This window comes from Halomonas sp. BC2 (assembly GCF_002078115.1).
Taxonomy (GTDB): Bacteria; Pseudomonadota; Gammaproteobacteria; order Pseudomonadales; family Halomonadaceae; genus Vreelandella; species Vreelandella stevensii.
On sequence record NZ_LFGT01000005.1, the window covers coordinates 298,544 to 340,840 of the forward strand.

Consider the following 42,297-nt stretch of genomic DNA (forward strand, 5'->3'; position numbering starts at 1 on the left):
ACCGAAGTCATCGCTCCGGGCGGCGCCATTCCGGCCAATATCACTCGGCCGGAAATCGCCGAGACTGCCGCAGAGGCCGCCAGCGACGCAGCAGCCTCGGACGACACGTCGCCAGGCAGCACCGGCAGCAGCGCCAACGACCCGATTGCTCAGGTCATTGCCGCCAACACGCGGCCCAACGAGCAGGCCGCCGTGGCGGCTACCCAGCCGCCTGCCGCTAGCAGCACTAGCACCAGCAGCAGTTCCAGCACGCCGAATCGCTACATGCTGCAAGCCGCTTCGTTTCGCGACCTCAGCGACGCCGAGCAGCTGCGCGGCCGGCTGCGCAACCTGAGTTTGCTGGCACAGATCAGCGAAGTGCAGGCCAATGGCGACACCTGGCACCGCGTGCAGGTAGGTCCTTACGAGGATACCCGAGAGCTGAACCGCGCCCAGGACCTGATGAGCACTCAAGGGATCGAACCCCTGCTGATACAGCTGCAGAACTGAGCTATCCCCCTGACCGCGCCTGAAGGCGCGGTTTTATCACCTGGCTTTCTCGAGCGGGCGGTTGATTTTTCATCAGCCGCCCGCATTTTGTTGGGAATCGCTTTTTTTACGGCCACCCAGGGTGGCCGATCAGTCATCGGGAGCGCGTCTCCCCCAAGGAGTTATCTCCATGACCACCATTGTCTCCGTTCGCCGCGGTAACCAGGTCGCCCTTGCTGGCGACGGCCAAGTATCGCTGGGCAACACCGTGATGAAAGGCAACGCCAGCAAGGTTCGCCGCCTCTATCGCGGCAAGGTACTGGCCGGTTTTGCCGGCGGCACAGCAGATGCCTTTACACTGTTCGAACGTTTCGAAGCTCAGCTGGAGAAGTACCAGGGCCATCTCACCAAGGCGGCCGTGGAGCTTGCCAAGGATTGGCGCACCGACCGCGCCCTGCGCCGCCTGGAAGCGCTACTGGCCGTGGCCGACCACAGCGCCTCGCTGATCATCACCGGCAACGGTGACGTGGTCGAACCCGAACGCGGCATCATCGCCATCGGCTCGGGGGGCAACTACGCTCAGGCCAGCGCCCGCGCGCTGCTCGAAAACACCGATCTCTCCGCCCGTGAAATCACCGAAAAATCCCTGCAAATCGCGGGTGACATCTGCGTATTCACTAACCACCACGTCACGCTCGAAGAGCTGAACATCGACGACCGTTGAGGCCCCTTTATGACTCAGATGACACCCCGTGAAATCGTCCATGCGCTGGACCAGTACATCATCGGCCAGCAGGATGCCAAACGCGCCGTTGCCATCGCGCTGCGCAACCGCTGGCGGCGCATGCAGCTCGACGATGACCTGCGCCCGGAAGTCACCCCCAAGAACATTCTGATGATCGGCCCCACCGGCGTGGGTAAAACCGAAATCGCTCGCCGCCTGGCCAAACTGGCCCGTGCGCCCTTCATCAAGGTCGAAGCCACCAAGTTCACGGAAGTGGGCTACGTGGGTCGCGACGTGGAGTCGATCATCCGCGACCTGATGGAAGCCGCCATCAAGATGGTGCGCGAGCACGCCAAGGAAGAAGTCGGCCACCGCGCAGAAGATGCCGCCGAAGACCGCGTTCTCGATGCGCTGCTGCCGCCACCCCGCGGCCAGGAAGAGCAGCCCCGGGACGATAGCAGCACGCGCCAGCTGTTCCGCAAGAAACTGCGCGAAGGCCAGCTGGACGACAAGGAAATCGACATCGAAATCACCGCCCAGAGCCAAGGCATCGACATCATGACGCCGCCGGGCATGGAGGAGATGACCAGCCAGCTGCAGAGCCTGTTCTCCAACATGGGCCAGCAAAAGCGTGAAAAGCGTCGCGTTACCGTCAAGGAAGCCTTGGTGCTGCTGCGTGACGAGGAAGCGGGCAAGCTGGTCAACGAAGAGGAGATCAAGGCCCGCGCCGTCGAGGCCGTCGAGCAGCACGGCATCGTCTTCCTGGACGAGATCGACAAGGTGGCCAAGGGCAGTGGCCAGTCCAGCGGTGGTGAAGTATCACGCGAGGGCGTGCAGCGCGACCTGCTGCCACTGATCGAAGGCTCCACGGTGTCGACCAAATATGGCATGGTGAAGACCGACCATATCCTGTTCATCGCCTCCGGTGCTTTCCACTTGGCGCGGCCTTCCGACCTGATCCCCGAGCTGCAGGGTCGCTTGCCCATTCGCGTGGAGCTGGACGCTCTCACTCCCGGCGATTTCAAGCGCATCCTCACCGAGCCTTCCGCCTCGCTGACCAAGCAGTATCAGGCGCTGCTGGGCACCGAAGGGTTGGACGTAGAGTTCACTCCCGACGGCATCGAGCGCATTGCGGAGATCTCCTGGCAGGTCAACGAAGGGACCGAGAACATCGGCGCGCGCCGCCTGCACACGGTCATGGAGCGGCTGCTGGAAGAGGCCTCGTTCAAGGGCGGCGATATGGATAGCCCGCTGGTGATCGATGCAGATTACGTTAACGCGCAGTTGGGAGAACTGGCGGTAGACGAAGATCTCTCCCGCTATATTCTGTAACCTCTGCCGCACCCCGACACCTGGCCACCCCGGCCAGGTGTCACTCGTGCCTGAACGACGTCACGCCAACCATGAGTGCCCCGACCATGAACGCCTCCAACACCCACACGTCTACCCACACGCCCTCTACCCCCGATGCCCCGGTCCCCACCCGAGTGCACTACCACAAGCAGGCCCGCGAGCTGGAACTCGGCTACGCCTCGGGCGACACCTACCGGCTGCCCGTGGAGCTGCTGCGCGTCTACTCCCCCTCTGCCGAAGTGCGTGGACACGGTGGCGACACGGCGGTCCTGCAAGTGGGCAAGAAGGACGTCGGCCTGCAGAACATCACCCAAGCGGGTAACTACGCCCTCAAGCTGCACTTCGACGATGGTCACGACAGCGGCCTCTACAGCTGGAACTACCTGCACGACCTAGCGACGCATCAACACGCCTACTGGAACAACTACCTCGAGCGGCTGGAAGCAGCAGGCGCCTCCCGCGAGCCTGCGGGCATTCAATTCAAGCAGCTGTGACGCCGCGCCCCAGGTGAAGCGCAGACAAAGCAGGCTCGAGAAGGCTACAATGTTGCCAATCAATGATTGCGATGACCTTATGGTCGACTACTACCGCCTCGAACTCGGGAGCTGAAGCCCCATGAGCCCCACGGAAAAACGCACCACCCATTTTGGCTACCAGGAAGTCCCGGTCGACGAAAAAGCCTCACGCGTCGCCGATGTCTTCCACTCGGTCGCCGCTCGCTACGACGTCATGAACGACCTGATGTCCATGGGCATCCACCGTGTGTGGAAGCGCCTCACCATCGAGCGTGCTGGCGTTCGTCCCGGCCATCATGTGCTGGACATCGCTGGCGGCACGGGGGACCTGACCCTCAAGTTCTCGCGTCTGGTCGGCCCCCGCGGCAAGGTCGTCCTGGCCGACATCAACGCCTCCATGCTCAAGGTAGGCCGCGACAAGCTGATGGACAACGGCGTCGGTGGCAACGTCGAGTACGTCCAGGCCAATGCCGAGTGTCTGCCCTTCCCGGACAACAGTTTCGACTGCATCACCATCGCCTTTGGCCTGCGCAACGTGACCGACAAGGACGCCGCGCTGCGCTCCATGGCACGGGTACTCAAGCCCGGCGGCCGCCTGCTGGTGCTGGAGTTTTCCAAACCCAACAACCCACTGCTCTCCAGGGCCTACGATGAGTACTCGTTCCGGCTGTTGCCCAAAATGGGTGAACTGGTCGCCGGCGACGGCGAAAGCTACCGCTATCTGGCCGAATCGATCCGCATGCACCCCGACCAGGAAACCCTGAAGGGCATGATGGAAACCGCCGGACTTGATCGAGTGGAGTACACCAACCTGACCGGCGGCATCGTCGCCCTGCACCGCGGCATCAAGCTATGACGCCTCGCACGCTGACCCACCGGACGATGAGGCCCGCATGCTAGTCACCCCGACCCTGCTGCTGGCCGGTTGTGAACGTACGCTGAACGCACTGCTTGCCCGTGACCCTGCTGCCCCTGGGCGGCTGGCCGCGCTGGCGGGCAGCCGCCTGCTGGTGCGTCTGGAAAAGCCACAGCTGGCGCTGCTGCTTTGCTATCACAATGCCGGACTGGACCTGCAGCACGGCGACGACGTCGATGAAAGCGACGTCGATGCGGTGGTCGAACTGACCTCGGAAACCCTCTCGGAGTGGCTCAGCGGTGCCTCCGTGGAGCGGCTGATGTTCGAGGGCAAGCTGGCCATTCGAGGCCAGGTGCACTTGCTGGAGGCCACCCGGGAGCTGCTGCTGGACCTGGAGATCGATTGGGAAGGCGAGCTGGCGCACTGGCTGGGTGACATGCCCGCCCATTCGCTGGCCGAAGGGCTACGCCGAGCCGCGCGCTGGGGCCTGCGCGCCAAGGACGAGCTACTGCAGGATGTGTCGGAGTATGTCTTCGAAGAGGCACGCCTGCTGCCGGGCCGTCAGCAGCGCGACGTGCTGCGCGATCACCTCACCGAGCTGGAAATCGCCACCGACCGCCTGGATGCCAGACTGCAGCGCTTGAATCGGCGCCTTACCCAGCTGACCAAGGCCAGCGCGCCCGAGGAGCCGAGCGAATGAGCCTGCGGCTGTTCAAGATTCTCTGGGTAGTCACGCGGCACCGTTTGGACACGCTCGTACCTGCCGAGCGCATGCCGCTCTGGCTGCGGCTGCTGACCCGTTTTTCGCCCCTTCAGCTGGTGCCGGTGGGCAAGCGCAGTCGCGGCGAGCGCCTGCGGCTGGCGCTGGAGGCACTGGGCCCGATCTTCATCAAATTCGGCCAAATGCTCTCGACCCGCCGCGACCTGCTGCCGGAAGACATTGCCGACGAGCTGAAACGTCTGCAGGATCAGGTGCCGCCCTTTGCTGGCGAGCTGGCAGCGGCCCGGGTGGAGAAAGAGCTGGGCATGACCCTGGTGGAGGCCTTTGCGGCCTTCGACCGCGTGCCCCTCGCCTCGGCCTCCATCGCCCAGGTGCATGCCGCCACCCTACACGGTGGCGAAGAGGTAGTGGTCAAGATCATTCGCCCCGGCATCGACCGAATCATGCGTCAGGACATGGGGCTGATGTACCAGGTGGCGAAGCTGCTGGCCAAAGTGCCCGAAGCCAGACGCCTGCGTCCGGTAGAAGTCATTCGCGACTATGAAGCCACCCTGTTCGACGAGCTGGACCTCTACAAGGAGGCGGCCAACACCTCTCAGCTCAAGCGTAACTTCAAGGACTCGCCGCTCCTCTTCGTGCCCACCATCTACTGGCCCTACACGCGGCGACACGTGATGGTGCAGGAGCGCATTCGCGGCGTACCGGTGGCCGACCTGGAGACCTTGCGGGCCCGCGGCACCAATCTGAAAAAGCTCGCCGAGCGCGGCGTGGAGCTGTTCTTCACCCAGGTATTCCGGGACAACTTCTTCCACGCGGACATGCATCCCGGCAATATCTTCGTCAACTGTGACGACCCGGACGACCCCCAGTACATCGCCATCGACTGCGGTATCGTGGGCAGCCTCACCCGGGAAGACCAGGATTATCTGGCGCGCAACCTGCTGGCTTTTTTCCATCAGGACTATTACGAGGTCGCCTCCCTGCACATCGAGTCGGGATGGGTGGGCGAGAACACCCGTGCCAACGAATTTGCCGCAGCCATTCGTACCGTGTGCGAACCGATTCTGGAAAAGCCCCTCAAGGACATCTCTTTTGGGCAGGTGCTGCTGGGGCTGTTTCAAACGGCGCGACGCTTCAACATGGAAGTTCAGCCGCAGTTGGTGCTGCTGCAGAAAACCCTGCTCAACATCGAAGGGCTGGGGCGTCAGCTCTACCCGGAGCTGGACCTGTGGAGCACCGCCAAGCCCTACCTGGAAAAGTGGATGAGAGAGCGCGCTGGTATCGGCGGGCTCTGGGCATCGCTCAAGCGCCAGGCGCCGGAGCTTTCGCATCAGTTGCCAGAGCTGCCGGTGCTGGCACATCAGGCGCTCAGCCGCATGGAACATGAACACCGCCAGCGGCATCAGCAGGTCACCGCCCTCAGTCAGATGCGCCACCAGTTGAAACAACAGGGCAAACGCCAGCATCGGCTGCGCATCGGTTTGGCACTAGTGGCCATCGCGCTTGCCTGGCAGCCGCTGAGCAGTTGGGCCGCCACCCAGGACTGGCCGATTCTGGCAGCTGCCGGGGTCGGGTTGCTGCTGCTGATCTGGCAGTGAGCCTTCCCAGCGCGAGCCGGATGACACTCTATTGCGATGAATAACGAGAACACCATGACAGATGCCAACCAAGCCCCCGTACTGGACGCCCTGGCCGACGTTTTGAAACAGCGTCGCCATGCCCAACCAGAAGAATCTTATGTTGCCTCCTTGCATCATAAGGGTTTGAACAAGATACTCGAGAAAGTGGGCGAAGAGGCCACCGAAACGCTACTGGCCGCCAAGGATGCCGAGCATGGCGATGAGCAGGCCCGCCAAGCGTTGATCGCCGAAACGGCCGACCTGTGGTTTCATAGCCTGGTCATGCTGTCGCATCTGGATCTGGACCATCAGCCCGTGCTGGACGAGCTTGCGCGACGGTTTGGAATCTCTGGTCACGACGAAAAAGCGTCCCGATCACAACGTTAACCCTGCATCCATGAGGAAACGCATATGTTAGGTGGTATCAGTATTTGGCAGCTGCTGATTGTTCTGGGCATCATCATCCTGATTTTCGGCACCAAGAAACTGCGTAACGTGGGCACCGACCTGGGCGGCGCGGTCAAGGGCTTCAAGAAAGCCATGCACGAGGAAGAGAAGGACGGCGACAAGCCCTCTGACCAGCCTCAAGCCAAGGTCGCCCACGAAGAGAACGGCAACACCTACGACGTTCAAGCTGAGCAGAAGCCAGCAGCAGACGTTCACTCTGGCGACCGCAACGAAGAGCGCAAATAACCCATGCTGGATATCGGCTTTCTTGAACTCATGCTCATCAGCGTGGTGGCACTGCTGGTGCTGGGCCCGGAACGCCTGCCCAAGGCGGCGCGCACGGCGGGTTTATGGATCGGCAAGATCAAGCGTACGGTATCCGGTATGCAGCGTGAAATCAGTGCCCAACTGGAAGCCGAAGAGCTGCGGCAGAAGCTGAATGAGCAGCAGAGCAAGCTCAATGACAGCCTGAAAAAAGCCAAACAGGATGTCGAGAGCATTGCAGACGCCCCTTCAGCCTCGTCTGCCCAGCCCTCCGCTCAGGCAGACACCGAGCAGCGGGTCGCCAAGGCCAGCGCACGACTGGATGACGCCTTGCAGACCGTACGTGAAGACCTGCCGAGCGACACCGACACGGCCGATCAAAAGGATAGACCCCACTCATGAGTACGTCTGGCAACTCCCAGCCACCGCACAACGACCAGGGCCAGGCGCCCCTCATCGAGCATCTGATCGAACTGCGTTCGCGTTTGATGAAAGCGGTCGTGGTGATTCTGGTGATTTTCCTGGGGCTCTACGCCTTTGCCAACGATATCTACAGCTTTGTGGCCGAGCCGCTGATGGCGCTGTTGCCCGAAGGCTCTCAGATGATTGCCACCGAGGTCGCCTCGCCCTTCATGGCGCCTTTCAAGCTGACGCTGGTGGTGGCGGTCTTCATTGCCATTCCTTTCGTGCTGCACCAGGCCTGGGCCTTCGTGGCACCGGGGCTCTACGATAACGAGAAAGCGCTGGCCATTCCGATCCTCGTTTCCAGCGTGGCGCTGTTTTATGCCGGGGCAGCGTTTGCCTATTACGTGGTGTTTCCGCTGCTGTTCGAGTTTTTTACTCAAACGGGGCCGGAAAATGTCGCGGTGATGACCGACATCAATCAGTACCTGAACTTCGTGCTCAAGCTGTTCTTTGCATTTGGCGTGGCCTTTGAAATACCCATCGCCACCTTCCTGCTGATTCTCTCCGGCGCGACGACCGTGGAAAGCCTGTCGAAAAAGCGCCCGTATATCATACTGGGCTGCTTTGTCGTCGGTATGCTGCTCACCCCACCCGACGTGATTTCCCAGAGTCTGCTGGCGGTTCCCATGTACCTGCTGTATGAAGTGGGCCTGCTGTTTGGCCGCCTGGTGCGCAAGCCAAAAATCACCGAGGAAGAGCAGACCGACTAGCGCTCCTGTATGCTCAAGGCCATTAAAAAGCCTCTGTCATCCCACGATGACAGAGGCTTTTTCCCTACGGGCGGGCTTGCCAGCCAGCCTAGCCCATCATTTCATCGATGCGGTCCACCAGTTTGAAGATGCCCGTGGCAGCTTCACTGATGCGCGTTGCCAGCATATAGGCAGGCGTGGTGACCACGCGATGTTCGAGATCCACGACGATCTCTTCCACGCCGCAGCTACGGTGCAGCCCGCCCATGGCACTGATCGCCCCGGATACGCCCGGATCATGGCCTACCGTGACGGCGATGCCATCCCCCAACAGCCGAGGCACCATGACCGGGGCAATGCACATCAAGCCAATCGGCTTGGCATCTTCCTTGAATCCTGCCAGCGCCTCCTTGACGCTTTCCAGCACCTGCATCTCGTCACCTTGCATGGCAAAGTCACACAGGTTCTTGGCAACGCCAAAGCCACCGGGCACGATCACCGCATCGAAGTCATCGGATACCAGCTCGGTGATCGGACTGATCTCGCCACGCGCCAGACGGGCCGATTCCTGCAGCACATTGCGTCGTTCACCCTCCACCGGCGTCTGATCCAGGTGGTTGATGACGTGATGCTGCTCTACATCGGGTGCAAAGCAGCGATACCCGATGCCCAACTGATCCAGACGCAGCAGTGTCAGGGTCGTTTCGTAGATTTCCGAACCGTCGAACACGCCACAGCCGGCTAATACCACCGCTACCTGCTTGGTCATACCTCTACTCCTTGTCGAAGCCATGCAAATGGCTGAGTGACTCACTTTAGTCAGTCTGCCCTGCGGCCACAAGGCGGCTTTCGCTGCATGGCATGACTGATATACTCAACCCACGCCCAGAGAGTTGTCCGCGCTATTGGCCAATGCTCGTGGGGCACCCTTTTCGAGACTGTCTGGAGAGAGCCGTTGAACACCTCAAGCCCGCGCCATTTCCCCGCCACCCGCATGCGCCGCATGCGCCGGGACGACTTCTCACGCCGTTTGATGCAGGAGTCGACCCTGACGCCCAACGACCTGATCCTGCCGGTATTCGTGCTGGAAGGCGAAAATCAGCGTGAAGCGGTGGCCTCCATGCCCGGCGTGGAGCGTCTGTCGATCGACCTGTTGATCGAACAGGCCAAGGAGGCCCATGCACTGGGCATACCGGCGCTGGCGCTGTTTCCGGTGATCGGCGCCGAGCAAAAAAGCGAGCTGGCCGAAGAGGCCTACAATGCCAGTGGCCTGGTACAGCGCACCGTCCGCGCTCTCAAGGAAGCCGTGCCAGAGCTTGGCATCATCACCGATGTGGCGCTGGACCCCTACACCAGCCACGGTCAGGACGGCATTCTCGATGCCCAGGGCTACGTGCAAAATGATCGCACGGTGGACACGCTGCTCAAGCAGGCCCTTTCTCATGCGGAAGCCGGCGCCGATGTCGTGGCCCCCTCCGACATGATGGATGGCCGGATTGGTGCGATTCGCCAGGTACTGGAGCAGGAGCAGCTGCACAACGTGCGCATCATGGCGTACAGCGCCAAGTACGCCTCGAACTACTACGGCCCCTTCCGGGATGCCGTCGGCTCCGCCGCCAACCTGGGCAAGGCCGACAAACGCACCTACCAGATGGATCCCGCCAACAGCGACGAAGCCCTGCACGAAGTGGCGCTGGACATCGCCGAAGGTGCCGACATGGTGATGGTCAAGCCGGGCATGCCTTATCTTGACGTAGTGCGGCGTGTCAAAAGCGAGCTGCAGGTGCCAACCTTCGCCTATCAGGTGAGCGGTGAGTACGCCATGCACCGCGCGGCCTTCGACAACGGCTGGCTGGCCGCAGAGCCGGTGATTCTCGAATCGCTGATGTGCTTCAAGCGGGCGGGGGCCGACGGCATATTGACCTACTTCGCGTTGGAAGCGGCACGTCTGCTGCAGCGCTGATGCCACCAGGATGACAAATCGGTGACACCTGTTTGTCATCTTGCCCCTGCATACTTAACGCAATTCGCGTTATAACAAGCAGCACAGGCAAGCGCCATTACCGCAGGGGGCCAGCATGGAAGACAACTCAGCCGATTCCACCACCGATGTCAGCAGTGCCGTGCCCGGTAACGAGACTTTCGTGAGCGACAGTACCGAGGCACTGCCTTTACGGGTCAACCGTACACCGACGGGAGTACAGGCCCGTGAAGTGCTTCCGGAAGCCGACCTGGATGACCCACAGCTCTACTTCAACCGCGAGCTTTCGCACCTGCAGTTCAATATTCGCGTGCTGGAGCAGGCGCTGGACGATGCGCATCCGCTGCTGAACCGTCTCATGTTCCTGCTGATCTTCTCGTCCAACATGGACGAGTTTTTCGAAATCAGGGTCGCGGGGCTCAAGCACCAAATGGCGCTGGGCGATGACACCACCGCCGCCGATGGTCGTTTACCCAAGGCCGTGCTGGGGGAGATTTCCACCATTGCCCACCAGCAAATCGCCCGCCAATACGCGATCCTCAATGACACCCTGCTGCCTGCCCTGGAAGCCCAGGGGCTACGTTTTCGCCGCCGTGATCAATGGACCGAGGCGCAGAAGGCCTGGGCGCGGGAATTTTTCGATAACGAGATCATGCCGGTCATCAGCCCCATCGGCCTGGATCCCTCGCATCCGTTCCCTCGGCTGGTCAATAAAAGCCTCAACTTCATCGTCGAGCTCGACGGTAAAGACGCCTTTGGCCGTGCTGGCGGCATGGCGATTCTACCCGCCCCACGCTCGCTGCCACGGCTGATGGCCTTGCCCAGGGAGCTGTGTGCAGAGGGCTACACCGAGTATGTCTTTTTGTCTTCGCTCATTCATGCCCATGCCGAAGAGCTGTTTCCCGGCATGCGCGTGCGCGGCTGCTACCAGTTCCGCCTGACCCGCAATGCGGACATGACCGTCGACCCGGAAGAGGTCTCAGACCTGGCATCGGCGTTACGCGGCGAGCTGCTGGCACGGCGCTATGGCAGCGGCGTACGCCTGGAGGTCGCCGATAACTGCCCGGATGAGCTCATCAACTTCCTGCTGCGCCAGTTCGAGCTGGACAACGACGACCTGTACCGCGTACAGGGGCCAGTGAACCTGACCCGCATGATGGCCGTGCTGGGCGACGTGGACCGCCCCGAGCTGCTCTATCGCCCGTTTACCCCTAGCGTGCCCAAGGGCTTGAAGGGCGGCAGCCTGTTCAGCGCCATTGCCAAAAACGACATTCTGCTGCACCACCCCTTTCAGGCCTTCTCCCCCATCGAAGATCTGCTGCGTGAAGCCGCACGCGATCCGGACGTGCTGGCCATCAAGCAGACGCTCTACCGTACCGGGGCCGACTCCTCCATCGTCAGCGCGCTGGTGGATGCTGCCAGCCAGGGCAAGGAGGTCACCGTGGTCATCGAGCTACGGGCACGCTTCGACGAAGCGGACAACCTGCAGCTTGCCTCGCGCCTGCAGGAAGCCGGGGCCATCGTCATCTACGGCATCATGGCCTACAAGACCCACGCCAAGATGCTGCATATCGTCCGCCGCGAGCGCGGCGAGCTGCGTCACTATGCGCACCTGGGCACGGGCAACTACCACGCCAGGACCGCCAAGCTGTATACCGACTACAGCCTGCTGACTGCCAACAAGGCGCTGTGTGCCGACGTGCACAAGGTCTTCCAGCAGCTCTCGGGTATGGGCCGCGCGCGCAAGATCGATACGCTGCTGCACGCGCCGTTCACGCTGCACGAGCGGCTGGTGGAAATGATCGACCGGGAAGCCCAGGTCGCCCGCAAGGGCAAACGTGGCCATATCATCATCAAGTGCAACTCGCTGACCGAACCCAAGCTGATCAAGGCGCTTTACCGAGCCTCTCAGGCGGGCGTGGAGTGCGACCTGATCATTCGCGGCATGTGCTGCCTGAAACCCGGCGTGCCGGGCGTATCGGACAACATTCGCGTGCGCTCGATCATTGGCCGCTTTCTGGAACATACCCGAGTCTTTCACTTCCACAACGACGGCAAACCGGAAATCTGGTGCTCCAGCGCCGACTTCATGTCGCGCAACATGTTCCACCGCGTGGAAACCTGCTTCCCGCTGCTGGACAAGAAACTCGCCACCCGGGTGCGCAAGGACCTGGAGACCTACCTGGTCGATAACTGCCAGAGCTGGCTACTGCAGAGCGATGGCAGCTACCAGCTTCAGGACCCGGGCCACGGCGATGCCATCAGCGCCCAGGAAACACTGCTCTACGCTTACGCCACGAAGAGCTGACGCCGAGGCCGCCGCCCAGCCGGGGCGGCTCAGGCACACTTCCCTCTCACGTGTGTTGCTGGCGCAGCTGGCGGGCAGCTTTCACCATATTGGCCAGGGCCGGCTCCACATCGGCCCACTCACGGGTTTTCAGCCCGCAGTCAGGATTGACCCATAGCCGTTCAGCGGGAATCTTTTCCAACGCCTTCTCCATGAGCGCGGCCATCCAGCTCACCTCGGGAGTGTTGGGCGTGTGAATGTCGTATACCCCAGGCCCAATTTCATTAGGGTAAGCAAAGTCCTGGAAAGCATCCAACAGCTGCATGTCAGAGCGCGATGTTTCGATGGTGATCACGTCCGCGTCCAGGGCCGCAATGGCACCGATGATATCGTTGAACTCCGAGTAACACATATGGGTGTGAATCTGGGTACTGTCGGCAACCCCGGCCGCACTGAGCTGAAAGCTCTCGACGGCCCAATCCAGGTAGGGCTGCCACTCGCTCTGGCGCAGCGGCAAGCCTTCACGCAGGGCGGGCTCGTCAATCTGGATCACCCGAATTCCCGCGCTTTCCAGGTCACGAACTTCATCACGCAGTGCCAGGGCTATCTGGCGACAGGTGAGGGCTCGGGGCTGGTCATCACGCACGAAGGACCATTGGAGAATCGTCACCGGGCCGGTCAACATGCCCTTCATCGGCTTTTGCGTCAGCGACTGGGCGTACTCACTCCAGCGCACCGTCATGGGCGCGGGGCGGGCTACATCACCATAGATGATCGGCGGTTTGACGCAGCGTGAACCGTAGCTTTGTACCCAGCCAAATCGGGTAAAGGCAAAGCCGTCCAGCTGTTCACCGAAGTATTCCACCATGTCGTTACGTTCGGCTTCGCCATGTACCAATACATCCAGCCCCAGAGCTTCCTGGCGTGCGATGACATAGGCAATTTCCTGCTCCATTCTCGCGTCGTAATCGGACTGTCCAAGCTCACCGGCTCTGAATGCTCGTCGTGCTTCACGAATCTCGCTGGTTTGCGGGAAGGAGCCAATGGTAGTGGTGGGAAACAGTGGGAGCGCCAGCGCACGCCGCTGTTCCAGCGCGCGTTGGGGGTAAGCTGACCGTCGCTGGCTATCTGCTGGTGTGATGCCTGCGAGGCGCGTGCTTACCTCGAGCTGGTGGATACGCCGCGACTCACGCCGCGTGTCCAGCGCACGTGTGGCCTCGTTCAAGCGCTGCTCATCGGCAGGCGTGGCGCGGTTGTCGATCAGACGCGCTAGGCTGACCACCTCGTCCAATTTCTGACGAGCGAAGGCCAGCCATGATCGCAGCTCCGGGTCCAGGCTATCTTCCTGGGCCAAATCCACGGGCACATGGAGCAGCGAGCAGCTGGGCGCCAGCCAGAGCCGCCGGCCGAGACGCACCTTGATGGGCAGCAGGCGTTCACGCAAGGCGGCCAAATCGGCCCGCCAGACATTGCGGCCATCGACCAAACCGAGCGAAAGAATCTGGTGCGGACTCAAACGGTCAATGACACTTTCGACCTGCTCTGGAGCACGCACAGCATCGATATGCAGCCCAGCAACCGGCAGTCGAGTGGTCAAGGCAAGGTTATCGCCCAGGGCGCCAAAATAGGTCGCCAGTAACAGTTTAGACGGTGCCGCCTGAAGGCGATGATAAGCGCGTTCATACGCCTGCTGCCAGGCCACGGGCAAGTCCTGCACCAGAGCAGGCTCATCGAGCTGCACCCACTCCACGCCCTGGGTCGCCAAGCGCGCCAGGATATCGCTGTAGACATCCAGCACGCTATCCAACAGCGTGAGTCGATCAAAACGGCTGCCCTTGGTCTTGCCAAGCCACAACCAGGTCAGAGGCCCCACCAGTGTGACCTTGGGGGTGAACCCTGCCTGCAGCGCTTCATCGACCTCATCGAACAGCCGCTCCGAGGCCAGTGTGAAGCGTTGGCCCTGGTGCAGCTCGGGCACCAGGTAGTGATAGTTGGTATCGAAATACTTGGTCATCTCGCAAGCGGCAGCGGGTTTTCCGTCAGGTGCTCGCCCGCGAGCCATGCGAAACATGGTATCCAGGTCTACCCTGCCGTCTCTGACTTCATCAGCAGCATCAAAGCGCTCGGGTACCGCCCCCAACGTGGCCGAAACATTCAACACCTGATCGTAAAAGGCGAAGTCACCGACGCTGACCATGTCCAGCCCAGCCGCCTGCTGGATTTGCCAATGATGGAGCCGTAGCGCCTGAGCGGTGCTCTCCAAAGCTTCTCGGTCGGCCTCACCGCGCCAGTAAGCCTCGGTGATTTTCTTCAGCTCACGTCGTGCACCAATGCGGGGGTAGCCGAGTATATGAGACACTGTCATGATGAATCCTTCCCATGCGAATGATGTCACTCAGTTTGCTCACCGCACCAAAGTGAATCAAACTAAAGATTCTAATATAAAACATGAAAATTACTCACCATGATTGAGCTACGCCATTTGCGCACGCTACTGGCGCTGAGGGAAACGGGGTCGCTGGTGGAAGCCGCCGAGCGCGTGCACCTCACCCAGTCGGCGCTTTCCCACCAGCTGAAAGACCTGGAAGGCCGTATCGACAGCGCGCTGTTCGTGCGCAAGACGCGCCCCGTGGAATTTACTCGCGCCGGTTTGCGCCTGTTAGCGCTGGCCGATGATATTTTGCCCGAAGTACGCAAGGCCGAGCGGGACCTGGCGCGTTTGGCAGGCACAGAGCAGGGGCGCCTGCACATGGCCATCGAATGCCACAGCTGCTTTCAGTGGCTGATGCCCACCGTGGACTATTTTCGTGACCACTGGCCGGAAGTGGAAATCGACATTCCCAGCGGCCACCATTTCGACCCTCTGCCTGCCCTGGCCCGCGAACAGCTGGATCTGGTCATCACCGCCGACCCACAGCCACTGGAAGGGGTCCACTACGAGCCGCTGTTTCGTTACGAGGGGTTGTTGGCCGTGGCCCGTCAGCATCGGCTGGCGGGCAGTGCGTATGTTCTGCCCACCGCGCTGGCCGAAGAGACGTTGATCACCTACCCGGTGGAACAGTCACGACTGGACGTCTTCACCCAATTCCTGACGCCCGCTAATGTGCGCCCCAAAGAGATTCGTACGGCCGAATTGACCATCATGATGATGCAGCTGGTGGCCAGCGGCCGTGGGGTTTGCGCGCTGCCCAACTGGGCCTTGACCGAGTATCTGGAGCGCCACTACGTCAGTGCCGTCAAGCTGGGCGAACAGGGCATCTGGAGCACGCTGTACGCGGCCATTCGTGAAGAGACCATGGAGGCGCCGTGGATGCAGGACTTTCTACGCACGGCTCAGGAGACTTCCTTTGCGGTGCTCTCCGGGATCAGGCCGGCGAATCGCGACGAGGAATCAGCAGGGTAAAGCGGGCGCCGCCCAGCGCTGGGCTGCTGTCCACGGTGACGCTGCCGCCATGGCCGCTCATGATTTTCTGCACGATGGACAGCCCGAGCCCATAGCCGCCCGAGCTGCGGGCTCGGCTATCGTCCAGTCGGGCAAACGGCTTGAAGATATCGGCCCGGGCTTCCAGCGGTATGCCCGGCCCATCGTCTTCCACATCGATGCGTACGAGATGGGGTTCATCCCAGAGCCGAATGACCACCTGTGACTTGCTGTAGCGGCAAGCATTTCCCACCAGGTTCTGAAGCGCCCGCTGGAGGTAGCGAGGCTCGGCCAGCAGTTCGATGTCCAGACCCGAGTCGAGGGCAAGGGTCAGCCCACCATGCAGCGGCGCCAGAGTCTCGATGACTCGATGGGCCATGGCACGGCAGTCGACCAGGCTCATTTCAAGCTCGGCACCGTGCAAGGTTTCTCCCCCCAGTCGTGCATAGGTCAGAATCTCATCGACCAGTTCATCCAGCTCGGCGATATCGGCATCGATGCCCTGTAGCTGCCTCTGAATGGCCGGCTGGTCGGTCATGTCTTCCACCATCTGCACGGCAAAGCGGATACGCGCCACCGGGGTACGCAACTCATGGGAGACCGCGCGGATCATCTCCTGCTGGCCTCGCAGCAAGCTCTGCACCTGATTGGCCATACCGTTGAACGCCATGCCGACACGACCGAGAAAATCACCGCTTTCCACTTTTACACGGGTTTCCAGGCGGCCACTGGCGATGCGGGTTGCCGCCAACTCCAGTCGCGCCATGCGTGATTCGATACTACGCATGATCAGATAAACGATCAGACTGAGCACGGCCATCAGGCCAACCAGTAAAGGAAGATGCAAGTTGAGCGGCAGGGTGTCGCCCCGGGTCACCGGTCCTGCCTGTAGCCACTGGGGAGCGTCGCCCGGCGGGACGGGGAGCTGGTAGACCAGCGTGATGGCGAGCTTGTCGGACATCAGTCGGGTAATGACGCCCCCGAGCGTCATCTGAAAGCGCTGTTCGGCAGTCAGGTCCTCTGGCGGTGCGCTCAGCAGCGTCAATGGCCAGCTACCAGGGCGCAAGTGGCTGAGGGTATCGGCCCGTTCCTGAGGCGGCATGCTAGCCAGCCACTCGCCCAACGCCACCAGGCTACCCTGCCATTGGCGCTCCCCCCAGGCCGCAAAATTCGCTTCCAGCAGCCATACCTCATGCTGGCGTGGAGAATCCGGCAAACGTTGGCGCAGTTGCCAGGGGGATTCCGCCACCAGCACACGACCCCGCTCGATGCGTGATCGTTCGAAATAGCCCAGCGGGGTATCGGCCATGCGACGCAGCGCTAGCTGCATGCCCAAGCGCTCGGAGAGCTCGCCCAATAGCGCGTCACGCTCCTCCTCGGCCACGCTGGCCAGGCGCTGAGTCATCATCGACATGGGCAACGCAGCCAGCTGTTCTCGGTAATCCTCTCGACGCACTTGCTCGATGAACGAGCGCCCACCCAGGGCAATCAGAAACACCACGCATAGCGCTAACCCGAGGAGCAGGTAGAAGCGTAAAAACGAGCCGTGACTCAGCACTCGCCGCATTGGGCGACCTCTCCTGGTTAGCTGTCCTTGACGAACAGATAGCCCTTGCTACGCACCGTCTTGATGCGGTGAGGCTGATTGGGGTCATCGCCAATCTTGGGACGAATACGGGAGACCCGCACATCGATCGAGCGATCCTGGCCATCGTACTTGATGCCGCGCAAATCGCTGAAGATCTCTTCCCGCGTCAACACCCGCCCCGCATTGCGGGCAAGCAACCATAAAAGGTCGAACTCGGCGCTGGTCAAGTCGATGCGATCACCTGCCAACCAGGCCTCGCGGGTGGCGTTGTCGATTTCCAGATTCTCGAACTTCAGGCGCATTTCACCGTCGGGAGCAGGGCCGTCGGCACGTCGCAACAGGGCACGCATACGGGCCAGCAACACCCTCGGCTGTACCGGCTTCGGTACGTAGTCATCGGCGCCCATTTCCAGCCCCAGCACCTGATCCAGGTCGTCGGTGCGCGCGGTGAGCATCATGATCGGCCCGGCGAAATTGGGCCGCACGCGGCGGCAGATGGCCAGGCCATCCTCACCGGGCAGCATGAGATCCAGAATCACCAGATCCGGCTGCAGCGTCAGGATACGATCTACCCCCTTGGCACCATCCGCCTCGATCGTCACTTGAAAGCCGTTGGCTTCCAGGTAGTCACGGGTGAGCTCCGCCAAGCGCTGATCATCTTCAATAATCAGCACATGATCCTGGTCGGGGTAGTCGGGCGTTACCGCCTCCTGCGACCCAAGTGCTTGAAATTGCTGTTCCAAGTGATCCACCATCCTTTTCCTTCACTCCGCTTAGGCAGTTTGTGTTGTCACCCGCACACCCCCTCTGCAACCGCAGGTTGTGACCGCTTTCAGGATACCCTAAAACCGAGGTAACGCCTGCCCCTTGATCAACGTTCAGTACCCATCTCCCTGACGTTTCCGTGGGTGGCTTGATTCTTCCACCATCAAGCGCTAATGTGAAGGCGCAACTGTCGACAATGTGGCAGGAGGATATCGCCATGGAAAATGGCAAGGCAAAAAGTGTGATCAAGCGTGTTTATGTACCCACCCAGGTGCGCGATCTGCCCAACGGTGAGAAGTTGAAAATCCCGGGGCATTACAAGGCCCCACCCAGCGATAGTAACAGCTGACTCGAGCGCGTCCATCGCATTGATCGCAAAAAGGCAGGCCCATAGGGCCTGCCTTTTTCAATACTTGCCTTCAGTCGTACTAGCCGTCGAGCACGCTACCCTTTGGGCCCCAGCAGGAACCAGGCTATCAGGCCCACCAGCGGGAACATCAACAGCACGATAATCCATAGCAACTTGGCAAGGCCGCCCGCCGAACTCTTGGCGACCTTGACGATGGCCCACACGACAATGACGAGCCAAATCAAACCTAACAAACCGCCGACTTCAATACCCATGATCTCTCCTTGGTGGGTTGCATCCGTGAGCATTTAGCTAAGCACATGTTAGGCAAGCGCACAAGTTTGGTTCAAGGTTCTGGCACACGCAGAATCATTTCCCCACCGCGAATCTCGATGGCCAGATGATTTAGAAAACTCATGCCCAACAGGACGGTATCTCGCTCCATGCCTGGGCTGATGGAGCCCTGCACGTTGCTCATGCGAATGCCGCCCAGCACCACTTCATCCAGCTGGGTCAGGCTGCCTTCGACTCGGCCATTGGCGGTATTGAACCAGGCGCGCCGCCCCGGCTCCAGCCCCAACTGCGATGCCAGCTCCCCAGGCACGGCCACATAGGTAGCGCCGGTATCCAGCAAGAACGTGACGCTTTCGCCGTTGATCTCACCGGGTGCTTCGAAATGTCCGGCACGGTTGCGCTTGAGCGTGACAGGGCCATTCTCCGGCGACGTATTCATGATTTGGGCATTGGGGTACAGCATCTGCTCGAGCCCCCCCTGGACCCACCAGGTGCCGACACCGATCAGCAGCACCCAGAACAGCAGCATCATGACGATACCGCCCTGCTGTGACTTGGCTGTCGTCATGATTCACCTCGCGACATCAGGAGCTTTTCCAGGCCGTCGCTGCGTCGCGACCCCGTCGTTCATTCACGAACATACAAATCAGCATAGCCGTTATGAACAGCACCACACACAGAAGAATGGAGGCCTGAAGGCCTATCAGGGCCTGCAACACCCCCAGCATGACGATGCCCATCACCCCTGCGAGTTTGTTGGCCAGCCCCCAGAAACCAAAGAATTCGGCAGACTTCGGCAGCGGGGAAAAGACCCCCACCAGGGCACGGCTGGCGGACTGGCTGGACCCCAGGCTCAACCCGGCCAGGCAGCCTACCCACAGGAAGAGATGCTGCGCCTGCCACGCCAGCCCGAAACGGCCATTCAGCCAGGCCGTGAGTTCCGGCGTGGCCCAGATGGCGACGATGGCGGCTACCCACAGCCCCAGCGTCATCTGGTAAGTGCGTTTGGCGCCCAGGCGATCCTGTAAAAAGCCAAAGCCGATGGCCCCAGTGGCCGCCGTCACCTGGACGATGATGAACATGATGTTGCGTATGCTCTCATCCCAGCCAATGACCTGGGCCCCGTAAATGAAGGCAAAGGCGATGATGATGTAAACGCCGGCCATGGAGAACAGTAGCGATACCAGAAAGATGCTCAAGTCCTTGAAGTAACGCAGCTCATGAAAGGTGCCCATGATCCGCTGCCGAGCAATCTGCGCATAGGAAACGCCTGTGGGCTGCGGCACTCCTCGCTCTTTCAGCCATAAGAACGTGGGAATCGCCGCCACCAGAAAGAACCCTGCAGCGAAGGGCCCCACCCAACGGATTCGCTCGAAATTATCCGCCGTCGCCTCGCCCAGCACCATCAGCGTGAAACCTGCAGCCACCAGTCCACCCACATACCCTAACGCCCAGCCAAACCCGGAAATGCGTCCCAATGCATCCGGTGGCCCCAGCTCGGGAAGAAAGGCGGCAATGAACGATTCGCCCATGGAGTAGGCATAGTTCGAAAGCACGATCAGCAGCAGTCCCAACACCACGTAGCCTGGCGTCACGAAATAGAGCATGGCAGTGGTCAGCACCGTGGCCAGATAGCTGAAAAACAGAAAGCGCTTCTTCTCGGCACGGTAATCCATGATCGCGCCACACAAGGGAGCACTAACCACTACCATCAGATAACTGATCGCCAGCGCAAGGCTCCACAAAAAGTTGGCTAAGCGAAAGCCGTCATTGCGGTCCCCCACAATGACGGTGGTAAACAGCTCGCCAAATACCACGGTAATAATTAATAACGTATAGGCCTGATTGGCAAAATCGAACATTGCCCAGCCGAAAATTTCCCGGCGGGAAGCATAAGGCGTTTTAACCACTGGCACAGCACTGGGCAGCATATAAAGGACTCATAGGAAAAGAAGCTCAAGATTAGCAGTGGCAACGCGGTGCACGCCAGCATCAGCCCTTGTCGGTGATTTTTATCGATATCGACAACTTCAAGGAGTTCAACGATCACTATGGCCACGCCATGGGTGACGACACGCTGCGTGCTGTCGCTGAGGCGCTCAATGGCTGCATCACACCGCACCGCGACCTGCTGGCACGTTACGGCGGGGAAGAGTTTGTGTGTGTGCTTCCCGGCGTGGATGCCGATGAAGCCATGCAAACCGCCCACTGCCTACGTCAGGCCATTCTTGCCTTGGCCATTCCCCATGCTTATTCCACCACGCATTCGCACTTGACCGCCAGCATGGGCATTGCAACGACCACCCCTGACCATCCCTTGGGTCATGACGAATTGCTCAGCAGGGCCGACCAGCAGCTCTACCATGCCAAGCGCCGTGGCCGAAATCGCATCGAAACGCAAAAACGCCCGGCTTAGCCGGGCGTTGCTCGAAGGCACTCAGCAGCTCGTTACAGCAGCCAGTGCGCCAGGACGGCGGAGAGTCCCACCACCATAGCGGTCACTACGGCGACGGTTACGATACGATCCAGCCAACGGTCGAAGGCAACGCCTTTGGGCTGCCTTCGCGTGGCTCCGTGACGTCCCTGTCGGGCCATTAGCACGCCTGTTCCATCGGTGCGTCCTCTATCGACACTGTTGATTAGCTATTGATACGCCGGTTCACTACGCTGGGCGCACGACGCAGTCGCTCTTCTTCACCCAGCTGCTCGGCCTCGAAAGCATCGGCTCCCACCGGGGTTTCACCATGACGCCGATACAGCTGGGTCAGCATGGCTTTACGATCGGCACGCAGCTCCCGTACCAGGACGACAATCATCATATACAAAATGAACGTAAACGGTAGCGCCGCAAGCACGGCTGCAGACTGCAGCCCCGAAAGCCCGCCTGCCACGATCAGCGTCAGGCAAATCGCGGCAATCAAGACGCCCCAGATAATGCGCTTGTAAAGGGGCGGGTTGATCGAGCCATTGTCAGTCATTTGCGCCACGATGTACGACGCCGAATCCGCCGAAGTCACCAGAAAAATGAAGATCAACATCATGGCAATGACCGAGAGCAGGCCAGAAAACGGCATCAGGGCAAACATCTCGAACAATGCCACCGTGATATTCGCTTCCGTGGCCGCCGCCAGCCCCACATCACCGTTGAGCTCCAGGTTCAAAGCGGCACCGCCAAACACCCCGATCCACAGGCAGGCCAACAGCGGCGGCACGAAAAGCACCCCAAACACGTACTCCTTGATCGTACGCCCACGGGAAACCCGAGCCACGAAGGTGCCGACGAAAGGAGACCAGGCAATCACCCAGGCCCAGTAAAAGATCGTCCAGTTACTGGCCCACTCGTTATCACTATAGGGGGAAATACGCAGGCTCATACCAATGAAGTTCTGCAGATAATCACCGATCCCCAAGGTGATGGTTTCCAGGATGACCACCGTCGGCCCGGTGACCAGCACATAGACCATCAAGCCGATGCACAGCACCATGTTGAGGTTGGATAACCGCTTGATGCCTTTATCCAGCCCTGACCAGGTGGAGGCCATGTAGGCACAAAACATCACCAGCAGGATCACGAACTGCCACCAGCCGTTTTCAGGCAAGCCAAAAACGGCGTTCAAGCCGCCGTTCATCTGCAGTACGCCCAACCCTAGTGAGGTAGCGACCCCCATGACGGTAGCCACGACCGCAAACACATCCAGCCAGGACGCGTAGGGGCGCACTCGTGGATGTTTTGCGGTGACCGAAGAGAGAACCGACGATACGAGCCCCGCCTGGCCCTTGCGAAACTGAAAATAGGCAATGATCAGGCCCACGACCGAAAACGCCGCCCACTGGTGGATACCCCAGTTGAAATAGCTGTACTGAATGGCATAACGGGCGGCAGCTTCGCTTTCGGCGGGCACATCGCCGTAAGGTGGGTTGATGTAGTGCGACATGGGTTCGGCCATACCGTAAAACACCAGGCCTACCCCAAAACCAGCCGCCAGCAACATACTGATCCATGAAAAGAAGCTGTAGCTGGGCGTACTATCCTGTGGCCCAAGGCGCACTTTGCCGTATTTACTCAGCGCAAGACCAATCAAGAACACGACAAAGCCAAAGACCGAAAACAGATAAAACCAGCCAAACAGTTCCGTAACGGTTGCCAGTGCCGTTTCCGCCGCATTGCCAAAGGCCTCTGGAAACGCTGCGCCAATAATGACCAAGCCGAAAATAATGATCGCCGAAGCGATAAATACCGACTTGCCTCCATGATTCGTCATATCACCACCCTGGTTAATGAACTTGGTTGGCACTCTCCTGGTGCGTTCTCATAAATCCTAACACTCAACGGGGGAAGCCGCATGTCAGGTGTTTAACGCTGCATAATTAGCCTTTACTGATTTTCAAATCGGATAAACGGCGAGCACAAGAGTGAACTTGCCCATCGGGGTATGTTCCAATAAGGCAAACGAACGATGGAGGCATATATGCCACAGATGAATCGCGATCAACGTAATGCTGCTTGGCAAGCTGCGCACCAGTGGCGCGCCCGAGCTGCTCAGTCACGCCCCACTGGCGTCATGGGCAGCGTCAAGCTGCTGCTGACCTGGCTTGCCTTCGGGGCGCTGATGATCGTCGGCATGGTACTGGGCCTGATATTTTTGCTGATCGGCTGGGCCATGATGCCCTTCGTACGCCACAAGATGAAAAAGCGCATGGAACAAATGCGTGCCGAGCAGGCTCAGGATATTGGTGGCGGCTATGCCTCTCAACGTCATGCTTCTTCACAAAGCCAGGCATCTCATGGCCATCGCCCGCACCAGAACGTTCTGGAAGGCAGCTATGAGGTGAAAGACGAGCCGCGCCACTGAGTCGGCACGTCACCTGGTCAGCACGTCACCAGGGTGGTGCTTGTATCCAGGCAAAGGCCGCTGCCAGCGCCAGCGGCATGACCACCAGACTGCCCAGATTACCGATCAGTACCAGCGAAGCCACCTTGTGGGGTTCCAGCTTGTACTGTTCCGCGACCAGATAGTTGAGCACTGCCGGGGGTAGCACTGCAAATACCAGTAGCACGGCGGTCTGCAGCGAGTTCAACGGCAGTAGCCACATCAAGGGCAAGGCAACCACCAGCCCCGACAGCGGGCACAGCACGGCACCCAGCAACCCTGTGCGCCAGTCGCTGAAATCGATCTCCAGCAGCCGTACCCCCAAGGCAAACAGCATCAGCGGGATACAGATACCTCCCAACATGTGCATGGCTTCCAACAGCCAACTGGGCAGTGCCACTCCCCCCACATTGACCAGCAGCCCTGCCACACTGGCAGCCACGATGGGCATGCGCAGCATCCGCCACAGGGAAGTACGCGGGTCCAGCATGTAGAGCCCTACCGAAAAATGCAGCAGCATTTCGATGATGAACACCACCACGGCAGCGGGCAGCGCCTCGGGCCCAAAGGCAAGCACCAGTAGCGGCACTCCCATGTTGCCGGAGTTGTTGAACATCATGGGCGGCAGGAAGACCTTGATGTCCAGCGAGAGCCACTTGGCCACTGGCCACAGCACCAGACCGGAACCCAGCACCACCAGGGCAGCCGCCGTTGCCAGCCAGGCATAGTCGGCCAGCGGCGCCTGGCGGTCTGCCAGTACGGCAAATACCAGCAGCGGCACGAACAGCTCCATGTTCAGGGTATTCAAGCTGCCAATGTCGGGGCTGCGGTAGCGCCCGTAGGCAGCGCCGCAGCCAGCAATGAGGAATACCGGCAGCAGCGTGGCGAGTATGTGGCCAGTCATGAGCGGCCCTGCCGAACCGGCGAGCCCGCTGGGGTTGTGGCATGCATGTCCTGTCGTCCTTGTTGTTATCTTAACAGGCTATCTTTTTATCCCTGCGGCTGCCCATTAGCCCTTGGTGGATCATGCGCCCAGAAAACGCTGCCACAGGTCCGCCACCACGTGACGATGGCTCGCCAGCTCGCGGGCACTTCCTTCTGCCTTTTCGCCGGTCAGCGCGGCCCGGTGCGTGCGGCTACGGTAAGCCAGGTAGGCCTCTTTCAACTGTTCGGCTTCGCTGGGGGTGATATGCCCGCTGTCGGCCAGGGTTTCCAGAATGCGGATATTGTCGCTGTAGGTCAGCAGCGCGGGCGTCTGGTGGGCAAAGGCCAGCACGGCATACTGGCAGAGGAATTCGATGTCCACCATGCCACCCGCATCGTGCTTCAAGTCGAAGGTGCCCTCGGCGCTCACGGTATTGGCCGCCCCCTTGCTGCCCAAATGGTCACGCATCTTGTGGCGCATGTTGACCACGTCGCTGCGCAAGGTGTCCTGGGCACGTTCGACGCCCAGAATCGCACCTCGCAGCGTCTCGAAGCGCGCGGCCAGTGCGTCACTGCCCGCCACTACCCGGGCCCGCACCAGCGCCTGGTGCTCCCAGGTCCAGGCATTCTGACGCTGATAGTCGGCGAAAGCCTCCAGCGAGGTCACCAGCAGGCCAGCGTTGCCCGAAGGCCTCAGCCGCATATCCACCTCGTAAAGGCTGCCCGCAGGCGTGATGGCCGTCAGCAGGTGAATGATGCGCTGCCCCAGGCGAGTAAAAAAGACCGGGGTGTCCAGCGGGCGCGGGCCATCGGTAGCGCCCTTGCCGTCGCTGTCGTGCAGGAACACCAGATCGAGATCCGAGCCGTAGCCCAATTCGATGCCGCCCAGCTTGCCATAGCCAATGATCAGAAACGCCGGCTCACGGTTATTACAGCCAGGGGGCACGCCATGCTTGCGGGCCAAGTGCTTCCAGGCCATGGCCAGCACCGCTTCCAGAATCACTTCCGCAATGAAGGTGAGGTAATCGCTCACTTTCATCAGATGCCGCGTACCGACCACATCCGATGCCGCCACGTGCAGCATCTGGGCGTGCTTGAATACCCGCAGTGCTTCCAGCTGCGCCTCTTCGTCATCCTCGGGCAGGCGATTGAGCGTCTGGCGTAGCTCGTCGGCAAGGCGCGCCTTGTCGGCAGGCGTGTAGAGCGTGTCCGGGGTGAGCAGCTCATCGAGCAGGATGGGGTATCTGGCCAGCTGCTCGGCAATCCAGGGGCTAGCGCAGCAGAGCCGCATCAGATGCTCCAGCGCATGGGGGTTTTCACGCAGCAGCGCCAGATAGGCCGTCCGACGCAGCACGGCCTCGATCAAGGGCTGCACCCGCGCCAAGGCGGTGTCCGGCGCGTCGCTGCTGGCCAACGCCTCCAGCAGGAGCGGCATCAGGGCGTCCAGCCGCTCGAAGCCAATGCGCTGCATGCTCTGCACTGCCCGTGAGTGGTAGAGGCTGACCAGCCGCTTGTGGGCTCGCTCAGGCTCATGGAACCCTGCCCCGGCCAGCAAGGCCTGCGCCTCGTCGGGCTCCAGCTCTTCGCGCCACAGCAAGCGCCACTGCGCCAGGGCGTTTTCGCTCTGCGGCTCGTCGGCTTCTTCTTCGGGGTCGGCAATCACGGCATCGAAGTGTCGACGCACCCGCTCACGCACGCGGTTCAACTGCTCCTGCAGGGATGACCAGCCGTCGTAGCCCAGCGCGAAGGCAACCCGCTCGCGATCATCGTCATCGGTAGGCAGTTGCTGGGTCTGGCGATCTTCCAGGGCTTGAATGGCATGTTCCAGATCACGCAAGAAGGCGTAATCCGGCAGCAGCTCGTCCACCACGGCAGTGGGCAACAAACCCAATTCAGGCAGACGATTGAGAGCCGTGTACAGCGATGTCACTTGCAGCTCGGTATCTCGCCCACCGCGAATCAATTGAAACGCCTGCACGATGAACTCGACTTCGCGAATGCCCCCGGGCCCCAGCTTGATATTGCTCTCCATGCCCTTGCGTTTGACTTCCCGGTTGATCATCGCCTTGAGTTCGCGCAACGACTCGATGGCGCCGAAGTCCAGATAGCGGCGATAAACGAACGGGCGCAGGCTCGCCAGCAGCGTCTGTCCGGCGTCGATATCCCCTGCCACGGGGCGCGCCTTGAGCATGGCGTAACGCTCCCACTCACGCCCCTGATCCTGATAGTAGCTGTCCAGCATCGAGAAGCTGCCCACCAGCGGCCCACCGTCGCCCAGCGGGCGCAGACGCATGTCCACGCGAAACACGAAACCGTCGGCCGTCATGGCATCCAGGGCAGCAATCAAGCGCTGGCCGAGCTTGGTAAAATACTCCTGATGCTCGAGGGGTTTGCGCCCTCCCTGGGTTTCGCCTTTTTCGGGGAAAGCAAAGATCAGGTCGATGTCGGAAGAGAGGTTCAGCTCGCCCGCGCCCAGCTTGCCCATGCCCAGCACCACCAGCCGCTGGGGTGAGCCGTCACGTCGTGCTTCAGGCAGCCCCCACCGGGGGGCGTAAAAGTTTTCCAGCCATCCCAGTGCCGCCTCGATGCACACCTCTGCCAGCCAGGCAACCGACTGCGCCGTCTGCCACATGGTGGCACCTGCAGGCCGGTTCAGGTCACGCCAGACGATGCCCAGCATACGGGCACGGCGAAAGCGGCGCAGGGCGCGCTGCAGGTTCTCCTCATCCTCGCAGTCTGTTAGGGCGTCGTGCAGCCACTGCACGAGCGTCGCCTTGTCGGGAGCGCGGTCCAGCTCCCCAGAAGCCTCCAGCTCGGCCAGCCAGTGGGGAAAGCGCGCCAGGGTTTCCAATGCGAACGTCGAGACCGTCACCACCCGGGCCAACGCTTCCCGACGCGCCTCTGGCAGGTCATGCCATGGCTCGGAAGGCAGTGCCTTGCCGGTCATCGAGGCCAGGTTGTCGGCCTGTGTCAGGGCATCCACGAGACGCTGCCGAGCGTCGGCGGCCGGGCCTGACAGTGCGTCAGGCAGCGTGGTGGTGGAAAAGAGAGCCTGCGGTGTCTGCATATCTACCTCTGCGCCTAACGCACGTCGAAGTGACACGACTCATTGCTTGTCGGTCATTGCTGGTCTGTCATTGCCGGTCTGGGCCATGGGAGCGGGTCAGCCCAGCCACTTCTCCCAGCCTAACAGGCCCCAGGTAAGCCCCGCCATGATGAGTGACAACATGACCGCCGCCGAGCCGATATCCTTGGCACGGCCAGAGAGTTCGTGATGTTCGGTGCCGATACGGTCCACCACGTTCTCGATGGCACTGTTCAACAGTTCCACGATCAGTACCAGCAGCAGACTGCCCACCAGCAGCAGCCAGCTGACCGGCCCCTCACCGATCCACCAGGCAAACGGCAGCAGTACGGCAGCAATGGCCAGCTCTTGACGGAAGGCGGCTTCGTTTCGAAACGCGGCCTTCAGGCCTTTCCATGAGTAGCGCGTGGAGTGAACCAGATGGGTTAACCCGGTGTGTTGTGGCTTCATGCCCGTTGTCTCGTCTGCACGTTGATTAATGAGCCAGGATCATGGCATCCAGATCCAGGGAGAGCGGGTCGAGGACTTCCGGCCAGCTCAGATAAGGGGTACTGCCGCTGCCGTTGACCAGTACGCTGAAGACTCCCCAGCGCCCTTGCGCCGTGCGGAAATAGCCCGCCACTGCGCGCACGGCAAAGGGTTGATTCAGCGTGCCGGTCTTGAGCATGACGTTGTTCTGGAACGTGGGCGAACCGCGGCGAATGAAGCGCATCACCCCGTTGGCAGGCGACTGAAACGATGCCACGAAGCTCGGAAACAGCGCGCTCTGACGATACATGTCTTCCAGCATCACGTTGGTACCATGGGCCGACGTGCGGTTGTCCGTGGTCAAGCCGCTACCGCTGGAAAGCGTGATCGGCCCGTGGCCAGACAGCCCCTGAGCATAGGCCTCGATGGCCTGGCCCGCCTGTCGCAGCTGCGCTTGGGGCGTTTCCACCAGGTTCAGCGCCAGCACATCGGCCATGTAGTTGTTGGAATAGTTCATCGTCCGCAGCAGCAGCTCCTGCAGCGGCTGTCCATCGACGGCCGCTAGGCGACGTGCTTCGCTGGGCGGCCGTGTCGAGCCCACACGCCATGGGTCACGCACGGTGATACCGGCCTGATTCAGCATGGCCTGCAGTGTTTGCGCCGTTTGCTCAGCGGCATCGCCAGCCCCACGGTAGACATCCCGGGCCGCCGCGTTGGTGGAAATCTGCCCGGTCAGGCGCATGACGTCGCCACGCTCATCGGTGATTCGCTCGGCGCTGATTTCCGTGCCGCTATTGGCCGGGCGCGTGACGACCTGGTTGTCGATCACGATCAGCGGCGCGGCGCTGTCACACAAGCCCGTGCGCGCGGGCTGCCCAGCAGTGGTAGCGGGCGCCACGTTGACGCACCAGGTGCCAAAGTTGACCCCCGCCGAGGTCAGCGGCGCACTGTAAGCATTGGCGACCCGCGTGCGTGCGTTGCAGCGGTCGGTGGTGATGCACTCCACCGGGCCAAAGCGCCACTGGCTGACCACCAACGCACCGTCCACATGCTCGACGCCTGCCAGCTGCAGGCGCTGCACCAGCCGCCAGAGGTCTTCGCTGGTCAGCCCAGGGTCACCGCCGCCTTCGAACACCAGATCGCCACGGAGCACGCCATTCTCCACGGGCGCGGTGCTCACCAGCTGGCTGGTAAAGCGGTGCTGGGGGCCAAAGCGGTTGAGTAGCGCAGCCGCCATATAGGCTTTGGTCACCGACGCAGGCGACAGCTGACGCTCGGGGTTCAGGCTTCCCAACAGCAGCTCGCTGGGGCTCCCCCCCTCCAGCAGGCGCGCCTCGGCACTCACCGAAAACCCTTTGGCCTCCAGCTGGCTCAGCCGAGTGAAATCCGCCCACAGAGAGGTGCTGGCGCAGAGCGCGGCACTGGCAACGCCTGCCACCATACTGGCGCGCAGCCAGCGCGCAGGTAAATTAAAAAAACACGTCACGTTGGACTACCTCAGTACACAGTATCAATACAGATTCATCGTGGAAAACGCTGGCCATGCTCAGGAAGAAACTCGCTACGGCCGCTCTAAATCGATGGTCAAGCGCCATAGCGCCTGGCCACTTTGATCATACTTGGCTTCGAACGGCGTCAGATAGTCGCCGTTGGGCGTTACCTGGGCCACCGCCGCCTCACGCCCAGTGACCACCTGCACGGCTTGGGCAAACTCCTCCACGTAGAGGTCCCAGTTCGAGCGCAGCTCCAGCCGCCCACCCAGCGCCAACAGTGTGGGGAAAACCGGATGACCATGCCAGCGCATTTTCAAGTGGGCCGACTTGGGGTAAGGGTTGGGATAGAGCAGATAATGACGCGCAGGCGCCCACCGGGCTGCCTGCGCCAGGCGCCAGAAATCCACCAGGTCGGCACGCACCAGCAGCGCATTGCCCGGCAGCTCGCCGTGATCTCGCCCCAGCCGGTCTGCGCTGCGATCCACCCCGATCACACAGTGGTCGGGGAACCTCTGCGCCAAACGGCGGGTCGATAGCCCGACTCCGCATCCTGCATCGATGATCAACGGTGCAGCGTGCTGGCGCCGCCAGAGGTCCGCCTGTTCGAAAGCCAGGCGGGTATGCTCGGCAATGGGTTTGCGCAGCGGATGCGCCAGGGCACGCTCGACGCGCCGCACCACATCCTGGTGTGGTCCCGGTTGGTTGGAAGTCACCGATCGTGAGGTGTGCTGCATGACATCCTCTGCATGAAAAAAACGTGATTCTATCAGTCTCCCGGCTGCGCGGCATGACGCCGTTGCTCGCCCGGTGCTATGATCACGCCAGAGTCGCTATTAAGCTCACTATTAAGTTCAGGACAGGCGCTGTGAAACGGCCTCCTGGCGATAATTGTCATTAAACACCACCGCACCACGAGGAACCCGGCTTGTCACACTTACCGGTGATTGTCGGCATGGGCGGCATCAATCCCGCCGGCAGAACCTCGGGCCATCAGGCCTTCCGCCGCACCGTGCTTGATGCCTTACCCGCCGATCAGCAGCGCCAAACACTGGAAGGCTTGGCCGCGCTCATGCGTCTCGCCGAGCACTCCGACCATGGCTGGCAGGACAGCGCAGGACAGCCCCTTGACTCGCCTGCCAGCCTGCTGCGTGAGCAGGTGCTTGACCATACCCTGATCCGCCGTAACGAGGATCCACGCTTCCAGGCACCGGGCATGCCCGCCAACCGCCGTGCAGAGCTGGCGCTGGCCGAGCCCGTGCGCGTCACGCTGCGTCGCAAACAGCTGCCCGAGCAGCTGCCGGAAGGCTGGGAAGTACGCGAACTGGACGCCCGAGAAGTAGAAGTGACCCTGCCAGCGGGCATGCTGGAGGTCCTGCTACCCGATACTCAGGAACCCAAGGTGAAGGCCGCTGCCCAGCTGCCCTCCGGGTTCGACCCAGCCAGCCTGTACCGCAGCGTACACCACCCGCGCGGGCTGGCCATGGCCATTTTCGGGGCCAGCGACTGCCTTGGCGCCAGTGGACTTGACTGGGAGACCCTGCGCCAGCAGCTCAACCCTGACCATATCGCCGTCTATGCGGGCAATTCGATTGGTCAATTGGATGACGAAGGCTGGGGCGGGCTGCTGAAGAGTCTGGTCAGTGGCCAGCGCGCAACGTCCAAGCAGATGCCCCTGGGGTACGGGCAGATGCCGGCCGATTTCCTCAATGCCTATGTACTGGGCAGCGTGGGTGGCACCGGCGCGGCGCTGGGCGCCTGCGCCAGCTTCCTCTACAACCTGCGCCTGGGCATCGACGATATTCGCGCCGGACGCCGCCGCGTGGTCATGGTCGGCACCGCCGATGCGCCGATCACCCCCGAGATCATCGAAGGCTTTCGGGCCATGGGCGCGCTGGCAGACGACGCCAGCTTGAAAGCCCTGGACGCCCTGACGCTGCTCACCGATGCCGACTACCAGCGCGCCTGCCGCCCGTTTGCCCGCAACTGCGGCTTCACCATGGCCGAAGCCAGCCAGTTCGTGCTGTTGATGGACGATACGCTGGCTCTGACGCTGGGGGCCGACATTCTGGGGGCCGTCCCCGATGTGTTCGTCAACGCCGACGGCTACAAGCGCTCCATTTCGGCGCCGGGGATCGGCAACTACATCACGCTGGGCAAGGCTGCGGCGCTGGTCAGGAACATGCTGGGAGAGACCGCGCTCAAGGAGCGTACCTATCTGCATGCCCATGGCACCAGCACGCCCAAGAACCGCACCACGGAATCCCATGTATTCGATGAGATTGCCCGTGCGAACGGAATCGCGCAGTGGCCGGTGGTGGCCATCAAGGCGTTCATTGGCCACTCCCAGGGCTCTGCGGCGGGCGACCAGCTGGCCAGCGCCCTGGGCAGCTTCGCCCACGGCCTGCTGCCGGGCATTCCCACTCTGGATGCAGTGGCCGATGACGTCTATGCCGAGCGGCTGCGCTTTTTCACGACGCCCCAGGCGTTCAACGCCGATGCCGCCTTCATCAACGCCAAAGGGTTTGGTGGTAATAACGCCACCGGCGTGGTGCTGTCCCCCCAGGTCACCGAGCAGCTGCTCCTCCAGCGCCATGGCAGCGCTGCCGTGGAGGCCTGGAAAGCCAAGCGGGAAACCGTGCGTGCCCAGGCCGCCGCGTATCTCAGCGAGGCGGACAAGGGCCACTACGCCCCGCGCTACCAGTTTGGCGAAGCCGTGCTGGAAGGCCCCGAGCTGGATATCCGGGCCGACCGCATTCATATCCCCGGCTACCACCAGGCGGTATCGCTGAACGTCGACAACCCGTTTGGCTCACTGAACGGCGAGGGGCAGTCATGAGCGCCCCACGCCGCAATATCGCAGTCTACCCCGGCACCTTCGATCCCATCACCAATGGCCACTTCGATCTCATCGAGCGTGGAGCGCGCATGTTCGACCAGGTGGTCATCGCCGTGGCGGCCAGCCCTGGCAAACGCCCCGCGCTGGAGCTGCCGACCCGCATCGCGCTGGCTCAGCAGGTGTGCGCGTCGCTGGAGAACGTGTCGGTGATCGGCTTCTCGTCGCTGCTCACCACCATGATGCACGAACAGGGCGCGACGATCATTCTGCGCGGCCTGCGCGCCGTCTCGGATTTCGAGTACGAACTACAGCTGGCCAACATGAATCGCGCCCAGAACCCCGAGCTGGAAAGTGTCTTTCTGACGCCTGCGGTGGAGAACTCCTACATCTCCTCGACCATAGTGCGTGAAATCGCCAAGCTGGGAGGCGATATTTCAGCGCTGGTGCATCCGCAGGTCGCAGAGGCGCTGCGTAAGCACTACACTAACTAGCCATCGCTATTGTTGAGTAAAACACTCGGGTATATCACCGCCCGAGTGTTCCGCCATTCGTGAGGTATGCCCATGGCCCTGATGATTACTGACGAATGCATTAACTGCGACGTCTGTGAACCCGAATGCCCCAACGATGCCATTTCTCCCGGCGAGGAGATCTATGTCATCGATCCCAACCTGTGCACCGAGTGCGTTGGCCACTTCGACGAGCCTCAGTGCCAGCAGGTGTGCCCGGTCGACTGTATTCCCCTGGACCCGGAGCGCCCCGAGACCCAGGCACAGCTGATGGAGAAGTACCGCATCATCACCGCAGCCTGACCCGTGCGTATCTGGGCGTTAGCCTGGCCCATCATCCTCTCCAACATCACCGTTCCGCTGCTGGGACTGGTGGATACCGCCGTGGTGGGCCACCTGCCCGACCCCCGCTACCTGGCAGGCGTCACGCTGGGGGCCACCCTGTTCAGCTTTCTCTATTGGGGGTTCGGGTTCCTGCGCATGGGTACCACTGGCCTGGTGGCACAAGCCATGGGGCGCGATGCGCCCAGCGATGTACGCAACCTGCTGGGCCAGTCGCTGATCATCGCCATGGGGATTGGCGTGCTGCTGATCCTGCTGGGCTCCCCGTTGATCTCGCTGGGGCTGTGGCTGCTGGACGGCAGCGCCGAGGCCACCCCGCTGGCCCGGGAGTACGCTGAAATCCGCCTCTGGTCGGCCCCCGCCGTGCTGGCCAACTATGCCATCCTGGGCTGGTTCCTGGGGCAGCAGAATTCCCGAGTGACGCTGATGATCCTGCTGCTGACCAACGGCGTGAACATCCTTCTGGACGTTTGGTTCGTGGTGGGGCTGGGCATGACCAGCAACGGCGTCGCGCTGGCCAGTGTACTGGCCGACTACAGCGCGCTGGCATTTGGCGGTTATCTGGTGATGCGCCAACTGGGGCTTCTCGAGGGCCACTTTCAGCGCCAGCGGCTGCTGGCATGGAACGCCTATGCGGCGCTGTTCAATGTCAACGCCAACCTGTTCGTGCGCACCCTGGGGCTGCTGTTCGCCATGGCATTCTTCACCGCCCAGGGGGCTCGCCAGGGGGATACCGTGCTGGCCGCCAACGCCGTGCTGCTGCAGTTCATCATGCTGACCAGCTACGCCCTGGATGGCTTTGCCCACGCTGCAGAATCGCTGGTGGGCAGAGCCTACGGGCGCCGTGATTGGCCAGCGTTCGCCGCCACCGTCCGGGCCACGGCACGCTTCTCCTTCTGGACCGCCGGGGCCGCCGCCCTGCTGTTTGCGCTGGGCGGCAACCAGCTGATTGCCCTGCTTACCGGGCTGGAAGAAGTGCGCGCGGTGGCCGCCGTCTATCTGCCCTGGATGGTGCTGATGCCGTTGATCGCCGTGTGGAGCTACCTGCTGGACGGCGTTTTCATTGGTACCACCGCCGTCAGCCAAATGCGTAACAGCATCTTTGCCGGGCTGGCCGTCTACCTGCCCTGCTGGTGGTGGTTGCAGGACGCTGGCAATCATGGCCTGTGGCTGGCACTCACCCTGTTCACCGTGACACGTTCGCTGGTGCTGATCCTCTATTACCGCCACTACCGGCGCACCCGGTGGTGCGACCATCCAGCTCGCTAAGCTAGCGTTGAAGCCCACAACGGGCGGCTTTGGCCAATTACGCTAACGTGAGCTTGAGGGGGCCGCTCCATGAGTCGTCGAGGGGTGAAAATTATGCCGCACCGCCGTATATTAGCCGCGCACTTCCTAATAACGAATAAAGAGAGCACTGCATGCTAAAACTCATCTCGAAACCGGCGGTCAAGCTGGTCGAACGCTATTTACCCGACCCGTATATATTTGTGCTGCTGCTGACCCTGGTAGCGGCGGTAGCGGCCATCGCCGTCGAGCGACAAACGCCCCTGGCCGTACTGCGCATGTGGGGAGATGGCTTCTGGGGCCTGCTGACCTTCTCCATGCAGATGCTGCTGGTACTGGTCACCGGCTTCATGCTGGCCAGCTCGCCGCCGGTCAAGCGCATCCTGCAGAAAATTGCCGGTACCGCCAAAACGCCGGGCGGGGCCATCATTCTGGTCACCCTGGTATCGCTGGCCGCCAGCTGGATCAACTGGGGCTTCGGCCTGGTCGTCGGGGCCCTGTTCGCCAAGGAACTGGCCCGCCTGATCAAGGTGGACTATCGCCTGCTGGTGGCCAGCGCCTACTCCGGCTTCGTGGTCTGGCACGGCGGGCTGGCTGGCTCGGTGCCGCTCACCATCGCCACCGAGGGGCATTTCTCCGCCGATCAGATCGGCGTCATCAGTACCAGCTCGACGATTTTTGCCTTCTTCAACCTGGCCATCGTGGTGTGTCTGTTCATTGCCGTACCGCTGGTCAATCGCCTGATGCTGCCGGATGAAAAGGACAGCGTGTATGTAGACCCCAGGCTGCTGGATGACGAGCCCGAGCCCGTCGGTCGCATTACCCGCCCCGCCGAAAAGCTCGAAAACAGCATGCCGCTGGCCCTGCTGGTGGGTGTACCTGGTCTGCTGTTCTTGCTGGACCACTTCCTGCTGCGCGGCGGCAGCTTGAACCTGAACGTGGTGAATTTCCTGTTCCTGTTCCTGGCGATCGTGCTGCACCGCACGCCGCGCAACCTGCTTACCAGCCTGAACGAAGCCATCAAGGGCGGCGCGGGCATCGTCATCCAGTTCCCTTTCTATGCGGGGATCATGGCCATCATGGTGCAGTCGGGCCTGGCGCAGAGCATGTCGGAGTGGCTGGTCTCGTTTGCCACGGCTAACTCGCTGCCGTTCTGGTCGTTCATCAGCGCCGGTATCGTCAACCTGTTCGTGCCCTCCGGCGGCGGCCAGTGGGCCGTTCAAGCACCGGTCATGCTACCGGCGGCCGAAGCACTCGGAGCGGATATCGCTCGGGTCGCCATGGCGGTCGCCTGGGGCGATGCCTGGACCAACCTGCTGCAACCCTTCTGGGCGCTGCCGGTGCTGGCCATTGCCGGGCTCAAGGCCAAGGACATCATGGGCTTCTGCCTGATCCAGCTGTTCATTACCGGTGCGATCATCTCGGCGGGGCTGGTCTGGTTCTAAGCCCCCTGGTACGCTGTTGACCACCCGCCCCCGCTCGGCCCGTGCGCCAGGGGGCGGGTATTTTTTGGCTTTCAAAAGGTGATCTCCATGACCGACACGACGCTTGAACACAGCCCACTGCCTGGCCAGCACGAGCTGTCCATGACGGTACTGATGACCCCGGACATGGCCAATTTCAGTGGCAAGGTGCACGGCGGTGCTATCCTGAAGAAGCTGGATGAGGTGGCTTACGCCTGTGCCAGCCGCTACTCGGGCCACTACGTGGTGACGCTCTCGGTGGATCAGGTGTTGTTCAAACAGCCCATCCATGTGGGTGAGCTGGTCACCTTTTTGGCCAGCGTCAATCACGTTGGCCGCTCCTCTATGGAGATCGGCATCAAGGTGGTGGCGGAAGACATTCGCGACAAGCTGATACGCCACACCAACAGCTGCTACCTGACCATGGTGGCCGTGGACGAGCAGGGCAAACCGGCTCGCGTGCCGCCGCTGGCACTGGAGACGCCGCTACAGAAGCTGCGCTTCGAAAAAGCCGCCCTGCGCAAGAAGCTGCGCAAACAGGCCGAACAGGAAGAGGAGCGGGCCCAACAGCATCACCGGCAGCGCTAGTCGCTGCCCTATTCGTCATGACAAGGAGTCACCATGCCCATCAGGCGGCGCTACCCCCATCTGCCCAAGGGGGTCGAATACGCACACATCGGCTGGGATTTACTGATCCTGACCGCAGTGGCCGTGAATTTGAGCCTGCTGCTGTTCGACTCGCTGTTTCTGATCGAGCCGCTCAATCAAGCCTTCGCTGCCATGGCCCCGAGCGCCCATGCGGCCTACGACACGGCGATCCATAGCCGCTTCACCACCATCGACCTGATGTTTGTCGGCCTGTTCGTGGCCGATGTCCTGCTGAGCTGGACGGTGGCCATCGCCGAACGGCGCTATCACCGCTGGTTTTTCTACCCGTTCGTCCACTGGTACGACGTACTGGGCTGTATTCCGGTGGGCGGCTTCCGGCTGCTGCGCATCCTGCGCGTGGTGTCGCTGCTGCACCGCTTGCATCGGCTTGGCCTCATCACGGTCACTCAGTGGCCGCTTTACCGCTTCTTTGCCAAGTATTACGACATTCTGCTGGAAGAGCTCTCGGACCGTATCGCTCTGCGCCTGCTGGGCAACGTTCAACAGCAGATCACGGCCAGCGACTCCCTCTCGGAGCGGGTCATCGAGCGGGTCATCATGCCGCGCAAACGCCAGCTGATCCATGAGATCACCCAGCGCCTGGAAGCCACCGCAGGGCAGGCCTATCAGCAAAACCGCAGTGCCATCCAGACCGCCATCAGCGAGCTGGTCAGCCGCACGCTGCGCGAAAGCCCGGAGATCCGTCGCCTGCAGCGCCTGCCCATGGGCCACGCGGCATCCAGCGCGCTGGAAGCGTCGCTGAGCGGCGTGGCCCAGCGGCTGGTGGACGAGATTGCTCAGCAGCTGCACTCCCCAGCCTTTCGCCAGATGCTGGAGCAGACTGCCGATAGCAGCTTCGATAGCTGGCTGCAGGTCGACCAGGGTAGCCAGCAGGTAACCGAGCAGGTGCTGCTGGATATTCTGGAGATGCTCAAGGAGCAGGTAGCGCGACAGCGCTGGAAAGATCGCTACGAGTGAGGCGGCTGGCCACGGGCCCTGGCATCAAACGGTGGTGGTGGCCCCCTTGGGTCACCAGCAGCTCGTCGGCCGCCAGGGCCATGCCAAGCCGGCCCAGCCAGCGTGCCAGCAGCTGGCGATGGTGCTCGCTCCCTTGCGCGCCGGAGTAGGTAATTCCGCGTGTCAGTACCTCTGGGTCGCCGCTCAGGGCATGCAGCGCCGTACTCAGCGCCTGGGCTCTCAATGGATGAGGCGGCGGCAGGCTCAAGCTGAGGTCGGTCAGGCCGCTCTCCCGCTCATGGAGCGTATCGAAGACGAAGAGCGACCGGGCATGGCGGGCCTTCAACATCACCATGGGGGTGCTCACCGCTGCCTGCGTGTGGCTGATACTGCGTTAGCCGCAGCGCACGGCCTCGATCAGCTCGTCACTGCCCAGCACAATGTTCAAACGATCTTCCCGGTAATCCATGGTCGCGGCGCTGTCAGGCCGCAATACCCGTACATGACGGGAACCGCTCTCGTCGCGCAGCGCTTCGACAAGGGCCTCGTCAAAAGAGGCGCCAATGGCATGGGCCACGGCATCGGCATCACAGACCGCCTCGGCATCCACCGGCGTGCGGCCAACTACGGGAGGCTCGGTGGCTGGCTCACTGGGAGCCTGGGACGTACAAGCGGCCAGCAGCAAGGTAGCCAGCAGCGCCGTCAGGGCACGTGTATGTCGGAAGGTGAAACGGGGAAGTGGCATGCGTGTTCCTCAAGAAAAGCGCTTAATGGTCGTCCTCTAAAAGCAAGGGTCAGGCATGACTGCCTGACCCTTGCTTGCTCAAAGCCCGCCTTGATCAGCTAGCGGCATCCTGAACGGCACGACCACCTTCCTGAACATCCTGGCCTGCGCCTGCCACGGTATTACAGCCCGCCAGCGCACCGGCAGTGATCAGCAGGATAAAACTTGTCGCCAGTAATTTTTTCATCATGTTCTCCTTAACAAGTGATGTCGCCTTCGAGCCTCCCTTCGTCGAGAACGAAGCGGCTCCCGTCTTAACGTAACAGATTTTCGGTATTTCGCCTGCTATGCTGCAGCCTTGAACCTACGCTTGCCATCAAGCCCCACCTGGAGACGTCACTTGGCCGACCTGATTCTCGACCCTCGCCTGGAAGCAGACACTTTCCCACTGGCCGACCTGCCCCTGTGTCGTGTGCTGCTTATGAACGATGCCCGCTACCCCTGGGTGGTGCTGGTGCCCCGTGTTAACGACATCAGCGAGGTATTCGAGCTAAGCGACGCAGACCAGGCCCAGCTGTGGCGAGAAGCTGCGGCCCTGGGAGCGGCCATGAAAGAGGCCTATCACGGCGACAAACTCAATATCGCCACCCTGGGCAATGTGGTGAGCCAACTGCACCTTCACGTGGTGATCCGCTACCGCGACGATGCCAGCTGGCCCGCCCCGGTATGGGGCAACGGCACGCCTGAGCCGTATGAGCTTGCGGACCAGGGCAAACGGCGTGAACAGCTGCTGGCCCTGATCAATGGCTTGAGCGTTTAGGCTGCCTCAGCCGCCGGGCAGTACGCTGCGACTCGGCGGCTCGCTCAGCAGCGGGCCACTGGCAGGCTGCGCTGCTCCCGCCAACGACAAGGAGACGCCCAGCGCCACGATCAGCGCGCCCCCTGTGAGGGCGACCCACCCCGCGACTTTCTCCACCACTTGCTGGCTCTGCTGTCGTTGCAGCCGCCGAGTCGCCCAGCCCCGCGCCACGATACTGGCCATGGCCAGCGCCGAAACGGTGATGCCGGTACCTAGCGACATGACCAGCACCGAGGCCACCCCCACATGGAACTGCCCCAGCAGGCTGGCTGCCCCCAGCATCAACACGGCCCCGGTACAGGGGCGCATGCCAATGGCCCCCACCGTCATCAACGCAGTACGCCACTCCAGCGCCTGCTGTGGCTCGATATGGTGGGCTCCGCCGCAGCAGTGGGCATGATCGTGGCTGTGGCTGTGGCTGTGCTCATGATGGTGGGGCTCGGCCTCCGGCGCCTGCGCACGATGGGCGTGGCGCAGTTGCCTGATGGCACGCCAGCATAGCCAGACGCCCAGCAGCGCCACCAGCAGAAAGCTCGCTTGTTCCACCCAGACCACGCTCCCCATGGCCTGCCGAGTGAGCCACCCCAGCCCGTGCACCAGCACCACGACCATGACGATGGCCGTCACACCCTGCAGCAAGGAAGCCGCAAACGACAGCCCCAGTGCACGCCGGGTCGCTCCCCCATGGGAAGCCAGGTAAGTGGCCAGCACCGCCTTGCCATGACCAGGCCCCGCAGCATGAAACACGCCATAGGCGAAGCTGACTCCCAGCAGCGTCATCCACGCACCCGTAGACGGCGTGCGGGAGAGTTCCGTGATGGCCAGCGTCAGGCTGCGATGCAAGTCGCGCTGCCAGCCCAACAGCTGGTAGCTGACGCCCTGCAGATTGCTTTGCACGACCCAGACCAACAGGATGGCACACAGAATACCGCCTGCTGCCCAGGCCAACTGTTGTCGTGTTACCGGCATCCTCCCTCCACGGCAAAAAAGTTATAAAGTAACAAATTGATATACGATAGCAGGCGTCTGCGTCAGCGGCAATCCACCCTGCCGGTCTCGGCAAAGTGGCGGCCCAGGCCCGGCTCACCCTCTTCGTCCACGTCCAGCAGGGCTGCCTGCAGCACCAGTTCGGGGTCTGGATCGGCCGCGATGATGCTCAGCTCGCAGGCGGGCTCGCCATTCAACACCAGCGCCCCCTTGCTGGGGCCATCGTTATCGGCCTCATGCACCACTTCGATGTAATAGGTAGGGTCAAAGACCTGGTACTCCAGCACGTTGCCTTGCAACGGCTGAGGGCTCTCCAGGGGCAGTATGAACATGAAGGTCAAACGGCCATCCCGCTCCATGGCGGTATACTCCGTCACCTCGCCAAAGGCCAGCCGCTCGCGGTTGATACGCAGCTCGGTAAAGTAGTGCTGGGGCACCAGATTGTCGCGGATATCGCTGCCCAGCTGGTCCAGGCCCTCTTCCAGCGACGCGCCGGGCACCTGCTGCAGCTCCTCGAACACCACCAGGCTGTAAAACGGATCCATGCGCCAGGTTTGATGCACGCCAGTGGCCTCACCCGCCTCGTTGGTGATCACGCGCATGCTGAGATCGATCCAGCCATGGGGGTGCGCCCATACCTCACCGCTGGCCAGCCCAAGGCCCACGGCCAACGCGGCCCCTTTCATCCATCTCCATTGTTTGGCGACTGCCAGGGTCACGGTAACTCTCCTAATCTGCTTTGTAACTCCACCAGCCACGGGTCCAGCACGTACGGGGGAATCGGCTGACTGCCGCTGAGCGCAGATACCCGCACCCGCGTGCCGCCGCCCGATTCGCTCACTTGAAGCTGCAACCGGTAGCCGGGCCAGCGGGCCAGCACCGCTTCCGCCCGCCCCAGGGACATATCGGCATGGCGCACCACATACCCCTGTTCGATCATCATCGCGACGGCCTCACGGAACGTCTGCTCGGTATCGGCACGGTAGTGCAAATCGCGGCTTTCCAGCGGCTGCGTCGTTGCACATCCGGCCAGCCACAGCAGTGTGACCAGCGCGGCTCCCCACTTGATGAAACGGCTCATAAGCCCCCCTGCCCCTGGGCCTGTTGAAAGGCTGTTTGAAAGCGTCCGCAAAAGTCATCGTTACTGGCGCTGTAGGCCTCGCGCTGCTCACCGAAGTGATCGAAACGGCGAATGTCCCGAGACAGGCGTAGCTGCGCGTCACTGACCAGCACCGATACACGCTCCACTTCCGTGGGCGTTTGCCCGGCGCCCGCACCAAAACGCCCGCCCACGCCCAGGCCGATGCTGGAGCCGCGTCCCACGCCCATCCCGCCAAACAGCCGGAAGCCGCTGCCGTAGGGGGAGTAATAATCATAACGGTCATAATATCCCACCAGCTCGCGCTCGCGGGAGGCGCTGACCAGGCCAAGCCGAGTGTCGGTGGCGTCCAGGCTAAAGCCCCACGCTTCCAGCACATCGACAGCACGAGTGACCGCCGCCAGGGAGTCGGCTGCCTGATGGACCGGGAATGCACAGGCCGCAGCAGGCCCAGGCTCGGCCTGGGGCAAGCGGTCTGGCACTGTCTGGCAGCCGGCCAAGGCCAGCAGGCAGGTCATGCTGATCGGGATAACCTTCATGTGAATTCCTCTTGCCCTTTGTGCGACTGGTGTGCGGTCCAGCAGCACGCTAAGCTCGCTGGCTAACACGAAAAAGAACGACAATACGCTGAGACAACGTTTCAAGGAGGTTGTGCGATGAATGTACTGCTTTGCCCGGATAGTTTTAAGGATGCCCTGAGCGCCGAACAAGCGGCCCAGGCCATGGCACACGGCATTACACGGGCGGCACCCTCGGCCATCACGCACCTCTGCCCGCTGGCCGATGGCGGCGAGGGCAGCCTGGATGCCTTGATGGCAGCCACTCAGGCAGAGTGTCGCACGCTCACCGTTCAAGATGCCCTGGGCAGACCCCGCCAGGCCCGCTGGGGCTGGCTTGGCGAGCAGCGTACCGCGTTTATCGAGCTGGCAGAAGCCAGTG

The 42,297-nt window shown here is 61.7% G+C and carries 46 protein-coding genes and 2 pseudogenes; 27 read left to right on the forward strand and 21 right to left on the reverse strand.

Features of this window, described 5'->3' with window-relative positions; all coding sequences use genetic code 11:
- The 11 genes from B7L71_RS04875 to tatC form a co-directional block, all read left to right on the forward strand.
- On the forward strand, positions 1–489 hold a 489-nt coding region (locus B7L71_RS04875; RefSeq protein ID WP_139790046.1), incomplete at its 5' end, for an SPOR domain-containing protein.
- 169 nt (positions 490–658) lie between these two features.
- Positions 659–1,192 (forward strand): ATP-dependent protease subunit HslV, encoded by a 534-nt coding sequence (gene hslV, locus B7L71_RS04880; RefSeq protein WP_016916135.1) that lies wholly within the window; start codon positions 659–661, stop codon positions 1,190–1,192.
- A gap of 9 nt (positions 1,193–1,201) precedes the next feature.
- Positions 1,202–2,524, forward strand: a complete 1,323-nt coding sequence (gene hslU / locus B7L71_RS04885) for an ATP-dependent protease ATPase subunit HslU (protein WP_081136344.1) — start codon at positions 1,202–1,204, stop codon at positions 2,522–2,524.
- 86 nt (positions 2,525–2,610) lie between these two features.
- Positions 2,611–3,039 (forward strand): gamma-butyrobetaine hydroxylase-like domain-containing protein, encoded by a 429-nt coding sequence (locus B7L71_RS04890; protein WP_016916133.1) that lies wholly within the window; start codon positions 2,611–2,613, stop codon positions 3,037–3,039.
- A 121-nt stretch (positions 3,040–3,160) separates the two neighbouring features.
- Positions 3,161–3,916 carry a bifunctional demethylmenaquinone methyltransferase/2-methoxy-6-polyprenyl-1,4-benzoquinol methylase UbiE gene (gene ubiE / locus B7L71_RS04895; protein WP_016916132.1) on the forward strand — a complete coding sequence of 252 codons (756 nt, stop codon included), beginning with the start codon at positions 3,161–3,163 and terminating at the stop codon, positions 3,914–3,916.
- A 37-nt stretch (positions 3,917–3,953) separates the two neighbouring features.
- Positions 3,954–4,616: a ubiquinone biosynthesis accessory factor UbiJ gene (locus tag B7L71_RS04900; RefSeq protein ID WP_081136346.1), complete on the forward strand. Its 663-nt coding sequence runs from the start codon at positions 3,954–3,956 to the stop codon at positions 4,614–4,616.
- Positions 4,613–6,235, forward strand: coding sequence for a ubiquinone biosynthesis regulatory protein kinase UbiB (gene ubiB / locus B7L71_RS04905; RefSeq protein ID WP_081136348.1), 1,623 nt, complete (start codon positions 4,613–4,615; stop codon positions 6,233–6,235). The genes B7L71_RS04900 and ubiB overlap by 4 nt, the downstream gene beginning before the upstream one ends.
- A gap of 54 nt (positions 6,236–6,289) precedes the next feature.
- Positions 6,290–6,643, forward strand: a complete 354-nt coding sequence (locus B7L71_RS04910) for a phosphoribosyl-ATP diphosphatase (protein ID WP_016916129.1) — start codon at positions 6,290–6,292, stop codon at positions 6,641–6,643.
- A gap of 24 nt (positions 6,644–6,667) precedes the next feature.
- Positions 6,668–6,949: a Sec-independent protein translocase subunit TatA gene (tatA, locus tag B7L71_RS04915; RefSeq protein ID WP_039181664.1), complete on the forward strand. Its 282-nt coding sequence runs from the start codon at positions 6,668–6,670 to the stop codon at positions 6,947–6,949.
- 3 nt (positions 6,950–6,952) lie between these two features.
- Positions 6,953–7,369 carry a Sec-independent protein translocase protein TatB gene (tatB, locus tag B7L71_RS04920; protein ID WP_081136350.1) on the forward strand — a complete coding sequence of 139 codons (417 nt, stop codon included), beginning with the start codon at positions 6,953–6,955 and terminating at the stop codon, positions 7,367–7,369.
- Complete coding sequence (gene tatC, locus B7L71_RS04925) at positions 7,366–8,142, forward strand: twin-arginine translocase subunit TatC (RefSeq protein WP_081136352.1); 777 nt, start codon at positions 7,366–7,368, stop codon at positions 8,140–8,142. The genes tatB and tatC overlap by 4 nt, the downstream gene beginning before the upstream one ends.
- A gap of 88 nt (positions 8,143–8,230) precedes the next feature.
- Here tatC and elbB read toward each other — a convergent pair whose 3' ends face one another.
- Positions 8,231–8,890, reverse strand: a complete 660-nt coding sequence (gene elbB / locus B7L71_RS04930; RefSeq protein ID WP_016916125.1) for an isoprenoid biosynthesis glyoxalase ElbB — start codon at positions 8,888–8,890, stop codon at positions 8,231–8,233.
- A 186-nt stretch (positions 8,891–9,076) separates the two neighbouring features.
- On the opposite strand from elbB, the gene hemB reads away from it, so the two are divergent.
- Both hemB and ppk1 read left to right on the forward strand, forming a co-directional pair.
- Positions 9,077–10,084, forward strand: coding sequence for a porphobilinogen synthase (gene hemB, locus B7L71_RS04935; protein WP_016916124.1), 1,008 nt, complete (start codon positions 9,077–9,079; stop codon positions 10,082–10,084).
- A gap of 115 nt (positions 10,085–10,199) precedes the next feature.
- Positions 10,200–12,410: a polyphosphate kinase 1 gene (gene ppk1 / locus B7L71_RS04940; RefSeq protein ID WP_081136354.1), complete on the forward strand. Its 2,211-nt coding sequence runs from the start codon at positions 10,200–10,202 to the stop codon at positions 12,408–12,410.
- A gap of 46 nt (positions 12,411–12,456) precedes the next feature.
- On the opposite strand, the gene metE is transcribed toward ppk1, so the two are convergent.
- Complete coding sequence (metE, locus tag B7L71_RS04945; protein WP_081136356.1) at positions 12,457–14,754, reverse strand: 5-methyltetrahydropteroyltriglutamate--homocysteine S-methyltransferase; 2,298 nt, start codon at positions 14,752–14,754, stop codon at positions 12,457–12,459.
- Between the two features lie 99 nt (positions 14,755–14,853).
- Here metE and B7L71_RS04950 point away from each other — a divergent pair, with 99 nt between their 5' ends.
- Positions 14,854–15,792 carry a LysR family transcriptional regulator gene (locus B7L71_RS04950; protein ID WP_081136358.1) on the forward strand — a complete coding sequence of 313 codons (939 nt, stop codon included), beginning with the start codon at positions 14,854–14,856 and terminating at the stop codon, positions 15,790–15,792.
- Here the strand turns inward: B7L71_RS04950 and B7L71_RS04955 are convergent.
- Both B7L71_RS04955 and B7L71_RS04960 read right to left on the reverse strand, forming a co-directional pair.
- Positions 15,755–17,377, reverse strand: a complete 1,623-nt coding sequence (locus B7L71_RS04955; protein WP_081136360.1) for an ATP-binding protein — start codon at positions 17,375–17,377, stop codon at positions 15,755–15,757. The two genes, B7L71_RS04950 and B7L71_RS04955, sit on opposite strands and share 38 nt — an antisense overlap.
- Positions 17,378–17,394: 17 nt before the next feature.
- Positions 17,395–18,153 carry a winged helix-turn-helix domain-containing protein gene (locus tag B7L71_RS04960; protein WP_016916119.1) on the reverse strand — a complete coding sequence of 253 codons (759 nt, stop codon included), beginning with the start codon at positions 18,151–18,153 and terminating at the stop codon, positions 17,395–17,397.
- Positions 18,154–18,338: 185 nt separating this feature from the next.
- Here B7L71_RS04960 and B7L71_RS17265 point away from each other — a divergent pair, with 185 nt between their 5' ends.
- Positions 18,339–18,512 carry a hypothetical protein gene (locus tag B7L71_RS17265; RefSeq protein WP_157808948.1) on the forward strand — a complete coding sequence of 58 codons (174 nt, stop codon included), beginning with the start codon at positions 18,339–18,341 and terminating at the stop codon, positions 18,510–18,512.
- 95 nt (positions 18,513–18,607) lie between these two features.
- On the opposite strand, the gene B7L71_RS04965 is transcribed toward B7L71_RS17265, so the two are convergent.
- The 3 genes from B7L71_RS04965 to B7L71_RS04975 all read right to left on the reverse strand — a co-directional run bounded on the left by B7L71_RS04965 (position 18,608) and on the right by B7L71_RS04975 (position 20,737).
- A complete protein-coding gene (locus B7L71_RS04965; protein WP_039181690.1) occupies positions 18,608–18,787 on the reverse strand; it encodes a PLDc N-terminal domain-containing protein in 180 nt (59 codons plus the stop codon).
- A 71-nt stretch (positions 18,788–18,858) separates the two neighbouring features.
- A complete protein-coding gene (locus B7L71_RS04970; RefSeq protein WP_081136362.1) occupies positions 18,859–19,374 on the reverse strand; it encodes a retropepsin-like aspartic protease family protein in 516 nt (171 codons plus the stop codon).
- Positions 19,375–19,390: 16 nt separating this feature from the next.
- Positions 19,391–20,737, reverse strand: coding sequence for an MFS transporter (locus tag B7L71_RS04975; protein WP_081136364.1), 1,347 nt, complete (start codon positions 20,735–20,737; stop codon positions 19,391–19,393).
- Between the two features lie 47 nt (positions 20,738–20,784).
- Here B7L71_RS04975 and B7L71_RS04980 point away from each other — a divergent pair.
- Positions 20,785–21,222, forward strand: a pseudogene (locus tag B7L71_RS04980) (GGDEF domain-containing protein); the annotation flags it as partial.
- A 32-nt stretch (positions 21,223–21,254) separates the two neighbouring features.
- Here B7L71_RS04980 and B7L71_RS17270 read toward each other — a convergent pair.
- Together B7L71_RS17270 and B7L71_RS04985 are read right to left on the reverse strand one after the other, a co-directional pair.
- Positions 21,255–21,401: a hypothetical protein gene (locus tag B7L71_RS17270; protein WP_016916112.1), complete on the reverse strand. Its 147-nt coding sequence runs from the start codon at positions 21,399–21,401 to the stop codon at positions 21,255–21,257.
- Positions 21,402–21,445: 44 nt separating this feature from the next.
- A complete protein-coding gene (locus B7L71_RS04985) occupies positions 21,446–23,068 on the reverse strand; it encodes a BCCT family transporter (protein WP_081136446.1) in 1,623 nt (540 codons plus the stop codon).
- A 207-nt stretch (positions 23,069–23,275) separates the two neighbouring features.
- Between B7L71_RS04985 and B7L71_RS04990 the strand changes: the two genes are divergently transcribed.
- Positions 23,276–23,659 carry a hypothetical protein gene (locus tag B7L71_RS04990; RefSeq protein WP_081136365.1) on the forward strand — a complete coding sequence of 128 codons (384 nt, stop codon included), beginning with the start codon at positions 23,276–23,278 and terminating at the stop codon, positions 23,657–23,659.
- A 25-nt stretch (positions 23,660–23,684) separates the two neighbouring features.
- On the opposite strand, the gene B7L71_RS04995 is transcribed toward B7L71_RS04990, so the two are convergent.
- The 5 genes from B7L71_RS04995 to trmB all read right to left on the reverse strand — a co-directional run bounded on the left by B7L71_RS04995 (position 23,685) and on the right by trmB (position 30,381).
- Positions 23,685–24,581 carry an AEC family transporter gene (locus tag B7L71_RS04995; RefSeq protein WP_081136366.1) on the reverse strand — a complete coding sequence of 299 codons (897 nt, stop codon included), beginning with the start codon at positions 24,579–24,581 and terminating at the stop codon, positions 23,685–23,687.
- A 120-nt stretch (positions 24,582–24,701) separates the two neighbouring features.
- Positions 24,702–27,668, reverse strand: coding sequence for a bifunctional [glutamate--ammonia ligase]-adenylyl-L-tyrosine phosphorylase/[glutamate--ammonia-ligase] adenylyltransferase (glnE, locus tag B7L71_RS05000; protein ID WP_081136368.1), 2,967 nt, complete (start codon positions 27,666–27,668; stop codon positions 24,702–24,704).
- 96 nt (positions 27,669–27,764) lie between these two features.
- A complete protein-coding gene (locus B7L71_RS05005) occupies positions 27,765–28,136 on the reverse strand; it encodes a diacylglycerol kinase (protein ID WP_016916107.1) in 372 nt (123 codons plus the stop codon).
- A 25-nt stretch (positions 28,137–28,161) separates the two neighbouring features.
- Positions 28,162–29,595 carry a D-alanyl-D-alanine carboxypeptidase/D-alanyl-D-alanine endopeptidase gene (gene dacB / locus B7L71_RS05010; RefSeq protein WP_232710743.1) on the reverse strand — a complete coding sequence of 478 codons (1,434 nt, stop codon included), beginning with the start codon at positions 29,593–29,595 and terminating at the stop codon, positions 28,162–28,164.
- 120 nt (positions 29,596–29,715) lie between these two features.
- Positions 29,716–30,381 (reverse strand): tRNA (guanine(46)-N(7))-methyltransferase TrmB, encoded by a 666-nt coding sequence (trmB, locus tag B7L71_RS05015; RefSeq protein WP_081136372.1) that lies wholly within the window; start codon positions 30,379–30,381, stop codon positions 29,716–29,718.
- A gap of 218 nt (positions 30,382–30,599) precedes the next feature.
- Here trmB and B7L71_RS05020 point away from each other — a divergent pair, with 218 nt between their 5' ends.
- From B7L71_RS05020 to B7L71_RS05050, 7 genes are all read left to right on the forward strand, one after another.
- Positions 30,600–32,483 carry a beta-ketoacyl synthase gene (locus B7L71_RS05020; protein WP_081136374.1) on the forward strand — a complete coding sequence of 628 codons (1,884 nt, stop codon included), beginning with the start codon at positions 30,600–30,602 and terminating at the stop codon, positions 32,481–32,483.
- Positions 32,480–32,974, forward strand: coding sequence for a pantetheine-phosphate adenylyltransferase (gene coaD / locus B7L71_RS05025; protein WP_016916103.1), 495 nt, complete (start codon positions 32,480–32,482; stop codon positions 32,972–32,974). The genes B7L71_RS05020 and coaD overlap by 4 nt, the downstream gene beginning before the upstream one ends.
- A gap of 72 nt (positions 32,975–33,046) precedes the next feature.
- On the forward strand, positions 33,047–33,295 hold the full coding sequence (locus tag B7L71_RS05030; protein WP_016916102.1) for a YfhL family 4Fe-4S dicluster ferredoxin: 249 nt from the start codon (positions 33,047–33,049) through the stop codon (positions 33,293–33,295).
- A 3-nt stretch (positions 33,296–33,298) separates the two neighbouring features.
- Positions 33,299–34,603, forward strand: a complete 1,305-nt coding sequence (locus B7L71_RS05035) for an MATE family efflux transporter (protein WP_016916101.1) — start codon at positions 33,299–33,301, stop codon at positions 34,601–34,603.
- Between the two features lie 152 nt (positions 34,604–34,755).
- Positions 34,756–36,066: a short-chain fatty acid transporter gene (locus B7L71_RS05040; protein WP_081136376.1), complete on the forward strand. Its 1,311-nt coding sequence runs from the start codon at positions 34,756–34,758 to the stop codon at positions 36,064–36,066.
- Positions 36,067–36,153: 87 nt separating this feature from the next.
- Positions 36,154–36,672, forward strand: a complete 519-nt coding sequence (locus tag B7L71_RS05045) for an acyl-CoA thioesterase (RefSeq protein ID WP_016916099.1) — start codon at positions 36,154–36,156, stop codon at positions 36,670–36,672.
- Positions 36,673–36,705: 33 nt separating this feature from the next.
- Complete coding sequence (locus B7L71_RS05050; RefSeq protein ID WP_081136377.1) at positions 36,706–37,710, forward strand: hypothetical protein; 1,005 nt, start codon at positions 36,706–36,708, stop codon at positions 37,708–37,710.
- On the opposite strand, the gene B7L71_RS05055 is transcribed toward B7L71_RS05050, so the two are convergent.
- Positions 37,664–38,044, reverse strand: coding sequence for a hypothetical protein (locus tag B7L71_RS05055; RefSeq protein WP_212636730.1), 381 nt, complete (start codon positions 38,042–38,044; stop codon positions 37,664–37,666). The genes B7L71_RS05050 and B7L71_RS05055 overlap by 47 nt on opposite strands.
- On the opposite strand from B7L71_RS05055, the pseudogene B7L71_RS17975 reads away from it, so the two are divergent.
- Positions 38,007–38,087 (forward strand): annotated as a pseudogene (locus tag B7L71_RS17975) (LysE family translocator); the annotation flags it as partial. The gene B7L71_RS05055 and the pseudogene B7L71_RS17975 overlap by 38 nt on opposite strands.
- Here the strand turns inward: B7L71_RS17975 and B7L71_RS05060 are convergent.
- A complete protein-coding gene (locus B7L71_RS05060; RefSeq protein ID WP_081136378.1) occupies positions 38,084–38,434 on the reverse strand; it encodes an I78 family peptidase inhibitor in 351 nt (116 codons plus the stop codon). The pseudogene B7L71_RS17975 and the gene B7L71_RS05060 overlap by 4 nt on opposite strands.
- 94 nt (positions 38,435–38,528) lie before the next feature.
- Positions 38,529–38,660 carry an entericidin A/B family lipoprotein gene (locus B7L71_RS05065; protein WP_039182850.1) on the reverse strand — a complete coding sequence of 44 codons (132 nt, stop codon included), beginning with the start codon at positions 38,658–38,660 and terminating at the stop codon, positions 38,529–38,531.
- Between the two features lie 153 nt (positions 38,661–38,813).
- On the opposite strand from B7L71_RS05065, the gene B7L71_RS05070 reads away from it, so the two are divergent.
- Positions 38,814–39,233: an HIT domain-containing protein gene (locus B7L71_RS05070; RefSeq protein ID WP_016916093.1), complete on the forward strand. Its 420-nt coding sequence runs from the start codon at positions 38,814–38,816 to the stop codon at positions 39,231–39,233.
- Between the two features lie 6 nt (positions 39,234–39,239).
- Here B7L71_RS05070 and B7L71_RS05075 read toward each other — a convergent pair whose 3' ends face one another.
- The 4 genes from B7L71_RS05075 to B7L71_RS05090 all read right to left on the reverse strand — a co-directional run bounded on the left by B7L71_RS05075 (position 39,240) and on the right by B7L71_RS05090 (position 41,897).
- Positions 39,240–40,241, reverse strand: coding sequence for a nickel/cobalt transporter (locus B7L71_RS05075; RefSeq protein WP_081136379.1), 1,002 nt, complete (start codon positions 40,239–40,241; stop codon positions 39,240–39,242).
- Positions 40,242–40,303: 62 nt separating this feature from the next.
- Positions 40,304–40,945, reverse strand: coding sequence for a DUF1007 family protein (locus B7L71_RS05080; protein WP_081136381.1), 642 nt, complete (start codon positions 40,943–40,945; stop codon positions 40,304–40,306).
- 29 nt (positions 40,946–40,974) lie between these two features.
- A complete protein-coding gene (locus B7L71_RS05085; RefSeq protein WP_081136383.1) occupies positions 40,975–41,340 on the reverse strand; it encodes a hypothetical protein in 366 nt (121 codons plus the stop codon).
- Positions 41,337–41,897, reverse strand: coding sequence for a hypothetical protein (locus B7L71_RS05090; RefSeq protein ID WP_081136385.1), 561 nt, complete (start codon positions 41,895–41,897; stop codon positions 41,337–41,339). Before B7L71_RS05090 ends, B7L71_RS05085 begins: the two co-directional genes overlap by 4 nt.
- 117 nt (positions 41,898–42,014) lie before the next feature.
- On the opposite strand from B7L71_RS05090, the gene B7L71_RS05095 reads away from it, so the two are divergent.
- On the forward strand, positions 42,015–42,297 hold a 283-nt coding region (locus B7L71_RS05095; RefSeq protein ID WP_139790047.1), incomplete at its 3' end, for a glycerate kinase.

What these genes read in the sequence shown, in the direction of transcription:
- B7L71_RS04970 (WP_081136362.1), bottom strand. Translation starts at nt 19,374, where the DNA reads ATGACGACAGCCAAGTCACAGCAGGGCGGTATCGTCATGATGCTGCTG.
- B7L71_RS05075 (WP_081136379.1), bottom strand. Translation starts at nt 40,241, where the DNA reads ATGCCGGTAACACGACAACAGTTGGCCTGGGCAGCAGGCGGTATTCTG.
- B7L71_RS05055 (WP_212636730.1), bottom strand. Translation starts at nt 38,044, where the DNA reads ATGGTGATGTTGAAGGCCCGCCATGCCCGGTCGCTCTTCGTCTTCGAT.
- hslU (WP_081136344.1), top strand. Translation starts at nt 1,202, where the DNA reads ATGACTCAGATGACACCCCGTGAAATCGTCCATGCGCTGGACCAGTAC.
- trmB (WP_081136372.1), bottom strand. Translation starts at nt 30,381, where the DNA reads ATGCAGCACACCTCACGATCGGTGACTTCCAACCAACCGGGACCACAC.
- B7L71_RS05020 (WP_081136374.1), top strand. Translation starts at nt 30,600, where the DNA reads ATGGGCGGCATCAATCCCGCCGGCAGAACCTCGGGCCATCAGGCCTTC.
- ubiE (WP_016916132.1), top strand. Translation starts at nt 3,161, where the DNA reads ATGAGCCCCACGGAAAAACGCACCACCCATTTTGGCTACCAGGAAGTC.
- B7L71_RS04965 (WP_039181690.1), bottom strand. Translation starts at nt 18,787, where the DNA reads ATGGGTATTGAAGTCGGCGGTTTGTTAGGTTTGATTTGGCTCGTCATT.
- B7L71_RS04975 (WP_081136364.1), bottom strand. Translation starts at nt 20,737, where the DNA reads ATGCTGCCCAGTGCTGTGCCAGTGGTTAAAACGCCTTATGCTTCCCGC.
- B7L71_RS05030 (WP_016916102.1), top strand. Translation starts at nt 33,047, where the DNA reads ATGGCCCTGATGATTACTGACGAATGCATTAACTGCGACGTCTGTGAA.
- B7L71_RS04910 (WP_016916129.1), top strand. Translation starts at nt 6,290, where the DNA reads ATGACAGATGCCAACCAAGCCCCCGTACTGGACGCCCTGGCCGACGTT.
- B7L71_RS04990 (WP_081136365.1), top strand. Translation starts at nt 23,276, where the DNA reads ATGCCACAGATGAATCGCGATCAACGTAATGCTGCTTGGCAAGCTGCG.
- dacB (WP_232710743.1), bottom strand. Translation starts at nt 29,595, where the DNA reads ATGGTGGCAGGCGTTGCCAGTGCCGCGCTCTGCGCCAGCACCTCTCTG.
- B7L71_RS05050 (WP_081136377.1), top strand. Translation starts at nt 36,706, where the DNA reads ATGCCCATCAGGCGGCGCTACCCCCATCTGCCCAAGGGGGTCGAATAC.
- B7L71_RS04955 (WP_081136360.1), bottom strand. Translation starts at nt 17,377, where the DNA reads ATGCGGCGAGTGCTGAGTCACGGCTCGTTTTTACGCTTCTACCTGCTC.
- B7L71_RS05085 (WP_081136383.1), bottom strand. Translation starts at nt 41,340, where the DNA reads ATGAGCCGTTTCATCAAGTGGGGAGCCGCGCTGGTCACACTGCTGTGG.
- B7L71_RS05060 (WP_081136378.1), bottom strand. Translation starts at nt 38,434, where the DNA reads ATGCCACTTCCCCGTTTCACCTTCCGACATACACGTGCCCTGACGGCG.
- glnE (WP_081136368.1), bottom strand. Translation starts at nt 27,668, where the DNA reads ATGCAGACACCGCAGGCTCTCTTTTCCACCACCACGCTGCCTGACGCA.
- B7L71_RS04995 (WP_081136366.1), bottom strand. Translation starts at nt 24,581, where the DNA reads ATGACTGGCCACATACTCGCCACGCTGCTGCCGGTATTCCTCATTGCT.
- hslV (WP_016916135.1), top strand. Translation starts at nt 659, where the DNA reads ATGACCACCATTGTCTCCGTTCGCCGCGGTAACCAGGTCGCCCTTGCT.
- B7L71_RS04950 (WP_081136358.1), top strand. Translation starts at nt 14,854, where the DNA reads ATGATTGAGCTACGCCATTTGCGCACGCTACTGGCGCTGAGGGAAACG.
- B7L71_RS05065 (WP_039182850.1), bottom strand. Translation starts at nt 38,660, where the DNA reads ATGAAAAAATTACTGGCGACAAGTTTTATCCTGCTGATCACTGCCGGT.
- B7L71_RS04900 (WP_081136346.1), top strand. Translation starts at nt 3,954, where the DNA reads ATGCTAGTCACCCCGACCCTGCTGCTGGCCGGTTGTGAACGTACGCTG.
- B7L71_RS05080 (WP_081136381.1), bottom strand. Translation starts at nt 40,945, where the DNA reads ATGAAAGGGGCCGCGTTGGCCGTGGGCCTTGGGCTGGCCAGCGGTGAG.
- B7L71_RS04890 (WP_016916133.1), top strand. Translation starts at nt 2,611, where the DNA reads ATGAACGCCTCCAACACCCACACGTCTACCCACACGCCCTCTACCCCC.
- metE (WP_081136356.1), bottom strand. Translation starts at nt 14,754, where the DNA reads ATGACAGTGTCTCATATACTCGGCTACCCCCGCATTGGTGCACGACGT.
- B7L71_RS04960 (WP_016916119.1), bottom strand. Translation starts at nt 18,153, where the DNA reads ATGGTGGATCACTTGGAACAGCAATTTCAAGCACTTGGGTCGCAGGAG.
- B7L71_RS05045 (WP_016916099.1), top strand. Translation starts at nt 36,154, where the DNA reads ATGACCGACACGACGCTTGAACACAGCCCACTGCCTGGCCAGCACGAG.
- elbB (WP_016916125.1), bottom strand. Translation starts at nt 8,890, where the DNA reads ATGACCAAGCAGGTAGCGGTGGTATTAGCCGGCTGTGGCGTGTTCGAC.
- B7L71_RS17270 (WP_016916112.1), bottom strand. Translation starts at nt 21,401, where the DNA reads ATGGCCCGACAGGGACGTCACGGAGCCACGCGAAGGCAGCCCAAAGGC.
- B7L71_RS05090 (WP_081136385.1), bottom strand. Translation starts at nt 41,897, where the DNA reads ATGAAGGTTATCCCGATCAGCATGACCTGCCTGCTGGCCTTGGCCGGC.
- coaD (WP_016916103.1), top strand. Translation starts at nt 32,480, where the DNA reads ATGAGCGCCCCACGCCGCAATATCGCAGTCTACCCCGGCACCTTCGAT.
- B7L71_RS05005 (WP_016916107.1), bottom strand. Translation starts at nt 28,136, where the DNA reads ATGAAGCCACAACACACCGGGTTAACCCATCTGGTTCACTCCACGCGC.
- B7L71_RS05040 (WP_081136376.1), top strand. Translation starts at nt 34,756, where the DNA reads ATGCTAAAACTCATCTCGAAACCGGCGGTCAAGCTGGTCGAACGCTAT.
- ubiB (WP_081136348.1), top strand. Translation starts at nt 4,613, where the DNA reads ATGAGCCTGCGGCTGTTCAAGATTCTCTGGGTAGTCACGCGGCACCGT.
- tatC (WP_081136352.1), top strand. Translation starts at nt 7,366, where the DNA reads ATGAGTACGTCTGGCAACTCCCAGCCACCGCACAACGACCAGGGCCAG.
- B7L71_RS04985 (WP_081136446.1), bottom strand. Translation starts at nt 23,068, where the DNA reads ATGACGAATCATGGAGGCAAGTCGGTATTTATCGCTTCGGCGATCATT.
- ppk1 (WP_081136354.1), top strand. Translation starts at nt 10,200, where the DNA reads ATGGAAGACAACTCAGCCGATTCCACCACCGATGTCAGCAGTGCCGTG.
- tatA (WP_039181664.1), top strand. Translation starts at nt 6,668, where the DNA reads ATGTTAGGTGGTATCAGTATTTGGCAGCTGCTGATTGTTCTGGGCATC.
- tatB (WP_081136350.1), top strand. Translation starts at nt 6,953, where the DNA reads ATGCTGGATATCGGCTTTCTTGAACTCATGCTCATCAGCGTGGTGGCA.